The organism is Pseudoduganella sp. jia 12, assembly GCF_055502675.1.
Genome location: NZ_JBUXKP010000003.1, coordinates 576,717 through 632,284, shown reverse-complemented (window position 1 = coordinate 632,284; position 55,568 = coordinate 576,717). Strand labels below are relative to the sequence as shown.

Annotated in this window: 57 protein-coding genes and 1 pseudogene (2 of these 58 cut by a window edge); 31 read left to right on the top strand and 27 right to left on the bottom strand. The window is 66.3% G+C overall.

The window, feature by feature from the left end; translation table 11 throughout:
* A protein-coding gene (locus ACY65G_RS08920) for a glycine zipper domain-containing protein (RefSeq protein WP_464996994.1) crosses the window boundary here: on the top strand, positions 1-41 show its final stretch. The gene continues 511 nt to the left of window position 1, outside the view; only the last 41 of its 552 coding nucleotides appear in the window; the start codon falls outside the window, past its left edge; the stop codon is at positions 39-41.
* A gap of 41 nt (positions 42-82) precedes the next feature.
* Positions 83-436 carry a hypothetical protein gene (locus ACY65G_RS08915; RefSeq protein WP_464996993.1) on the top strand — a complete coding sequence of 118 codons (354 nt, stop codon included), beginning with the start codon at positions 83-85 and terminating at the stop codon, positions 434-436.
* 94 nt (positions 437-530) lie between these two features.
* Here the strand turns inward: ACY65G_RS08915 and ACY65G_RS08910 are convergent, their stop codons facing one another.
* The 7 genes from ACY65G_RS08910 to ACY65G_RS08880 form a co-directional block, all read right to left on the bottom strand.
* Positions 531-1,439, bottom strand: coding sequence for a universal stress protein (locus ACY65G_RS08910; RefSeq protein ID WP_464996992.1), 909 nt, complete (start codon positions 1,437-1,439; stop codon positions 531-533).
* Positions 1,440-1,485: 46 nt separating this feature from the next.
* Positions 1,486-1,866: a TraR/DksA family transcriptional regulator gene (locus ACY65G_RS08905; RefSeq protein ID WP_464996991.1), complete on the bottom strand. Its 381-nt coding sequence runs from the start codon at positions 1,864-1,866 to the stop codon at positions 1,486-1,488.
* Positions 1,863-2,405, bottom strand: a complete 543-nt coding sequence (locus tag ACY65G_RS08900) for a hypothetical protein (RefSeq protein WP_464996990.1) — start codon at positions 2,403-2,405, stop codon at positions 1,863-1,865. Before ACY65G_RS08900 ends, ACY65G_RS08905 begins: the two co-directional genes overlap by 4 nt.
* Complete coding sequence (locus tag ACY65G_RS08895; RefSeq protein WP_464996989.1) at positions 2,402-3,193, bottom strand: hypothetical protein; 792 nt, start codon at positions 3,191-3,193, stop codon at positions 2,402-2,404. Before ACY65G_RS08895 ends, ACY65G_RS08900 begins: the two co-directional genes overlap by 4 nt.
* A 220-nt stretch (positions 3,194-3,413) precedes the next feature.
* Entirely contained in the window at positions 3,414-4,232 is an 819-nt protein-coding gene (gene hyi / locus ACY65G_RS08890; protein ID WP_464996988.1) for a hydroxypyruvate isomerase, read from the bottom strand.
* A 146-nt stretch (positions 4,233-4,378) separates the two neighbouring features.
* Positions 4,379-5,884 (bottom strand): DEAD/DEAH box helicase, encoded by a 1,506-nt coding sequence (locus ACY65G_RS08885; protein WP_464996987.1) that lies wholly within the window; start codon positions 5,882-5,884, stop codon positions 4,379-4,381.
* Between the two features lie 184 nt (positions 5,885-6,068).
* Complete coding sequence (locus ACY65G_RS08880) at positions 6,069-6,851, bottom strand: inositol monophosphatase family protein (protein WP_464997069.1); 783 nt, start codon at positions 6,849-6,851, stop codon at positions 6,069-6,071.
* Positions 6,852-7,037: 186 nt separating this feature from the next.
* On the opposite strand from ACY65G_RS08880, the gene ACY65G_RS08875 reads away from it, so the two are divergent.
* The 8 genes from ACY65G_RS08875 to ACY65G_RS08840 all read left to right on the top strand — a co-directional run bounded on the left by ACY65G_RS08875 (position 7,038) and on the right by ACY65G_RS08840 (position 16,827).
* Entirely contained in the window at positions 7,038-7,829 is a 792-nt protein-coding gene (locus ACY65G_RS08875; RefSeq protein WP_464997068.1) for an RNA methyltransferase, read from the top strand.
* A gap of 178 nt (positions 7,830-8,007) precedes the next feature.
* On the top strand, positions 8,008-8,940 hold the full coding sequence (locus tag ACY65G_RS08870) for an esterase/lipase family protein (RefSeq protein WP_464996986.1): 933 nt from the start codon (positions 8,008-8,010) through the stop codon (positions 8,938-8,940).
* Positions 8,941-9,179: 239 nt separating this feature from the next.
* Positions 9,180-12,797 (top strand): EAL domain-containing protein, encoded by a 3,618-nt coding sequence (locus tag ACY65G_RS08865; RefSeq protein WP_464996985.1) that lies wholly within the window; start codon positions 9,180-9,182, stop codon positions 12,795-12,797.
* A gap of 13 nt (positions 12,798-12,810) precedes the next feature.
* Entirely contained in the window at positions 12,811-13,077 is a 267-nt protein-coding gene (locus tag ACY65G_RS08860) for a hypothetical protein (protein ID WP_464996984.1), read from the top strand.
* 75 nt (positions 13,078-13,152) lie between these two features.
* Positions 13,153-13,821, top strand: coding sequence for a TetR/AcrR family transcriptional regulator (locus ACY65G_RS08855; RefSeq protein ID WP_464996983.1), 669 nt, complete (start codon positions 13,153-13,155; stop codon positions 13,819-13,821).
* On the top strand, positions 13,818-14,366 hold the full coding sequence (locus tag ACY65G_RS08850; protein ID WP_464996982.1) for an LOG family protein: 549 nt from the start codon (positions 13,818-13,820) through the stop codon (positions 14,364-14,366). The genes ACY65G_RS08855 and ACY65G_RS08850 overlap by 4 nt, the downstream gene beginning before the upstream one ends.
* A gap of 152 nt (positions 14,367-14,518) precedes the next feature.
* A complete protein-coding gene (locus ACY65G_RS08845) occupies positions 14,519-15,166 on the top strand; it encodes a hypothetical protein (protein WP_464996981.1) in 648 nt (215 codons plus the stop codon).
* Positions 15,167-15,453: 287 nt separating this feature from the next.
* Complete coding sequence (locus ACY65G_RS08840; RefSeq protein ID WP_464996980.1) at positions 15,454-16,827, top strand: glycoside hydrolase family 27 protein; 1,374 nt, start codon at positions 15,454-15,456, stop codon at positions 16,825-16,827.
* 16 nt (positions 16,828-16,843) lie between these two features.
* Here ACY65G_RS08840 and ACY65G_RS08835 read toward each other — a convergent pair whose 3' ends face one another.
* Together ACY65G_RS08835 and ACY65G_RS08830 are read right to left on the bottom strand one after the other, a co-directional pair.
* A complete protein-coding gene (locus ACY65G_RS08835; protein ID WP_464996979.1) occupies positions 16,844-17,818 on the bottom strand; it encodes a tripartite tricarboxylate transporter substrate binding protein in 975 nt (324 codons plus the stop codon).
* A gap of 33 nt (positions 17,819-17,851) precedes the next feature.
* Positions 17,852-18,928, bottom strand: coding sequence for a porin (locus tag ACY65G_RS08830; RefSeq protein WP_464996978.1), 1,077 nt, complete (start codon positions 18,926-18,928; stop codon positions 17,852-17,854).
* A 150-nt stretch (positions 18,929-19,078) separates the two neighbouring features.
* On the opposite strand from ACY65G_RS08830, the gene ACY65G_RS08825 reads away from it, so the two are divergent.
* The 6 genes from ACY65G_RS08825 to ACY65G_RS08800 all read left to right on the top strand — a co-directional run bounded on the left by ACY65G_RS08825 (position 19,079) and on the right by ACY65G_RS08800 (position 27,538).
* Entirely contained in the window at positions 19,079-19,768 is a 690-nt protein-coding gene (locus ACY65G_RS08825; RefSeq protein WP_464996977.1) for a response regulator, read from the top strand.
* 13 nt (positions 19,769-19,781) lie between these two features.
* A complete protein-coding gene (locus tag ACY65G_RS08820) occupies positions 19,782-21,278 on the top strand; it encodes a sensor histidine kinase (protein WP_464996976.1) in 1,497 nt (498 codons plus the stop codon).
* Positions 21,279-21,438: 160 nt separating this feature from the next.
* Entirely contained in the window at positions 21,439-22,893 is a 1,455-nt protein-coding gene (locus ACY65G_RS08815; RefSeq protein ID WP_464997067.1) for a CitMHS family transporter, read from the top strand.
* 87 nt (positions 22,894-22,980) lie between these two features.
* The gene (locus ACY65G_RS08810) at positions 22,981-23,991 is read left to right on the top strand and encodes a zinc-binding alcohol dehydrogenase family protein (protein ID WP_464996975.1); all 1,011 of its coding nucleotides are present in this window, start codon (positions 22,981-22,983) and stop codon (positions 23,989-23,991) included.
* 63 nt (positions 23,992-24,054) lie between these two features.
* Complete coding sequence (locus ACY65G_RS08805; RefSeq protein ID WP_464996974.1) at positions 24,055-24,966, top strand: GntR family transcriptional regulator; 912 nt, start codon at positions 24,055-24,057, stop codon at positions 24,964-24,966.
* 118 nt (positions 24,967-25,084) lie between these two features.
* Entirely contained in the window at positions 25,085-27,538 is a 2,454-nt protein-coding gene (locus ACY65G_RS08800; protein ID WP_464996973.1) for a glycoside hydrolase family 95 protein, read from the top strand.
* A 31-nt stretch (positions 27,539-27,569) separates the two neighbouring features.
* On the opposite strand, the gene ACY65G_RS08795 is transcribed toward ACY65G_RS08800, so the two are convergent.
* A complete protein-coding gene (locus tag ACY65G_RS08795) occupies positions 27,570-28,079 on the bottom strand; it encodes a YgjP-like metallopeptidase domain-containing protein (RefSeq protein ID WP_464996972.1) in 510 nt (169 codons plus the stop codon).
* A gap of 158 nt (positions 28,080-28,237) precedes the next feature.
* Between ACY65G_RS08795 and ACY65G_RS08790 the strand changes: the two genes are divergently transcribed.
* The 6 genes from ACY65G_RS08790 to ACY65G_RS08765 all read left to right on the top strand — a co-directional run bounded on the left by ACY65G_RS08790 (position 28,238) and on the right by ACY65G_RS08765 (position 33,353).
* Positions 28,238-29,425: an acyltransferase family protein gene (locus tag ACY65G_RS08790; RefSeq protein ID WP_464996971.1), complete on the top strand. Its 1,188-nt coding sequence runs from the start codon at positions 28,238-28,240 to the stop codon at positions 29,423-29,425.
* 81 nt (positions 29,426-29,506) lie between these two features.
* Entirely contained in the window at positions 29,507-30,358 is an 852-nt protein-coding gene (locus ACY65G_RS08785) for an endonuclease (protein WP_464996970.1), read from the top strand.
* Positions 30,359-30,476: 118 nt separating this feature from the next.
* Positions 30,477-31,208, top strand: a complete 732-nt coding sequence (gene modA, locus ACY65G_RS08780) for a molybdate ABC transporter substrate-binding protein (RefSeq protein WP_464996969.1) — start codon at positions 30,477-30,479, stop codon at positions 31,206-31,208.
* Positions 31,208-31,879, top strand: a complete 672-nt coding sequence (modB, locus tag ACY65G_RS08775) for a molybdate ABC transporter permease subunit (protein WP_464996968.1) — start codon at positions 31,208-31,210, stop codon at positions 31,877-31,879. Before modA ends, modB begins: the two co-directional genes overlap by 1 nt.
* On the top strand, positions 31,876-32,547 hold the full coding sequence (locus ACY65G_RS08770; RefSeq protein ID WP_464996967.1) for an ATP-binding cassette domain-containing protein: 672 nt from the start codon (positions 31,876-31,878) through the stop codon (positions 32,545-32,547). The genes modB and ACY65G_RS08770 overlap by 4 nt, the downstream gene beginning before the upstream one ends.
* Complete coding sequence (locus ACY65G_RS08765; protein WP_464996966.1) at positions 32,544-33,353, top strand: TOBE domain-containing protein; 810 nt, start codon at positions 32,544-32,546, stop codon at positions 33,351-33,353. The genes ACY65G_RS08770 and ACY65G_RS08765 overlap by 4 nt, the downstream gene beginning before the upstream one ends.
* Before the next feature lie 27 nt (positions 33,354-33,380).
* Here the strand turns inward: ACY65G_RS08765 and ACY65G_RS08760 are convergent, their stop codons facing one another.
* The 4 genes and pseudogenes from ACY65G_RS08760 to ACY65G_RS08745 all read right to left on the bottom strand — a co-directional run bounded on the left by ACY65G_RS08760 (position 33,381) and on the right by ACY65G_RS08745 (position 35,585).
* The gene (locus tag ACY65G_RS08760; RefSeq protein ID WP_464996965.1) at positions 33,381-33,884 is read right to left on the bottom strand and encodes a Dps family protein; all 504 of its coding nucleotides are present in this window, start codon (positions 33,882-33,884) and stop codon (positions 33,381-33,383) included.
* 408 nt (positions 33,885-34,292) lie between these two features.
* Positions 34,293-34,553 (bottom strand): annotated as a pseudogene (locus ACY65G_RS08755) (KGG domain-containing protein); the annotation flags it as partial.
* Positions 34,554-34,718: 165 nt separating this feature from the next.
* Positions 34,719-34,841 carry a hypothetical protein gene (locus ACY65G_RS08750; RefSeq protein ID WP_464996964.1) on the bottom strand — a complete coding sequence of 41 codons (123 nt, stop codon included), beginning with the start codon at positions 34,839-34,841 and terminating at the stop codon, positions 34,719-34,721.
* 93 nt (positions 34,842-34,934) lie between these two features.
* Positions 34,935-35,585: a hemerythrin domain-containing protein gene (locus tag ACY65G_RS08745; protein ID WP_464996963.1), complete on the bottom strand. Its 651-nt coding sequence runs from the start codon at positions 35,583-35,585 to the stop codon at positions 34,935-34,937.
* A gap of 248 nt (positions 35,586-35,833) precedes the next feature.
* Between ACY65G_RS08745 and purU the strand changes: the two genes are divergently transcribed.
* Together purU and ACY65G_RS08735 are read left to right on the top strand one after the other, a co-directional pair.
* Positions 35,834-36,703: a formyltetrahydrofolate deformylase gene (gene purU / locus ACY65G_RS08740; protein WP_464997066.1), complete on the top strand. Its 870-nt coding sequence runs from the start codon at positions 35,834-35,836 to the stop codon at positions 36,701-36,703.
* 10 nt (positions 36,704-36,713) lie between these two features.
* Positions 36,714-37,256 carry a YaeQ family protein gene (locus tag ACY65G_RS08735; RefSeq protein WP_464996962.1) on the top strand — a complete coding sequence of 181 codons (543 nt, stop codon included), beginning with the start codon at positions 36,714-36,716 and terminating at the stop codon, positions 37,254-37,256.
* Here ACY65G_RS08735 and ACY65G_RS08730 read toward each other — a convergent pair.
* Entirely contained in the window at positions 37,253-38,371 is a 1,119-nt protein-coding gene (locus tag ACY65G_RS08730) for a serine hydrolase domain-containing protein (protein WP_464996961.1), read from the bottom strand. The two genes, ACY65G_RS08735 and ACY65G_RS08730, sit on opposite strands and share 4 nt — an antisense overlap.
* Positions 38,372-38,491: 120 nt before the next feature.
* Between ACY65G_RS08730 and ACY65G_RS08725 the strand changes: the two genes are divergently transcribed.
* On the top strand, positions 38,492-38,932 hold the full coding sequence (locus ACY65G_RS08725; RefSeq protein ID WP_464996960.1) for a copper chaperone PCu(A)C: 441 nt from the start codon (positions 38,492-38,494) through the stop codon (positions 38,930-38,932).
* 128 nt (positions 38,933-39,060) lie between these two features.
* On the opposite strand, the gene ACY65G_RS08720 is transcribed toward ACY65G_RS08725, so the two are convergent.
* The 5 genes from ACY65G_RS08720 to ACY65G_RS08700 all read right to left on the bottom strand — a co-directional run bounded on the left by ACY65G_RS08720 (position 39,061) and on the right by ACY65G_RS08700 (position 43,241).
* Positions 39,061-39,843 carry a head GIN domain-containing protein gene (locus tag ACY65G_RS08720; protein ID WP_464996959.1) on the bottom strand — a complete coding sequence of 261 codons (783 nt, stop codon included), beginning with the start codon at positions 39,841-39,843 and terminating at the stop codon, positions 39,061-39,063.
* Between the two features lie 198 nt (positions 39,844-40,041).
* The gene (locus ACY65G_RS08715; RefSeq protein WP_464997065.1) at positions 40,042-41,313 is read right to left on the bottom strand and encodes a c-type cytochrome; all 1,272 of its coding nucleotides are present in this window, start codon (positions 41,311-41,313) and stop codon (positions 40,042-40,044) included.
* Between the two features lie 32 nt (positions 41,314-41,345).
* Positions 41,346-42,083: a c-type cytochrome gene (locus ACY65G_RS08710; protein WP_464996958.1), complete on the bottom strand. Its 738-nt coding sequence runs from the start codon at positions 42,081-42,083 to the stop codon at positions 41,346-41,348.
* A 70-nt stretch (positions 42,084-42,153) separates the two neighbouring features.
* Positions 42,154-42,837, bottom strand: a complete 684-nt coding sequence (locus ACY65G_RS08705; RefSeq protein WP_464996957.1) for a 3'-5' exonuclease — start codon at positions 42,835-42,837, stop codon at positions 42,154-42,156.
* Positions 42,837-43,241 carry a ProQ/FINO family protein gene (locus tag ACY65G_RS08700; RefSeq protein WP_464997064.1) on the bottom strand — a complete coding sequence of 135 codons (405 nt, stop codon included), beginning with the start codon at positions 43,239-43,241 and terminating at the stop codon, positions 42,837-42,839. Before ACY65G_RS08700 ends, ACY65G_RS08705 begins: the two co-directional genes overlap by 1 nt.
* A 720-nt stretch (positions 43,242-43,961) precedes the next feature.
* Here ACY65G_RS08700 and rpoD point away from each other — a divergent pair.
* From rpoD to ACY65G_RS08685, 3 genes are all read left to right on the top strand, one after another.
* Entirely contained in the window at positions 43,962-46,430 is a 2,469-nt protein-coding gene (gene rpoD, locus ACY65G_RS08695; protein WP_464996956.1) for an RNA polymerase sigma factor RpoD, read from the top strand.
* A gap of 215 nt (positions 46,431-46,645) precedes the next feature.
* A complete protein-coding gene (locus ACY65G_RS08690) occupies positions 46,646-46,960 on the top strand; it encodes a hypothetical protein (RefSeq protein ID WP_464996955.1) in 315 nt (104 codons plus the stop codon).
* 233 nt (positions 46,961-47,193) lie between these two features.
* Positions 47,194-47,907: a YjjG family noncanonical pyrimidine nucleotidase gene (locus ACY65G_RS08685; protein ID WP_464996954.1), complete on the top strand. Its 714-nt coding sequence runs from the start codon at positions 47,194-47,196 to the stop codon at positions 47,905-47,907.
* 13 nt (positions 47,908-47,920) lie between these two features.
* Here the strand turns inward: ACY65G_RS08685 and ACY65G_RS08680 are convergent, their stop codons facing one another.
* From ACY65G_RS08680 to ACY65G_RS08665, 4 genes are all read right to left on the bottom strand, one after another.
* Complete coding sequence (locus tag ACY65G_RS08680; protein WP_464996953.1) at positions 47,921-48,835, bottom strand: prolipoprotein diacylglyceryl transferase; 915 nt, start codon at positions 48,833-48,835, stop codon at positions 47,921-47,923.
* A gap of 8 nt (positions 48,836-48,843) precedes the next feature.
* A complete protein-coding gene (locus ACY65G_RS08675; RefSeq protein WP_464996952.1) occupies positions 48,844-49,938 on the bottom strand; it encodes an HAF repeat-containing protein in 1,095 nt (364 codons plus the stop codon).
* Between the two features lie 102 nt (positions 49,939-50,040).
* Complete coding sequence (locus tag ACY65G_RS08670) at positions 50,041-51,024, bottom strand: SMP-30/gluconolactonase/LRE family protein (protein WP_464996951.1); 984 nt, start codon at positions 51,022-51,024, stop codon at positions 50,041-50,043.
* An 80-nt stretch (positions 51,025-51,104) separates the two neighbouring features.
* Entirely contained in the window at positions 51,105-51,452 is a 348-nt protein-coding gene (locus ACY65G_RS08665) for a zinc ribbon domain-containing protein YjdM (RefSeq protein WP_464996950.1), read from the bottom strand.
* A 55-nt stretch (positions 51,453-51,507) separates the two neighbouring features.
* On the opposite strand from ACY65G_RS08665, the gene ACY65G_RS08660 reads away from it, so the two are divergent.
* Positions 51,508-52,173, top strand: a complete 666-nt coding sequence (locus ACY65G_RS08660) for a GNAT family N-acetyltransferase (RefSeq protein WP_464996949.1) — start codon at positions 51,508-51,510, stop codon at positions 52,171-52,173.
* 4 nt (positions 52,174-52,177) lie between these two features.
* On the opposite strand, the gene ACY65G_RS08655 is transcribed toward ACY65G_RS08660, so the two are convergent.
* Together ACY65G_RS08655 and ACY65G_RS08650 are read right to left on the bottom strand one after the other, a co-directional pair.
* Complete coding sequence (locus tag ACY65G_RS08655) at positions 52,178-52,831, bottom strand: GIN domain-containing protein (RefSeq protein WP_464996948.1); 654 nt, start codon at positions 52,829-52,831, stop codon at positions 52,178-52,180.
* Between the two features lie 143 nt (positions 52,832-52,974).
* Positions 52,975-53,484 carry a hypothetical protein gene (locus tag ACY65G_RS08650; RefSeq protein WP_464996947.1) on the bottom strand — a complete coding sequence of 170 codons (510 nt, stop codon included), beginning with the start codon at positions 53,482-53,484 and terminating at the stop codon, positions 52,975-52,977.
* Between the two features lie 119 nt (positions 53,485-53,603).
* Here ACY65G_RS08650 and ACY65G_RS08645 point away from each other — a divergent pair, with 119 nt between their 5' ends.
* On the top strand, positions 53,604-53,960 hold the full coding sequence (locus tag ACY65G_RS08645) for a translation initiation factor Sui1 (RefSeq protein ID WP_464996946.1): 357 nt from the start codon (positions 53,604-53,606) through the stop codon (positions 53,958-53,960).
* 89 nt (positions 53,961-54,049) lie between these two features.
* Positions 54,050-55,057, top strand: a complete 1,008-nt coding sequence (locus ACY65G_RS08640; RefSeq protein ID WP_464996945.1) for an alpha/beta hydrolase — start codon at positions 54,050-54,052, stop codon at positions 55,055-55,057.
* A 26-nt stretch (positions 55,058-55,083) separates the two neighbouring features.
* Here the strand turns inward: ACY65G_RS08640 and ACY65G_RS08635 are convergent, their stop codons facing one another.
* Positions 55,084-55,568, bottom strand: the 3' portion of a protein-coding gene (locus tag ACY65G_RS08635) for an AraC family transcriptional regulator (protein WP_464996944.1). The gene runs 547 nt beyond the window's last position; 485 of the gene's 1,032 nt are visible here — the last part of the coding sequence; the start codon falls outside the window, past its right edge; its stop codon occupies positions 55,084-55,086.

Below are 55,568 nucleotides of genomic sequence, written 5' to 3'. Positions count from 1 at the left end.
AGGACTTCGATCCGCTGTCGCTGCCGCAACGAATCGGCTGACGGCGCCGGCGGCCCGCCGCGCCACACTTCTGGAGGCGTGCATGACACACGCATGGGTAGAGCTCACCGGGCCGGACGGCCGCAATGTGCAGGCGCCGACCGAGGCGCAGCTGGCGGCCGCGCTGTCGGAAATCTACGAGGACGACGCCGCCGCGCTGGACGGGATCGCGCCATCCGCCGTACTGCGCTTCGGCTACGACGACGGCCTGATGTACCAGCTGGAAGTGGCGCGGGGCGGGGCGATCCGGTTCGAGGAATGGTCCGACCGCGATTGCGAAATCGCGCTGGCCAGCCCCCGCCGGATGTCGGCCGGCAAGGAAGACGCGCTGCAACTGTGGAAATGGATGGCGCTGCGCCAGGTGGCGAAAATCCGCGACCAGGATTGGCAGGAGTGAAGCAGGAACGGTACAAGCCTGCAGGCTGCACCCTTGCGGCCAGTCGGCTGCTGCTGGTTTTTCAAAGCGAAGTACAGCGCCAGTGATGGCGCGATCAATGCGCCATCAGTACCGGCACCGTCATCGTTTCAAGCACGGTGCGCGTGACGCCGCCCAGCAGCGTTTCGCGGAAGCGCGAATGGCCGTAGGCGCCCAGCACCACGAGATCGCTGCCGGTTTCGCCAGCCAGCACGATGAGTGCCTCGCCCACGTCGCCCGGGCGTTTCAGCAAGCCCTGGCGGGCGGTTTGCCGCTCCCGCACATCGGCCGTGATGCCGTGGCGTGCCAGCCACGCCAGCACTTCGGCACCCGGCGTATCGCCGAACGCTGCCGGCCGGAGGTCGGCATCGACGATCGCCACCGTCACCCGTTCGGCCCGCGCCAGCAGCGGCAGCGCCTCGCGCACCGCGCGCGCCGCCTCCTTGCTGGCATTCCACGCCACCAGCACATTCCGGCCCGGCGCAGGGGCTCCCGGGCTCGCCACGCCGGACGGGGTAACCGAAATCGATCCGCGCGGGCGCGCCGTGAAGGGCACGACCAGCACAGGGCAGCCGGATTCGGTGAGCACCTCGGCCGGGAAGGCCGCCGGGCCGCTACCGCGCCCTTCGGGCAGCGCCTGCCCGACGATCGCCAGGTCGGCATGTCGCGCCACGAGCGCCAGCCCCGTGCCCGGCTCATCGTCCAGCACGCGTTCCTCGAAGCTGTGCACGCCCAGTGCGCGTAACTGTGGCGCAAAGTCGGCCAGCGCGCGGCTGGCCCGTTCGCGCAGCACATCGAGGTGCTGCGCGAGGTTCGGATCCTCGTCGTCGACCATTTCGTTCTGGTACAGGAAGCGGGAGACGCCCGTCAGCGCCACGCCGATCACGTGCGCGCCGTGCTGCAGCGCCAGCTCGGCCGCCATCAGCACGCGTGCCGCCGAGTGCGGTGCGTCATCCACGTGTACCAGGATTGTCTTGTAGCCCATGCGGGAATTATAGGCCTGTGCGCCGGCAGGGCCGCGCACAGGATGATCAGCGCCGCTGTTGCTCGATCCGGGTCTGGCAGGCGATGCAGAAGCGCGCCTCGGGGCGCGCCTCCAGGCGGGAGTAGCCGATCGGCTCGCCACAGTTCTCGCAATCGCCGTAGTCGCCGCTGTCGGTGCTGTCGAACTTGGACAGGGCGTGGCGGATCGACGACAGTTGCGCGAGGCGGAGCTCGTCCGCCTCCGCCTCGAGCTGGTTCAGCGTGCGGTTGCTGGCGCTGTCGGCGGGGGAGGTTTCGACTTCCTCGACGGCCGGCGTGCGGTTGAACTCGCTGTTGGGCCGGCCGGCGAATTGCCGCAGCAGCGCGAGCCTGCGCTGCTCGAGCGACGCTTGCAGCGCTGTGCGCTGGTCGGGTGTCAGGATGTTCATGAAGTCATTGTATGCCCGCTTCCCGAAGAGGGGGTGGCCATCTTGTCGGTGTCGGGCAAGGCCTGCAGATGGTCTTTCAGGTCTTCCAGCGCCGGCACCAGCGCCTCGGGCTTCAGCGCGGCGATCGCGGCGGCCGCGTTCAGCAATGCCGAGGCGATGCCGGCCAGTTCCCTGGCACGGTCGATACGCCGGATCCGCTCGCGGGCGCGTGCCGCCAGGTCGAGCAGTTCGTGCGCGGGCACTGTAGTGCCCCGGGCGGCATAGCCCGTCGCATCCGCATACAGGCTGTTGGCCTGCTGGCGCAGCGCGACTTCCCGGTCGAACAGTTCCTGCGCCTCGGCATGGGAAATCGTGGCGCCGGACGTGGACGCGTTCTTGCGGATCGCCGCCATGATGCCCTTGTGCAGCGCATCGGCGCTGTCGGACAGGCTGTCGGCCAGCGCTTCGATATCGGCCGGCGACAGCGTCATCGCGGCAGTGGACGCGGGCGTCGTTGCCGGGGTACCAGCGGTCTCGTTGCTGTTGGCGGTGGTGTTCATGGCGTTCCTCCCTGGTTGGCGGCGACGCGCGCCGTGGCTTGCGGACTGGCGGGCGCGAGGCCGCGGTAGAGCGCCTCGTGGCGTTCGCGGATGGCCTGCACGTGCTGCGCGGCCAGCGTGTGGCGCCGGCCCAGCAGCCGGTATTCATTGAGTTTTTCCTGCCGGTGCGCTTTCGCCAGCGCGGCCAGCAGCCGTTCCTGCGGCTTGTCGGCGAACGGGATTTCCGTTTCCAGCATGCCGATCACGATGGCCTGTTCATTGTCGTGGTGCTTGTCGTAATAGCGCAGCACGGTGCTCATCGCGTCGAGGGCGTCGCGCAGCGGCTCGTAGCCGTCGCGCAGCATGTCCTGCACGGCCTGGTCCTGCGCCCGGCCCGTTACCACCCGCGCGATCGCCCGCGCCAAGCCGGACACGGCATTCACGTGGCGGTCGGTCAGCCCGGTGTCCGGCCAGGCCTTGATGCCCTTCGCCACATCCTTGATCTCGTCGCCCGGATCGAACCGGTCGCCGCCAGCCAGCTTGCCCAGCGTGCGCAGGTAGGCGGTCACGGCCTCGTGGATCGCCACCAGGTCGGGGTAGGCGGCTCGGCGCGCGGCGTCGATGGCTTGCTCGCGCTTGTCCGCGGCCGGAGACAGGTAAGGCTGCTCGCGTCGATAGGTGTCGCGGTAACGCTGGCTCAGCTCGACATAACCGTTCAGCTTCGGTGCCTCGGCGGCAAATGCGCGCACTTCCTTCAGCCGGGCGTTGCCGGCGCATCCGGCCAGCAGCGCGGCCAGGAACAGGAGCATCAGCAGGTGAAAGGCGCGGCGGCCAGGGGACGGCAGCCGCGATGGCAAGGAGGGCAGCCGCCGGAAGGGGGAGGGCAGAAAGGAGGGGAGCTGAAGCAAGGAAGAAGGGCGCATGATGTTCCCGTGTCGTGATCGGAATTAACATCTTGCGCTTGCAAAATTGCGACTGTTTGCGGCAACGCAAACAGCTGAAGCGGATGGGTGCCTCGGGCAGCCGGGGTCAGGCAGCCGGGTTCAGGGAAGCGATGCCTGGCCCGGTGGCCGTGGACGGGCTGCTGCGCCACTGCAGGCCGGCCACGGTATCGCCGCGCGGCCGGTATTCGCAGCCGATCCAGCCGTCGTAACCCAGTTCGTCCAGCAGCGTGAACACGCCGGGATAGTCGATGACGCCGGTGCCGGGTTCGTGGCGGCCCGGGGCGTCGGCCAGTTGCACATGGCCGATGCGGGGCAGCGCGCGCCGCAGCATTGCCGGCACGTCTTCGTCCATGCAGTGCATGTGGTAGATGTCGGCTTGCAGGAACACGTTGTCGTTGTCGCAGGCGGCGATGATGTCCAGCGCCTGCTCGGTGCGGGACAGGAAATAGCCCGGCATGTCGATCGTGTTGATCGGCTCGATCAGCAGGCGGATATCGCGCGGGCCGCACAGCCCGGCCGCATGGTCCACATTGAACAGGTAGGTCTCGCGGGCGCGGCGCAGGTCCATGCCCGGCGGCATGATACCCGCCAGGCAATGCAACTGGGGCACGCCGAGCAGCGTGGCATATTCCAGCGCCAGGTGCACGCTGTCGCGGAATTCGCGGTGGCGACGCGGGTCGCACGCCAGGCCGCGGTCGCCCGCCTGCCAGTCGCCTGCGGGCAGGTTGAGCAGCACCATGCGCAAGCCGTTGTCGTCGAGCCTGCGGCGGATGTTGGCTGCCTTGTACTCGTAGGGGAACTGGCATTCGACCGCATCGAAGCCGGCTGCGCGGGCAGCGGCAAACCGGTCCAGGAAAGGCAACTCCGTGAACAGCAGGGTCAGGTTAGCGGCGAACTTGGGCATGTGCGGCTACTCGTTTGAAAGCCACTATGGTAGCAATTGCGGGCAAGGTTAGCAATTATGCACGGTTTCTCGCCCGGCCGCCAATGCGGCGGCCAGGAGTGCACATCGACGGTTGTGAATCGACGCCGGTGAAGCGACGGCGGCGATCAGCGGCCGCGGCCACCGCCGCCGTTGCCGTTGCCGTTACCACCGGAGCGTGCCGGGCCCGTGCCGCCCGGACGCTGGCCGCCGCGCGACGCGCCGTTGCGCGCCGGTTGTGCGCCGGCCGGGCGGCTGCCGCCGGCGTTGCCGGTGCCGGCGGAACGCCCGCCGCCCGCGTTGCCGCCAGCGCTGCCACGTCCGCCACTGTTACCGCCAGTAGCTGCGCCGGCACCACCACCGGCGGCACGCGGGCCGCCAGGCTTGCCGCGGCCGCCACCACCACCACCGCCGGCCGGGCGGGGATTGCGGTGCTGGCCATTGCCGCTGCGCAGCTGGATCGGCTGCGCGCGGGCCGTCGGGTCCGGTTCGAAACCGGCGATGACTTCGCGCGGCAGCGTCTGCTTGATCAGCTTTTCGATGTCTTTCAACATCTCGTGCTCGTCCACGCAAACCAGCGATACGGCTTCGCCCGTCGCGCCGGCACGGCCGGTGCGGCCGATCCGGTGCACGTAATCTTCAGGCACGTTCGGCAGGTCGTAATTGACCACGTGCGGCAGCTGGTCGATGTCGATGCCGCGCGCCGCGATGTCGGTCGCCACCAGTACCTGCAGCGTGTTGTCCTTGAACTCGGCCAGCGCACGGGTGCGTGCCGACTGGCTCTTGTTGCCGTGGATCGCCATGGCCTTGATGCCATCCGTGCCCAGCTGCTCGACAAGCTTGTTGGCGCCATGCTTGGTGCGGGTAAAGACGAGAACCTGGGTCCACTTGTGCGTGCGGATCAGGTGCGACAGCATCGGGTGCTTCCTGTCGCGGTCGACCGGGTGGATTTTCTGCGCGATGATTTCCACGGTCGAATTGCGGCGGGCCACTTCGATCGTGGCGGGCTTGTCCAGCAGGCCATCGGCCAGCGCCTTGATCTCGTCGGAGAAGGTGGCCGAGAACAGCAGGTTCTGGCGTTTCGCGGGCAGGGCGGCCAGCACCTTGCGGATATCGCGGATGAAGCCCATGTCGAGCATGCGGTCCGCTTCGTCGAGCACCAGGATCTCGATCTTGTCGAGATTGACGGTACCTTGCTGCATGTGGTCGAGCAGGCGGCCCGGCGTGGCGACGAGGATATCGACGCCATGCTTGAGCTGCTTGATTTGCGGGTTGATCGACACGCCGCCAAAGATCACGGCCGAGTTCAGCTTCGTGTACTTGCCGTAGACACGCACGCTTTCCTCGACCTGGGCAGCCAGTTCGCGGGTCGGTGTGAGGATCAGCGCCCGGATGGGGCGCGTCGAGGTGTTGTTGGCCAGCTTGCTGCCGGCGGCATCGGTGGACAGGCGGTGCAGCAGCGGCAGCGTGAAGCCCGCCGTCTTGCCGGTGCCGGTCTGGGCGCCGGCCAGCAGGTCGCCGCCGTTCAGCACGGCAGGAATCGCCTGGGTCTGGATGGGCGTTGGCGCGGTATAACCCGCTTCGGTCACGGCGCGGACGATAGCGTCGGACAAGCCTAGTTGATTGAAGGACATAGTTGCTCTGAAAGAAAACGGCCCCACGCCAGTCACAGGCAGGGTCAAAATTTAGCGAGGCCGGACTGGTCGGCAATTTCTCTCAGGAAGTATATCAGTATCCACGTAAACTAAATTTCGTCAAGGCAATAAAAAAGGCCCAAATGGGCCTTTTTTTGTATCAAAGCTACACTAATTGTTGATATCAGGCAAATTCCGCAAGTAAACCGACCATTTGGCCGAAAACACGCGGGCTGCCAGCGATCACGTGGCCGGTCCGCATGTAGCCGGATTCGCCATTGAATTCGCCGGCAATACCGCCCGCTTCGGTCACCAGCAGCGTGCCGGCGGCGATATCCCAGGGTTGCAGGCTCTTCTCGTAATAGCCATCCAGGCGGCCGCAGGCCACATAGGCCAGGTCCAGCGCGGCGGAACCGGCGCGGCGCACGCCGTGGCAACGCTCGCCCATGATGCCGTACATCTTGAGGTACTCTTCCAGCGCCTTCGGGCTGCCGTTCTTGTAGCCGGTGCCCAGCAGCGCGCCGCTGATGCGGTCCAGCTTGCGCACACGGATACGCTTGTCGTTCAGGAAAGCGCCGGCGCCTTTTTCAGCCGTGAACAGTTCGTTGCGCACCGGGTCGTACACGACGCCCAGCGTGATTACGCCGCGCTGCTGCAGCGCGATCGACACCGCGTATTGCGGGAAACCGTGGATGAAGTTGGTGGTGCCGTCCAGTGGATCGATGATCCACACGAATTCGCTCTCGTCGTTCACATTGCCCGTGGTGCCGGATTCCTCGCCGAGGAAAGCATGGGTGGGGTAGGCCTTCTGCAGCACCTCGATGACGGCTTCCTCGGCAGCGCGGTCCACATCGGTCACGAAATCGTTCGGGTTTTTCTCGGCGAAACTGACCCGGTCGAGGTCGAACGAAGCGCGGTTGATGACGGCGGCGGCGCGGCGGGCGGCCTTCACGGCCGTGTTGAGCATTGGATGCATGGCGATTCCGTAAAAATAAAGGGACAGGCTGCCGGACGCATGGTGCCGGGGCCGTGTAAACAGGAGCGAATTAGTAACGTAAAAGAGCGGCGCGAGGGTGATAAACCACGGCAAATCCAGGGGCCAACGCAGGGCGTTGTAGAATCTGCCGTTTCGCGAAAACCGCTATTTTAAATGATGCCGACAGAAAAAACACTGAACATACCGGCTCTTTTCGGTCGACCGCCGATTTTCCCCTTGCGGGTCATCCTGGTGGAGACCAGTCGCCCCGGCAACATCGGCTCGGTCGCCCGTGCCATGAAGACAATGGGATTTTCCGAGCTGGTACTCGTCAATCCCCGCTTCGAGGGCGCGCTGCAGCACGAGGAAGCGGTGGCCTTCGCCAGCGGCGCGCAGGACATCCTTGCCGGCGCGCGCATCGTCGCCACGATGGCCGAGGCGCTCGATGGCATCAACCATGCCGCCGCCGTGTCGGCCCGGCTGCGCGAATTCTCGCCGCCGGTGCAAACGCCGCGCGAGCTGGCCGAACATGTGGTGGCGTTTCCCGACCTGTATCCCGCGCTGATCCTGGGCAACGAGCGCTTCGGCCTGCCCAACGAGATCGTCGAGCGCTGCAACGTGCTGATCAATATTCCCGCCAACCCCGACTATTCGTCGCTGAACCTGGCCCAGGCCGCGCAAGTGCTGCTGTACGAATGCCGCATGGCGGCGCTCGGCAATACCGCCCCCGCCGCCACGCCGGTCGGCTTCCATGGCGATGCCGCCAGCCAGGCGCAGATCGAGGGCATGTATTCGCACCTGGAGGAAGCACTGGTGCAGATCGGCTTCCTGGATGCGGGCAACCCGCGCAAGCTGATGCCGCGCCTGAAGCGGCTGTTCGCCCGCACCGGCCTGGAGACGGAAGAGGTGAATATCCTGCGCGGCATCGCCCGGCAGATGATGGCGCGGGGCGGCAAACCGGAAAAGTAGATTTCCCGCGCCAGGAAAGCGCTGATCGATTGCTGGTGGATGCGATCGCCGCCATGCATAAATCGGCGGTTTCCTGGTGTGGCGAATCATAAATTCGTCGTGCCGGCGCCGATTTGAAGGAGAATGTGCAGATACCGGTGCCTTCCGATATGCCGGGTCTTCATGAGAAGGACGAAACATGGTGGTGCGCATCCTGCTGGCAATCATGGCGGTACAAATCGCGGCGGCGCTGGCGATCTGGTATGCGGCCGCCCGTTACGTGCCGCTCGACCTGGCACTGCTGCTGGCGCTGCTGGCAGTGGTGCTGGTGCGCGGCGCGATCAACGCCAACAATTTCAGGATGGCCCGCAAGTTCGGTTGCGACGTGCCGGCCGAGCACCGGCTCGACCTGGCCGGCCGCATCTGCCTGTTCTGCGGCGAGTTCCGCGCATCGATGCTCACCTCTTCGTGGTTCATGCTGCGCCATCGGTCCGAACCGTATTTCGCATCCGACGCGCATGCGCTGCCCGTGCTGCTGGTGCACGGCTACGGCTGCAACGGCGGCTACTGGACCCCGCTGCGCGCGCTGCTGCGCCGCGAGCGCATCAGCCACGCCACCGTCGACCTGGAACCCGTCGCCGCGCCGCTGGACGATTACGTTGCGCAGGTCGAGTGCGCGGCGCAGCGCCTGCTCGCGGCGACCGGCGCGCCGCGCATCGTCATCGTCGGCCACAGCATGGGCGGCCTGGTGGCGCGGGCCTGGCTGCGCCGCCACGGCGCGGCCCGGGTGGCCCGCATCGTCACCGTCGGCACCCCGCACCAGGGCACCGGGCTGGCCTCCCTGGGCTTCGGCGAGAACGCACGGCAGATGCGCCAGGATGCGGAATGGCTCGCGCAGCTGGCACGGGACGACGCGGCGCACCGCGCGCTGATCACGTCGGTCTGGTCGTGGCATGACAATATCGTCGCGCCACAAACGTCGTCGCGACTGGCCGGCGCCCGCAATGTTGCCTTTTCAGGCATCGGTCACGTGGCGCTCGGCAGCGATCCGCGCGTGCTGTGCCGCATCCTCGATGAAATCCTGGCTGCCGGCCCTTTGACGCAACCGCATCCAGCCGCTACAATTAGTTGACGTGCGGCAATATGGATTAAGTCCAGTTATTCTCGATGCATTTTCTATTCCCCGTGCCGGCAGCATTTCCGGTGCGGCCGACGTGCACGCCTGCCGTGCTTCGCCTCCGTACGGAATAAGGGATACTGACGCCACGGGGAGGGCTGTTGCCCGGCAACGATAATTAGAGCCGTTGATACAAGCCCCATGGCCGGCCCGGCCTGGGAAACCGGCTCCTGACAATAGAATGGAGGGACGACGTGTCTGCACGCATCCTCATCATCGAAGACAATCCCACCAACATGGAGCTGATGGTGTATCTGCTGCGCGCCTTCGGCTATACCCCGCTCACCGCGAGCGACGGCGAGGAAGGCGTGGCCGTGGCGCTGCGCGAACAGCCGGACCTGATCATCTGCGACGTGCACCTGCCCAAGCTCGATGGCTATGGCGTCGTGACCGCCCTGAAGGCCGACCCTTCCACGCAGCGCATTCCCGCGCTGGCCGTCACCGCGCTGGCGATGGTGGGCGACCGCGAGCGCCTGCTCGGCGCCGGGTTCGACGGCTATATCGGCAAACCGATCGAGCCGGACAGCTTTGTCACGCAAATAGAGTCTTTTTTGCCAGGGGAGATGTCGCCCCGTCAGAATGACGACATCGCAACGATCCTGATCGTCGACGATCATGTGCTGAACCGGCAGTTCCTGATGACTCTGCTGGGCTTTTCCGGCCACCGGCTGATGGAAGCGGCCAGCGGCGCCGAGGCGCTGAAGCTGATGGAGCGCGACCGGCCGGACCTGATCATCTCCGACATCCTCATGCCGAACATGGATGGCTACGAATTCGTGGCCCGCGTGCGCGACAATCCGGACACGGCCGACGTGCCGATCATCTTCTATACGGCCACCTACCGCGAGCGCGAAGCGGTGGCCGTGGCGCAGTCGTGCGGCGTGCGCTGGGTGCTGCCGAAGCCTTCCGATCCGGACGTGATCATGGCCACCGTGCAGGAAGCGCTGGGCGTGCCCGCGGAACGCCCCGTGCCGGACTTCGCCACGGGGCTGGCCGAGTCGCAGCAGGGCGATTCGAACCTGGGCGGCATCGGCCACAAGATGGCCGAGTATCTCGACGAAGTGGAAACCAGCAGCCAGGTCATTTCCGAACTGGCGCAGCATGAAACGCCCGATGGCGAAGCCGAGCGGCTGCGCTCGATGACGCAGCGGTTGTCGAAGAGCCTGTCCAGCCTGCAGGCAGTGAGCCTGCGGCTGACGGCCCTGATCGAACTGGGCATCGACCTGTCCGCCGAACGGGAACCGCAGGCGCTGGTCGATATCGGCTGCAATGTCGCGCAGAACATCTGCGTGGCGAAGTATGCGTGCATCGGTGTGCTGAACGAGGACGGTGACGGGCTCGGCTGGTTCAGCCATTGCGGCAGCGTCGAACCAGGAAGCGTGTTGTGCGGCGCGCCCGACGCGGGCATCCTGAAACGCATTCTCGAGGAGCGCCAGCCGGTGCGCGAGCACGCGCTGCCGGGCGATCCCACCCACCTGGGCCTGCCGGAAGACCACCCGCCCGTGCATTCGTTCCTCGGCGTGCCGATCGCCTCTGCCACGCGGGTGCATGGCTGGCTGTACCTGGCCGACAAGCTCGGGGACAACGGTTTCTCCGAGATCGACGAACGGATCGCCGTCACCGTGGCGTCGCAGATCGCCGTCTCCTACGAAAACCTCAGGCTGTACGAGGAAGTGCGTCGCAACCACGAGCAGCTGCAGCAGGACATGGCCGCGCGCAGCCGGCTCACGGAAGACCTGCGCCGCTTCCGGCTGGCGATGGACGCGACGGCCGATGCCATCTTCCTGGTCGACCGGGCCAATATGTGCTTCGTCGACGTCAACGTGACGGCATGCCGCATGCTCGGTTTCGAGCGCGAGGATTTCCTGCTGGTGGTCGATCGCGGCAACGCGCCGGTGCAGCTGGTGGACCTGTATGACAAGCTGCTGGCCGGCGACCAGGGGGGCGCGATGGCCGAACTGCTGCTGCACCGGCGCGACGGTTCGCTGATCTCGGTCGAGGTGCAGCGCCGCACGCTGCGTTCGGAGCAGAACTGGATCCTCGTGGCGGTGGCGCGCGACATCACGGAGCGCAAGGAAGCCGAGCGCCGCCTGCTGAAGCTGGCGCACTTCGACACGCTGACGGGCCTGCCCAACCGCAGCCAGCTGTATGAATCGCTGACCCATTCGCTGAAGCAGGCCGCCGAACACCGCTGGGCGCTGGCCGTGCTGTTCCTCGACATGGACCGCTTCAAGAACATCAACGACACGCTGGGCCACACGATCGGCGACGAACTCCTGAAGCAGTTTTCCAGCCGCCTGGTCGATTGCCTGCGCGTGCGCGACACCATCGGCCGTTTCGGCGGCGACGAATTCGCGGCGATCCTGATGCTGCCCGAAGGCATGCAGCAGGCCTTGCCGGTCGTCGAGAAGATCCGCGAGGCGATGCGCCAGCCATTCGACCTGAAGGGACACGAGGTCACCGTCACCGCGTCGATCGGCATTTCGGTCTTCCCGGACGACGGGCAGGATGCCGATACGCTGATCAAGTACGCCGACACGGCGATGTACAGCGCCAAGGAAGCGGGGCGCGACGCGTTCCGCTTCTTCACGGCCGAGATGAACGCCCAGTCGCTGGCGCGGCTGGACATGGAAAACGCGCTGCGGCGCGCCATCGACAACGAGGAATTCGTGCTGTACTTCCAGCCGAAGATCGACATCGGCACCGGCCGCATCAGTGGTGCCGAGGCGCTGATCCGCTGGAACCGGCCCGGCCACGGCATGGTGTCGCCGGCGCTCTTCGTGCCGCTGCTGGAAGAAACCGGCCTGATCGTGCGGGTCGGCGCCTGGGTGATCCACGCGGCTTGCCGCCAGATCGCGCACTGGAAAAATTCCGGCGCCGGCGCCGTGCAGGTGTCCGTCAACGTGTCGGGCATCCAGTTCTTCGTGGGCGGGCTGGAAGAAGAAGTGCTGCGCGCGCTGCGCGAACACGACATTCCCCCGGAACTGCTGGAGCTCGAACTGACGGAAAGCTCGCTGATGAGCAACGCCGAGGAAACCATCACGATGCTGCAGAACCTGAAGGAACTGGGCATCAAGATCTCGATCGACGACTTCGGCACCGGCTATTCGTCGCTGGCGTACCTGAAGCGCTTCCCGATCGACAAGCTGAAGATCGACATCGCGTTCGTGCGCGAAGTCACGTCGAACCCGGACGACGCGGCCATCGTGCTGGCCATTATCAACATGGCGCACAGCATGAAACTGAAGGTCATCGCCGAAGGCGTGGAAAAGGATGCCCAGCTGGCTTATCTGCGGCGCCACGACTGCGACGAGATGCAGGGCTATTTTTTTTCGCGGCCCGTGCCGGCCGGCGACTTCGAGGCGATGCTGCGCGAGAAGCGCTACCTGCCCGCGCCGGACGAGGCGCGCGAAGACGGCAAGCCCACGCTGCTGATCGTCGACGACGATGCGTTCATGCTCGACGTGCTGTCCGATTTCCTGGCCCAGGATGGCTACCGGATCCTGACGGCGCAGACGGCGCACGAAGGCTTCGACATCCTGGCACGCCACAACGTGCAGGTGATCCTGTGCGACCAGTGCATGCCGTCGATGAGCGGCACGGAGTTCATGGAACGGGTGAAGAACCTGGCGCCGGACACGTTCCGCATCATGCTGTCGGCCTATGCGGACCTCACGCCGATCATGGCCGCGATCAACCAGGGCGCGATCGACCGCTTCTACACGAAACCGTGGAAGGGGGCGGTACTGCGCGAAAACATCCGCGAGGGCTTCCGGCTGTATACGCAGTCACGGCGGGCCCAGGCCGCGTAGGAAGGACAACACGATGGTGAAAAAACGCATCCAGGCGATCTGGCAGGCCGGTCTCGAAGACTTCACGGTGCGCCGCGAGCGCGCCGAGGCATTGCGCGCCGCGGTCCGGCACGAATCGGCCGCCTCGCCGAAGCGGCAACTGCGTGACCGGGCGATCGAGGAGCAGGTGCAGCGCGCCGTGATCGCCGCCACCGCGCCGCTGCGGCAGGAGGTGGACTCGCTGAAGCACGAGGTGGACGAACTGAAGGGCCAGGTGGTCCGGCTGAAAAAGGGCAGGTAGCCGCGCGCGACCAGGATTCCGCACGGCCGTTCCATCGGTGTTATGCTTGCGACCAAAACAACAGCACCTCCGGCCATGTTACAGAAAGCTCCCAGAAGAACGCGCGAACGCATCCAGGAATTGTCGCTGCGCCTGTTCAACGAGTTCGGTGAACCGAACATCACGACGACCGTGATCGCCGAAGAGCTGAACATCTCGCCGGGAAACCTGTACTACCACTTCCGCAACAAGGACGACATCGTCAACTCGATCTTCATCGAGTTCGAGCAGGAGATCGAGCGCATCCTGCACGTGCCGGCCGGGCGCCGTTCCAATATCGAGGACGTCTGGCAGTACCTGCACCTGATGTTCGAGCTCATCTGGCGCTACCGCTTTTTCTACCGCGACCTGAACGACCTGCTGTCGCGCAACCGCAAGCTGGAACTGCACTTCAAGCAGATCCTGGCACACAAGATCAAGGTGGCCAAGCAGCTGTGCGAAGACTTGCGCACCGAAGGTTCGCTGGAAGCGAACGACCTGAAGATCGATGCGATGGCAACGAACATGGTGGTGGTGGCCACGTACTGGCTGTCCTACGAATATGTGCGCAACCCGCGCAAGTACACCGAGCAGCAGTCGATGGCCGATGCGCTCGCGCGCGGCTGCTACCAGGTGCTGATCCAGGTGGAACCCTACCTGCAGGGCGAAACGCTGGCGCGCTTCCAGAAACTGTCCGACGACTATCTCAAGAAACTGAACAAGTGAAATCCATCTGTGTGTACTGTGGCGCCAATGCCGGCGCCAGGCCGCTGTATGCGGAACGCGCGCGCGCCCTCGCGGCGGCGCTGGTCGATGCCAACCTGTCGCTCGTCTACGGCGGCGGCAACGTGGGCCTGATGGGCGTGATCGCCGACGAAGTGCTGCGCCTCGGCGGCGAGGTCACGGGCGTGATCCCTACCGCGCTGGTCGAACGGGAAGTGGGCCACACCGGCCTCACGCGCCAGTTCATCGTCAAGGACATGCACGAACGCAAGGCCATGATGGCGCAATTGTCCGACGGCTTCGTCGCGATGCCCGGCGGCCTCGGCACGCTCGAAGAACTGTTCGAGATGCTGACGTGGTCGCAATTGGGCATCCACGACAAGCCCATCGCGCTGTACAACGTGGACGGTTTCTACGACCGGCTGATCGACTTTGTCGCACACGCCCGCGAGGAGGGCTTCATCCACCCGCGCAATGCGGAGCGCATGCTCGTCGAGGAAGCGCCGGCGGCGCTGGTGGCGCTGCTGAAGGCGCAGCGCGGCGGCTGACTGCTTCCAGGCATGTACCGCATCGAGCCCGGCACCGCGGGAATCGCCTCGCTGCGCGGCAGCGTCGGACGCCAGGCGTGGCTGTTCCTGCCGTATACCGGATGACTCCGGCAATCTCGCTGGTATTGCCAGGTTGAGGGAGAGGGGAAACGATGGCGGCGTTACTTGAATACCCTGAATTGCTGGTGATCCGGGCCGTACCCGAGTGCACTCCGGGCAATATGCTCGAGATGCGAACCATGCCTGAGATGCGAACCCTGCTTGAGGAACCGCCTGCCAGCGCGGATCGTCTCATGGTCCGGATTGCCGTTGCCGCTCGCGATCCAGCCGAGACCATGCCCGCCAGCCACCTGGAACAACTCCGGCGTGCATTCGACGCGATACTTGTTCACGAAACCATGGCGCCATCGGAACTGGTCGAACGGGTCAGGACCACCCTGGCGATTCCCACGGCGATGAACGGTTTATTCGGATGCGACTGGAACGATATCAACGAGGTCATCAAGAGCGGCAGGACAGGGCGCCTGTTTTTCGGAACGGGAAAAGGCATCGGCAAACTGCGTGGCCTGGACGCGGTGCGGGCGGCCCACAGGAATCTTGAAGACCAAGGCTGTGTCATGGCTTCGACAACCGGGACGGTCTTTGTCATCCGGCGCCCTGCGCAAGAGAATTCCAGTCAGGAGTTGAAGTCGATACTGGCCGCTCTGCGGCATCCGTTCCCGGTCGGGAGTATCGCCCAGGGCTACGCGTACGATGCGGCGGACGACACGGTGGAGGTCGATATCGTCGCGGTGAATTAGGTCCGCTTCGGCTTGGTGTCTCCCGGGTACATTCGAACGCATGGTCCTGGTCCAGGCAATACTTGCCAGGCCGGGAGAATCGGCCCGTTCAGGTGACAAGCGCCGTCGATCGTGAAACTTCGTGGCCGCGCCGGTGGCCGGAATGGCCGGATGCAGCCATTCCATCGATGCCAATTCCGATATCGAACGCGCATTTATCGTGATCGCAGAAGCCGTCATGACCGCGCATTGTCGAGGTAACATCTGTTCGTTCGACCCGGCCTTCCGATCATCCAATTGCCCCGAGAATGAATCCACACCGCAGAAACCTCCTTACCGCTTCCATCCTCACCGGCCTGGCCAGCGTGGCCCCCGCCGTGGCGAGCGCCGCATCGGCTACCACGGCGACCGCGGCGCGCAAAACAAGGGAGCTGGCCCCGACCCCGCCGATGGGCTGGAACAGCTGGAACTCGTTCGCCACCACGATCACCGAGGCGCAGGCGCTGGAGAACGCCCGCATCATGGCCGACAAGCTGCTGCCGTCGGGGTATGACGTGTTCACCGTCGACATCCAGTGGTATGAACCGAACGCCAACAGCTACGAATACCGCAAGGGCGCGCAGCTGACGATGGACGAACATGGCCGCCTGCTGCCGGCGCCGAACCGTTTTCCCACCGCGGCAAAGGGTGGCGGCTTCAAGGCGCTGGCCGACCAGGTGCACAAGCTGGGCATGAAGTTCGGCATCCACGTGATGCGCGGCATTCCGCGCCAGGCCGTGGCCGCGAACACGCCGGTGCTGGGCACGCCCTATCGCGCGCGGGACATCGCCGACACGAATTCGATCTGCACGTGGAACCCCGACATGTATGGCGTGGACATGACCAAGCCCGGCGCGCAGGCGTACTACGATTCGATCTTCGCGCTGTACGCGTCGTGGGGCGTGGACTTCGTGAAGATGGACGACATGTCGCGGCCGTATGAACTGAACTGGCCCGAGATCGAGGCGGCGCAGAAGGCGATCCGCAAGACGGGGCGGCCGATCATGCTCAGCCTCTCGCCCGGCGAGACCGACCTGAAATGGGCGCTGCACGTGCCGCACCATGCGCAGATGTGGCGCATCTCGGACGACTTCTGGGACGAATGGAAGCTGCTGCACGAGCAGTTCACCCGGCTGGAAAACTGGAATCCCGTCATGGGGCCGAACGCCTGGCCGGATGCGGACATGCTGCCGCTGGGCCGCCTGGCGCTCGGCGAGCGCGATACGAAGTTCACGCCGGACGAACAGCAGACCCTGATGACGCTGTGGTCGATCGCCCGCTCGCCGCTGATCATGGGCGGCGACCTGCGCCATCTCGAAGAGCGCACGCTGGCGCTGCTGACCAATCCCGAAGTGCTGGCCGTGAACCAGCGCAGCACGGCCAACCGGCCGCACCGCGCCGATGCCGGCACCCGCATCTGGAGCGCGCAGCCTGCCGGCAAGGACAACGTGGTTTACCTTGCCCTGTTCAATACGGGCGACAGCGCGACGGAACTCGCGTTCGACCTGTCGCGCCTGAACCTGGGCGGGCGGCAGGTGAAGTGCCGCGACCTGTGGGCACGGCGCGACCTGGCGCCCGTCACGGGCAGCATCAGGCAGGCGTTGCCGCCGCATGGTTCGGTATTGCTGCAACTGACCGCGTGAGGTCCATCCACGGCGATCAGCGTTCGCGCACGAGCCCGAAGTGCCTGGCTTGCCGGTTGTAGGTATCGGCGGTGCGCCGGATGTAGGCGGTCAGCGCGTCGCCGGTGAGTGAAAACGGATACAGCCCGGCCTGCGTGCGCAGTTGCGCGAAGCCGGGCGCCGATTCGATGCCGGCAAAGGCCGCCACCCAGCGCCGGTAGTCGGCATCGGACACGTCCGGCCCCATCCACACGCCGCGGATCACGGGCCACACCACGTCATACCCCTGTTCGCGCGCGGTCGGCACGCCGGCCAGCAGGCCGGGCAGGCGGCGTTCGGACAGCACCGCCAGCACCCGCACCTTGCCGGGCCCGGCATACAGCAGCGCTTCGGACGTGTCGCCCGACACCGCCTGCACGTGGTTGGCCTGCATCGCCACGAACTGCTCGCCGCCGCCTTCCAGCGCCACGAAGCGCATCTGGCGCGGATCGACGCCGGCCAGGCGCGCCAGCAGCGCCATCTTGATCCAGTCCTGGCTACCCACCGTGCCCGACATGCCGATCAGCACCCGGCGCGGATCGCGGCGCAACGCACCGAGCAGATCGCCCAGCGTGCGCCACGGCGAGTCGGCCGGCACGGCGACCATGCCGTAATCGGCACCGAACGCGGCCACCCAGCGCACGTCGCCCACGTCGGCCTTGCCGAATTTGCCCAGCGCCAGGTTCAGCACCGAACCGCTGGAAAACGTCACGAGGGTATCCGGTTCCGCGCGCCGCTGCGATACGAGCGTGTGCCATGCCACCGCGCCCACGCCGCCGGGCAGGTAGCTGAGCTTCAGCCGTGGCGCGGCGGGATCGGTCTGCAAGGCTTTCTGGGCCAGCTTGCAGGTGAGATCCATCGCGCCGCCCGGTTTCGACGGGATCAGGCACTCGGCCTCGGGCGGCAGCGCGTGTGCGGTCCCAAGGCAGAGCAGGGCCGCACACGACAGCAGGAGGGTACGGGGATGTTTCATGCGCCCATGATAGCGCGCCGGCACGGGCCAGGGTCAGAACCGGTGCTGGATGCCGGCGGTGACGCCGGTCTGCGTGGTGCCGGTGCCGGCATCGTCGCGCGACAGGCCGACCAGCTGGCCTTCGTTGGCCTTGGCATGGGCCACCGACAGGTACAGGTCGGTGCGCTTCGACAGTGCCAGCATGGCGCGCGCCACGAACATCGTGGGATCGGCATCCTGGCCGGCCGGCAGGTTCTTCGTGTCGATATGGTAGACCGCGCCGGTCAGCGTCACGGCGTCGATCACGCGCGTGATGCCGCCCCAGTAGGTGTTGCCGCGCAGGTCGGCGACCGCCGGGGTGCCGGAGCGCAGCTTGTAGTTGCGCATGCCCGCCGTGTAGCGCCAGTCGCCCGTCCTGTAGTCGGCCCCCGCGTGGCAGGCGGTGGTCTTGTCGCGGCCCGTCGCCGGAACGGTCGTGGTGCCGACGGTCGTTACACCATTGATCTGCTCGCACGTCGCCATCAGGCCGAGGCCGTCGCCGAACCACGAACCGCCCAGCGAGATCTTGCGGCCATCGGTCGAGTTGCCGGCCCGTTCGCCCAGGGCGACCGTGGCGCCGTAGGTGAAGCCGCCGGTCTTGCCGGTGTATTTCACCATGTTGTCGAACGCCGTCGTCATGCCGTATTTCGACGGCCCCGTGGCGCCGCCGGACGTGGCCCACGAGTAGTTCGGGGCGAAGCCGAGCGGGTCGAACTTGATCACCAGTTCATAGGTGGTGGTGAACGAGCGGCCGATGACCAGACGGCCGTAGGCGCCTTCCAGGCCCACGTAGGCCTGGCGCTTGAACAGCGCGCCGTCGGCGCCGCCCGTATCCATCAGGATGCCGCCTTCGAGGTTGTACACGGCCTTCAGGCCGCCACCCAGGTCTTCGCTGCCGCGGATGCCCCAGCGCGAAGTATTCTTGCCGCCGGAGATTACGCGCGCCAGGTTGCCGCCGTCTTCAGCGGCGTGGTTCACGTATTCCACGCCGGCGTCGAGCAGGCCGTAGAGCTGCACGCTGCTCTGGGCGAATGCGGAATGGTTCAGTGAGAACGCTGCCAGGACGGCGAGCGCTAGGACGGACTGCTTCATGGTGTCTCCTGATAAGTCTTCGTTATGTGTTGCCTGTTTTGTTCGGACTATAGGCGCGCCGACCTTTCAATTCCCTTTCAGTGCGCCGCGAATCGCCCGGGCGGCCCGCCGGCCTTTCCCCGGCGCGGGGTTTGCGCTTACACTGGCGCGATGCGAATCCTGTTAGTCGAAGACCATGTCGAGCTGTCCCACTGGGTATCGAAAGCCCTGCGCGACGCCCATCTCACCGTCGAATGCGCGGCCACGGGCGCGGATGCCGACACGCTGCTGCATACGCAGGATTACGCGCTCGTGATCCTGGACCTCACGCTGCCCAGGATGGATGGCCTGGACGTGCTGCGACGCCTGCGCGCCCGCGGGGGCACGCGCGGCGGCACCCCGGTGCTGATCCTGACGGCGCGCGGCGGCCTGGAAGACCGCGTGCAGGGCCTCAACGAAGGCGCCGACGATTACCTGGCCAAGCCGTTCGAGCTGGCCGAGCTGGAAGCGCGCGTGAAGGCGCTGCTGCGCCGGCGCAGCGGCAACGAGTCGCTCGTGCACCGCTGCGGCCAGCTCAGCTTCGATACCGTGTCGCGCATGTTTTCCTACTGCGGCGAGCCGCTGGCGCTCACGCCGCGCGAGCACGCGGTGCTGGAAGCGCTGATCGCCCGGCCGGGCCGCGCGCTGTCGAAGGAAAAGCTGTTCCAGGAAGTGTTCGCGCTGGAAGACGATGTCAACCTCGACGCCATCGAACTGTACGTGCACCGTATCCGCAAGAAGCTCGAACGCCGCCCGGATGGCGGCGCCTCGATCGTCACCTTGCGCGGGATCGGCTACCTGATGCAGGAACGCCCGGCCTGAGGCCGGTGGAGCCATGCCTTCCTTCGACTCCCTGTTTCGCGGAAGGGGCAGCAAAATCGGCAGCGCCGAGGGCAGCGCCGCGGTCCGCCCGCTGGGCAGCCTGCGCAGCCAGCTGCTGCGCTGGCTGATCCTGCCGCTCGTGGCGCTGGTCGCGCTGAACGCGGTCTCGGTCTACCGCGACGCGCTGGAGACCGCCGATGTCGCCTACGACCGTTCGCTGCTGTCGTCCACGCGCGCGCTGGCGGAGCGGGTGACGGTGCGGGCCGGCAAGGTGGTGGCCAACGTGCCTTACGTGGCGCTGGACAGTTTCGAGACCGACACGCTGGGCCGCATCTACTACAAGGTCACGGGCCTGGACGGCGAAACCGTGTCCGGCTACGACGACCTGCCGCCGGTGCCGGCCAGCGTGCCCCGCTCGGACCTGTATCCTGCGCTGGTGCGCTTCTACCACGCCAGCTACAACGGCGAGCCGGTGCGCATTGCGGCGCTGCTGCAGCCCGTCTATGACGATTCGATGCGCGGCATCGCCCTGATCCAGGTCGGCGAAACGCTCGATGCGCGCCATGCGCTGTCGCGCCGCATCCTGCTCAATACGCTGCTGCGCCAGGCCCTGCTGGTGCTGGCCGTGGCCACGCTGGTGTGGTTTGCCGTGCGCCTCGTGCTGCGGCCGCTGATGCGCCTGAAAAACGAAGTCGAGACGCGCCCGCTGTCGGACCTGTCCAATATCGACGAAGCCCTGGTGCACCGGGAAGTGCGGCCGCTGGTGGGCGCGATGAACGGCACCATGGCGCGCATGCAGGACCTGATCGCCAGCCAGCGCCGCTTCATCGCCGATGCCTCGCACCAGTTGCGCACGCCGCTGGCCGTGCTCAAGACGCAGGCCGAGATCGCCTTGCGCGAAGACGATCCGGCTGCGATGCGCGCCATCGTGCGCTCGATCGCCGGCACCACCGATTCGGCCATCCACCTGGCCAACCGGCTGCTGACCCTCGCGCGCATCGAGCACGGCGGCGGCAGCGCCCACGCCGCGCCGGTCGCGCTGGCCGCCGTGGCGGCGCAGGTCGGCCTGGAGCTGGCCCTGCCGGCGGTGCAGAAAGGGATCGACCTGGCCCTGGAAGCGGAGGAGGGCGCCGACAGCACGGTCACGGGACAGGAACTCTTGCTGCATGAGCTGGTGGCCAACCTGGTCGACAACGCGATCCGCTACACGCCGGCGGGCGGCAGCGTGCTGGTGCGGGTGAGCAGGCCACCGCCGGGCGTGCTGCTGGAAGTGCTGGACAATGGCCCGGGCATTGCCCCCGAGGAAGTCGATAAAGTACTGACGCCTTTCTATCGTGCCCAGGGCACGCTGGAAGCCAATCCCGGCGGCACCGGCCTCGGGCTGGCCATCGTGCGCGAGATCGCCGGCCAGCATGGTGCCACCGTCGCGCTGGAGCGCGGCATCGATGGCCGTGGCCTGAAGGTGGCCATCCTGTTTCCCGTGATCGGCGACGCGCTGAAAGCCAGTTGAAAGGATGGCGGGCTTATAGTCGGCGCAAACAGGCAAAGACCGCTGCATTTTCCAGTACCTGCAATGCGCCTGCTGAGCACCCGATTTTCCCCAAACAGACAATGACAGGCTTGACAAGCCTGCGCCATCAGCAGGTACCGCACCTGCAAGGAGACTGATGATGTTGACCACCCTGGCCTATTCGATGGTCGTAGTGTTCATGTTCCTGATCATGACCAAGCGCCTGCCTGCGCTGGTCGCGCTGATCATCGTGCCGATCGCCTTCGGCATCATCGGCGGCTTCGGCCCCGAGCTGGGACCGATGATGCTGGACGGCATCAAGAAACTGGCGCCGACCGGCGTCATGCTGATGTTCGCGATCCTGTACTTCGGCGTCATGATCGATGCCGGCCTGTTCGATCCCGTCGTGCGCCGCATCCTGAAGGTGGTGCAGGGCGACCCGTTGAAGATCGTGGTGGGCACGGCGGTGCTGGCGATGTTCATCTCGCTGGACGGCGACGGCGCCACCACCTACATGATCACCGTGTCGGCCATGCTGCCGCTGTACCAGCGCCTGGGCATGAGCCGCCTGGTGCTGGCCTGCGTGATCATGCTGGCGGGCGGCGTGTTCAATATCCTGCCGTGGGGCGGGCCGACCGCGCGGGCCGCCAGTGCACTGGGCGTGGACGTCAGCGAGATCTTCGTGCCGATGATCCTGCCGATGGTCGTCACGGCCGCCTGGGTGGTGTTCGTTGCCTACATGCTCGGCATGAAGGAACGCAAGCGCCTCGGCTTCGTGGGGCTGCCGAACGAGAAACCACAAGCCGTCTTCGTGCAGCCTGCCGTCGCGGGCATGCCGCCGACCGCCGAGCTCAATGCGATCGCCGACCAGTGGGTTGCCCATGGCGGCAACGCGGACAACGTCAACGAAGCGCGCCATGCCGCCGCGGGCGGCGCCGCTTCCGGTTCCTCCGCGCCGGACATGGCCGTCGCCGTGTCGCCCAATGCGCGCCCCAGGCTGATCTGGGTGAACTTCGCGCTGACGGCGGCCCTGATGGCGCTGCTGATCATGGGCGCGCTGCCACTGCCGGCACTGTTCATGATCTTCTTTGCGATCGCCATCATGATCAACTACCCGGGCATGCAGGAACAGAAGGAACGTATCGCCGAGCATGCCGCCAACGTGGTGCCCGTGGTATCGCTGATCTTCGCGGCCGGCATCTTCGTGGGCATCCTGCAGGGCACGAAGATGGTCGATGCCATCGCCGCCAGCGTCATCGCCGGCGTGCCCGAGTGGATGGGCCCGTACCTGGCCGTCGTCACCGGCATCCTCAGCATCCCGTTCACGTTCTTCATCTCGAACGACGCGTTCTATTTCGGCATCGTGCCGGTACTGGCCAAGGCGGCCGAAGTCTATGGCATCAGCGCCGCCGAGATCGGCCGCGCATCGATCATCGGCCAGCCGGTCCACCTGCTCAGCCCCCTGGTGGCATCGACCTACCTGCTCGTCGGCATGGCCAAGGTGGAGTTCGGCGATCACCAGCGCTACACGCTGATCTGGTCGATCACCGCATCGCTGGTGATGCTGGTCGCCGGCATCCTCTTCGGCGTGATCCCGCTGATGGGCAATGCCTGATCGATCATCGAGTCGAGCAATGATGCCGTAGCGTTGTATCGTATATATGGAGTACACTGGTGCCGTTCCGTTCAAAGGAAGGGCACCATGAAAGCTGTCGTTTGCGAATCCCCCGGCGACCTGCGCCTCGTCGAGCGGCCCGTGCCGCAGGCCGGCCCCGGCGACGTGCTGCTGCGCGTGCGCCGCATCGGCCTGTGCGGCACGGACATGCACATCTTCCGCGGCACGCAGCCGTACCTGAGCTACCCGCGCGTGATGGGGCATGAACTGTCCGGCGAGGTGGTCACGGCGCCCGAGGACAGCGGCCTGCAGCCGGGCGATCCGGTCTACGTGATGCCTTACCTGTCGTGCGGCGGCTGCGTGGCCTGCCGGCAGGGCAAGACCAACTGCTGCACGCGGATCCAGGTGCTGGGCGTGCACCGCGACGGCGGCATGGCCGAATACCTGGCGTTGCCTGCGCAATTCGTCTTCAAGACCGACGGCATTTCGCTCGACGACGCGGCGATGCTGGAATTCCTGGCCATCGGCGCGCACGCCGTGCGGCGCGGTACCGTGCGCACGGGCCAGAACGTACTGGTCGCCGGCGCCGGCCCGATCGGCATCGCGGTGGCGCTGTTCGCCGGGCTGCAGGGCGGCACGGTGACCGTGCTCGATGCGCGCGAGGATCGCCTGGCGTTCTGCCGGCAGGCACTGGGCATCGACCGCACGGTCACGGTGGGCGATGGCGACAGTGTGGCGCTGGCCGCGCTGACGAATGGCGAGTTCTACGATGCCGTGTTCGACGCCACCGGCAACGTGCGCGCCATGGAGCGGGGGCTGGAGTTCGTCGCCCATGGCGGTACCTATGTGCTGGTCTCGATCGTGCGCGACCGTATCTCGTTCGACGACCCGGAATTCCACAAGCGCGAAACGACGCTGCTGGGCAGCCGCAACGCCACGGCCGACGATTTCCGCACGGTGCTGGCGGCGATGAAGGCGGGGCAGGTGCCCACGGGGCTGATGAACACGCACCGTGCCACGCTGGACGGGTTCGTCGACGCGCTGCCGCGGTGGATGGACCCGGCCGCCGGCGTCATCAAGGCCATCGTCGAAGTGTGACGGCCCGCGTCCCGCAGGGCTTGGCAGGTAGAATGAAACATTATTCATCCTGCCGCCCGCACCATGTCCAAGCTGCCCACCACCACGCGCCGTTGTACCAACCTGCTGCTGGCGTACATCGCGGGCAACGTGGCGGTCGGCGAAGCGCTGCCGACCGAAGTGAAGATGACGGAAGTGGGGCAGGGCAGCCGCACCGCGATCCGCAGCACGCTGGCCTACTTCATCGAGCGCGGGCTGATCGCCGGCATGAAGGAGCGCCAGCTGCTGCGCAAGCCGCGCGACGACGACTGGTTCGATGTCTCGGAACTGCACAGCGGCACGGAGCGGCTCCAGCAGGTGCTGATGGAACGCATCTACCAGCGCGACCTGCCGCCGGGCGCCGAATTCTCGGAAGCGGAACTGTCGCGCGCGTCCGGCGTCAGCACGATCGCCGTGCGCGAATTCCTGATCGGTTTCTCCCGCCATGGCCTGATCGAGAAAAAGCCGCGCGGCGGCTGGCGCCTGTGCGCCTTCGATCCATCATTCGCCCAGGAGCTGGGCGAGGTGCGGGAAATGTTCGAACTGAAGGCGATCGAGCGGGTGGCGGCGCTGCCGCCGGACCACGCGGCCTTCGACCGCCTGGCCGAACTGCTGGCGCGGCACGAAGCGCTCGGCGCCGCGCCGGCGGCCAGCCATGCGGACTTTCCGCCACTGGACCGCGAGTTCCACACCTTCCTCATCGGCCTGCTGGACAACCGCTTCGCGAACAGCCTGAACGATGCGGTATCGCTGGTCTTCCACTACCACTACCAATGGGACAAGCGCGACGAACTGCCCCGCAACCAGTACGCGGTGCAGGAGCACATGGCGATCCTGCGCGCACTGGTGGCGCGCGACGTGCCGGCAGCGCTGGCGGCCATGCGCACGCACCTGCAATCCTCGCGCAGCACCATGCTCAATGCGCTGCACAACCGGGAAAGCCGGCACGCCGACTGAGCGGCCGGCTGTCGCACCTTTCATCGCCCCGGCGCGGCCCGCTGTCGCGCCGCCATCGCCGCGGCGCGCCCGCCTGTCGCGCCTCCCGTACTTCCACACCGATCCACCGGGACAGCCAATGACCGCCTTCCGCCTCGCCATGACCTTGCTCGCCTTGCTGTCGACAGGGCAGGGAGCGACAGCAGCCCAGCCAGCCAACCCGCTGACGCTGCACTACGACAAACCCGCCACTGCCTGGACCGAGGCGCTCCCCATCGGCAATGGGCGGCTCGGCGCGATGGTGTTCGGCCGTCCCGGCGAGGAATTGCTGCAGTTGAACGAAGCCACGCTGTGGAGCGGCGGCCCGGTCGGCAGGAACCTGAACCCGAACGCTTACGATGCGCTGGGCAAGGCGCGCGCCGCGCTGGCGAACGGCGACTACGCCGCCGGCAGCGACTGGGCCCGCAAGATGCAGGGGCCGTATTCCGAAAGCTACCAGCCGCTGGGCGACCTGCTGATCCGCCAGCAACTGGAAGGCGAGGTCACGGGCTACCGGCGTGCGCTCGATATCCGCGACGGCATCGCCACCACGTCGTTCACCGTCGATGGCGTGCGCTACGAGCGCGAGGTATTCGCTTCCGCGCCGGACGGCGTGATCGTCGTGCGGCTCACCTCGAGCCGGCCACGCCGGCTGGACCTGGACGTGACGGCAACGAGCCAGCTGCGCGCACGCACGGTGGCCGACGGCACGTCGCTCGTCATGGCGGGCAAGGCGCCGGCGCACGTGGACCCGAACTACGTGAACTACAACGCCGAGCCGATCGTCTGGATGGACCCCGCCGGATGCCGGGGCATGCGCTTCGAACTGGTCGTCAAGCCCATCGTGACAGACGGCAAGGTGGAGGCCAGCGGCGAACGCATCGCCATCCGCGGCGCCTCGGAAGTGGTGTTGCTGCTGTCCGCCGCCACGAGCTTTGCGGGCTTCGACAAGTGCCCCGACAGCGCGGGCAGGGACCAGCATGCGCTGGCGATGGCTTACCTGGAAGGCACGGCGCAGCGCGGCCATGCGGCGCTGCGCTCGGCCCACGTGGCGGAATTCCGCCGGCTGTTCGACCGCGTGGCGCTCACGCTCAATCCCGGCGAACCGGACCGCGGCGCGCTGCCCACCGACCGCCGCCTGGCCGACTTCACGGCCGGCCAGCCCGACGCGGCGCTGGAAGCGCTGTACATGCAGTTCGGGCGCTACCTGCTGATCTCGTCGTCGCGCACGCGCGGCGCGCCGGCCAACCTGCAGGGCATCTGGAACAATGCGATGCGACCGCCCTGGAGCAGCAACTACACCACGAACATCAACGTGCAGATGAATTACTGGCCGGTGGAGAGCGCGAACCTGTCCGAGCTGTTCACGCCGATGGATGACCTGGTGCGCAACCTGGCGGTGACCGGCACCGATACGGCCGCGTCGTACTACCGCGCTCCCGGCTGGGCGGTGCACCACAATTCCGACATCTGGGCGGCCAGCAATCCGGTCGGCGATTTCGGCAAGGGCGATCCGAAGTGGGCCAACTGGTCGATGGGCAGCGCATGGCTGAGCCGCCACCTGTGGGAGCATTACCAGTACACGGGCGACAAGGCTTACCTGCGCGAGGTGTATCCGCTGATGAAGGAAGCGGCGCGCTTCACGCTCGCCTGGCTGCACCCGGATGCCGAAGGCCGCCTGGTCACGTCGCCTTCCACGTCGCCCGAGAACGATTTCCACTACGATGGCGGCAGGACGGGCACCGTCAGCGTGGGCGCGACGATGGATATCGCCATTGCCCGCGACCTGTTCGACAACGTGGGCGCCGCAGCGTCCGTGCTGGGCATCGACAGCGCGTTTCGCGACGAGCTGAAGTCCGCCACCGGCAAGCTGCTGCCGTTCCGCATCGGCGCCCGGGGACAATTGCAGGAGTGGTACAAGGATTTCGACGAAGTGGACCCGCACCACCGCCACGTGTCGCACCTGTATGCGCTGCATCCGGCGCGCGTGATCTCGCCGCTGGCGACACCGGAGCTGGCCGCCGCCGCGCGCCGCACGCTGGAACTGCGCGGCGACGACGGCACCGGCTGGGCGCTGGCATGGAAGGTCAATTTCTGGGCACGGCTGCTGGACGGCGACCGCGCCCACAAGCTGTTCCGCAACCTGCTGCGGCTGACGAAGCCGGGCGACAAGCATGGCGGCGCGTACGCCAACCTGTTCGACGCCCATCCGCCTTTCCAGATCGACGGCAACTTCGCCGGCACGGCCGGCGTGATCGAGATGCTGCTGCAAAGCCAGAACGGCGAACTGCACCTGCTGCCCGCGCTGCCGGACGCGTGGCGCGACGGTTCGGTGAAGGGCATCGTCGGGCGGGGCAATTACGTCGTCGATATCGACTGGAAGGCCGGGCGCCTGCACGCGGCCCGCATCGAGGCGCGGCAGGATGGGCAGTGCGTGCTGCGTACCGCCGTGCCGGTACAGGTGAACGGCGTGAAGAGCCGGCGCAGCGCCATCGGCTTCACGCTGGCGTTCGCGGCGGTGAAAGGGCGGCGCTACGAAGTGCGGCCGCTGTAATTTCCGGGAAGGCAGGTCGCCAAGGTGTACTTCACCACAGCCGCTGTCCGCTGTGCTCCAGCTCCGTCAGGTACAGCCGCACATCGAACTCGTACTGGTGATAGTGCGGTTCCATGTACGTGCAGAGTTTATAGAACGCCTTGTCGTGCTGCTTTTCCTTCACGTGCGCCAGTTCGTGCACGGCGATCATGCGCAGGAATTCGATCGGGCATTCGCGGAACATCGTGGCCACGCGGATTTCGTGCTTGGCCTTCAGCTTGCCGCCCTGGATGCGTGAAATGGACGTGTGCAGGCCGAGCGCGTGGTTGATCACGTGGATCTTGCTGTCGAAGAGCACCTTGTCGATCGGCGCGGCGTTGCGCAGGAATTCGTCGCGCAGGTCCTGCACATAATCGTACAGCGCCCGGTCGTTGCGCACGTCGTGGGCTTTCGGATAGCGCTTTTTCAGCACTTCGCCGAGGCGGTTCTGGTTCAGCAGGGCTTGCACCTGGTGGCGCGTATCGTCGGAATAGGCGCCGAGGTATTTCAATGGGACTGTCATGGCGGCGAGACTGTACCACACGGTGCGCGGCACGGCCGAGGGTGGGCTGTGGGCCCGTTACCACAGCGGTATGCATGCCGGATGTACTTTTTGTTAACACCCGCCGGTGCCCATGATAGTGTTGCAAGGAATTAATTTCCTTTCTATACATTCGTCGCATGGACGCCATTCCCCCGATCGGATCGCTTGCGGCCCTGCTCGCGGCACTGGCCACGGCGCGGTTGACCGCCCGCTGGACACCGCCGCCGGCAGCCGGACGTTGTGAAACGATCGACGGCCTGCGGGGATTCCTGGCCTTTGCGGTGTTCCTGCATCACGCGGCCATCAACTACCGGTTCCTGCAGTACCGCACATGGACGGCGCCCCAATCGAACCTGTTCGTCAATTTCGGCCAGGCCAGCGTGGCACTGTTCTTCATGCTCACGGGCTTTTTGTTCTATGGCGCCCTGGTCCGGCACCGCGGCGGCTCGCTGGACTGGCTGCGGCTGTTCTGCTCCCGGATCCTGCGCCTGACGCCGCTCTACCTGGTCGCCATGGTGCTGATGTTCGCCATCGTTGCCATGCAGACCGGCTGGGAATGGCGCCGGCCGCCCGCCGACGTGCTGGCCGATGCCGGCAATTGGCTGGGTTTCACGGCCTTTGGCACGCCCGACCTGAACGGGCTGGCGCGTACCTATATCGTCACGGGCGGCGTTACATGGTCGCTGCCCTACGAATGGGCGTTCTACCTGTGCCTGCCGCTGCTCGCGCTCGTCCAGCGCGTTCGCGTGCCGCTGGGCTGGCTGGCCGGCAGCGCCGCCGTTGCCGCGGCGATCGGTCCCGATGCGTTGCGCTGGCCGCACACGCACTATCTTGCCGCCTTTGCCGGCGGGATCGTCGCGGTGCACGTTGCCGCGCTGCCCGCCATGCGTGCCTTCGCCGCCCGGCCGGCCGCCTCGGTCGTGCTGCTCGTGGCGGTTGCGTGGGCGTATGCGGGATTCCCGACCGCGTGGCAGCCGGCGAGCCTGGCGTTGCTGGGTGTCGTGTTTACGCTGGTGGCGGCGGGATGCGACCTGTTCGGCGTGCTGCGCGCCAGGACGGCACGCGTCTTTGGCGAATACGCCTATGGCATCTACCTGCTGCACGGCATTGCGCTGTATGCCGCCTTCACGCTCGTGCCGGGGGCGGGGCGTGCGGCGCAGCTGTCGCCGGCGGCCTACTGGTGCGCAGTGGCCATGCTGGCGCCGCTGCTGGTCGTCGCCTGTTCATTGACATTCCGTTATGTCGAGGCACCGATGATGGGCTGCACCGCGGCGCTGGTGGCGGCGGTACGGCGCCAGCCGAAGGTCGCGCCGGTCGCGCCGTGACCCGCCTCCGTACCGGGATTTTTTAAAGCTGATCTATTGCCGGGCCGACACACCGGGGCGCCGCTCTTGTATGATGGCGCCATGCGCACCCATGTCAATTCCGTGGGACTGCTGGTCCGCGCCGATCCCGCACTCCTGTTCGTCTATCCCGACCACATTCCGCGCAGCTGCATCGATGTCCTGCCGCAGCAGCCGGGCATCTATGTGTTCCGCGACGAAGCCGCCACGCCGATCTACATCGGCAAGAGCGTCAATATCCGGCAGCGCGTGCTGTCGCACCTGCGCACGCCCGAGGAAGCGCAGATGCTGGCGCGCACGCGCCACATCGATTTCGAGCGCACCGGCGGCGAGCTCGGCGCGCTGCTGCGCGAGGCGATGCTGATCCGCGAGCACCAGCCTGTCTTCAATGTGAAGCTGCGCAAGCAGCGCGAGATGTGTTCCATCGCCCTGCGCGAGCACCGGCCCGAGATCGTGTTCGCGAAGGAGGTGGATTTCGGCCGCACCGATGGCCTGTTCGGCCTGTTCGGCACGAAGAAGGCGGCGCAGGAAACGCTGAAGAAGCTCCTGGGGGCGGCGAACCTGTGCAGCGTGGCAGCGGGGCTGGAAAAGGGTACTCCGGGCCGGCCGTGCTTCGCCCGCCAGATCGCCCGCTGCCGGGGCGCCTGCATCGGCGAGGAAAGCGCGGCCGACCATGGCGCGCGCCTGCACGCGGCGCTCGGCCACATGCTGGTGCGGCGCTGGCCGTACGACGGACCCATCGCGATCGTCGAGGAGTCCGACGGGCTGCGGCAAAAGCAGCTGGTCGACAACTGGTGCTACCTCGGCACCGGCAAGCTGAAGAAGAAGCGCGCGGCCGCCCGCTTCGATCCCGCGGTCTATCACATCCTCCAGCGGCCGCTGCTGGCGGGCGGGCTGGCGATCGAACTTCTGTAGCCGTCCGGATTCAGCTTGTCCATATCCGCGCCCCGACAGGCATGCATGCGTGCGGCCATATAATAAGCGCTATATAGTCATGTATATTGCGGTTCTCACTATTCGACGAGGTTTTTCCATGCGCAAGGCACTGTTCGCCGTTGTCGCCACCACGCTGCCACTGCTGGCGGGTGCGGCAGACGTCACCGTTTCCGCCGCCGCCAGCCTGACCAATGCATTCAAGGAGCTGGCGCAGGCATTCGAAACGGCCCATCCCGGCAACAAGGTATTGCTGAACTTTGCCGCCTCCGATCCACTCGTGCAGCAGGTCGCGAAGGGCGCACCGGTGGACCTGCTGGCGTCGGCCGACCAGGACGCGATGGACAAGGCGCAGAAGCTGAACCTGCTCGCCGCTGGCACGCGGCGCGATTTCGCCAGCAATACCGTGGTACTGGTGGTGCCGACCACCAGCAAGATCGCGTCGCTGGCCGACCTGAAATCGGCAGCGCGGCTCACCACCGGCAACCCGGCCAGCGTGCCGATCGGCCGCTACGCGCAGGAAGCGCTGGAGAAGGCGGGCCTCTGGCAGGCGCTGCAGCCGAAGTTCGTGTTCGGCACGTCGGTGCGCCAGAGCCTGGACTACGTGGCCCGCGGCGAAGCCGATGCCGGCTTCGTCTACGCCACCGACGTGATGGCGCAGAAGGATAAAGTCAGGGCGGTGCTGGCCGTGCCGACCGAAACGCCGGTGCGCTACCCGATCGCCGTCATCGCCAGCGCGCAGCAGCCGCAGCTGGCACGCCGGTTCACCGATTACGCGGTGTCGCCGGCCGGCCAGGCGATCCTGGCGAAATACGGTTTCGGCAAGCCCTGATGGGAGAGGCGTGGATCGCGCTCGGCCTGTCGCTGAAGGTGGCGCTGTGGGCCACCGCCCTCGACCTGGTAGTCGGCGTGGCCATCGGCTGGGTGCTGGCGCGCAAGCGCTTTCCCGGCCGGGAACTCCTCGACGCGCTGATGACGCTGCCGATGGTGATGCCGCCCACGGTGCTCGGCTATTACCTGCTGGTCGTCATCGGCCGCAACGGCCCGGTGGGCGGCTGGCTGCATGACGTGTTCGGCATCAACCTCATCTTCACGTGGCAGGCCGCCGTCATCGCGGCCGCCGTGGTGGCATTTCCCCTTGTCGCGAAAGGTGCCCGCTCGGCGTTCGAGTCGGTCGATCCGCAGCTGGAGCAGGCCGCGCGCGTGCTCGGCATTTCCGGCATGGGCGTGTTCCTGCGCGTGACGCTGCCGCTCGCCTGGCGTGGCGTGCTGGCCGGCACGCTGCTGGCGTTTGCCCGTTCGATGGGCGAGTTCGGCGCCACGCTGATGGTGGCGGGCAGCATTCCCGGCAAGACGCAGACGTTGTCGATCGCCGTCTATGAAGCCGTGCAGGCAGGGCAGGACGATACCGCCAACCTGCTGGTGATCGTCACTTCGGTCACCTGCGTGGCCGTGCTGGTGACGGCCAGCCGGCTCGCCCCGGCGCGCAAGGCAGTGGCATGATCCGCCTCGACATCGACACCACGCTGCGCGCGGCCGCGCGCGAATTCCGCCTGCGCGCAAAGTTCACGTCCGTCAGCCAGCGGGTCGTCATCTATGGCGCCTCGGGCGCCGGCAAGAGCCAGATGCTCAAGGCGGTGGCCGGCCTGGCACGGCCGGACGCGGGCCATATCGAGCTGGCGGGCAGGGTGCTGTTCGACAGCGCCAACGGCATCGACGTGCCGCCGCAGCGGCGCAACGTGGGCTACCTGTTCCAGGACTATGCGCTGTTTCCGCACCTGAACGTGCGCCAGAATATCGCGTTCGGCCTGCAACGCGGTCTGTTCAATCCGCCGCGCAAGGTCGATGGCGAGCGGATCGCCTACTGGCTCGATGCGTTCGGTCTGGAAGCGGTGGCCATGCAGGTGCCGGACCAGCTTTCCGGCGGCCAGCGGCAACGGGTGGCGCTGGCGCGCGCGCTCATCGCGGAACCGGCCGCGCTGCTGCTGGACGAACCGTTCGCGGCGCTCGATCCGGCGCTGCGCGTGCGCATGCGTGCCGAGCTCGACGCACTGCAGCGCCGCCTCGATATCCCGATGATGATGATCACGCACGACCCGGAAGACGCCGTGGCGTTCGGCGGGCATGTACTGACGATGGCCGATGGCGCCATCGTCGAGGAGAAAGCATGAACGAAGCAGCGGAACCGGCGCCTCTCGAACTGCATGGCAGCCTGTGGCTGGCGGCGGGCGGCAGGCAGCTGGGCGGACCGGACCGCATCGCGCTGCTCGCCGCCATCGGCCAGTGCGGTTCGATCACGGCGGCGGCCAAGGCCGTGGGCATGAGCTACAAGGGCGCATGGGACGCGGTGGATGCGATGAACAACCTGGCCGGCACGCCGCTGGTCGAGCGGCTGGCTGGCGGCAAGGGGGGCGGCGGCACGCGGCTCACCGAACGCGGCGCGCAGCTGGTGGGCCAGTTCCGGCGGCTGGAGGAAGTGCATCGCCGCTTCGTCGAACAGTTGGGCAAGCAAACGGATATCGAGGTCGATCTGCTGCAGGTACTGAACATGAAAACCAGCGCGCGCAACCAGTTCCTGGGCACCGTGGACGCCGTGACACGTGGCGCCGTCAACGACGAGGTGGTGCTGCGCATCGTCGGCGGTCAGCGCATCGTGGCGGTCGTGACGCATGAAAGCACGCAAAGCCTCGGCCTGGTGCCGGGCGTACAGGCGTTCGCGCTCGTGAAGGCGTCGTCGGTGATCGTTGCGGTGGATGCGCAAGGAATGAAACTGTCGGCCCGCAACCAGCTCGCGGGTACCGTTGCGCGGGTCGTGCCGGGCGCGGTGAATACCGAGGTGACGATCGCGTTGCCCGGTGGCGGCACGATCGCGGCCACGGTAACGCGGGACAGCTCGGAAGGGCTGGGACTGGTTGTAGGCATGCCGGCGACCGCGCTGTTCAAGGCTTCCAGCGTGATCGTCGGCATGCCGGCATGACGCGCCGTGGCGCGCCTTGCCGCTGAATCAGACGGTTCGGGTGGACTCGAACAGGAACCAGATGCGCTGTTCCGCTTCGTCGATCCAGTTTTCAAGCACGCTGGCCGTGGCGATGTCCTGGTCTTCGTCGCACACATCGTGCACTTCACGCATCGACTTCACCAGTGCCTGGTTGTCGGCGCGCAGCTCGTCCAGCATGGCGATCGCGTCGACGAACGGCTCGTCATTGTCCTTGATGCGCTGCAGCTCGGAAATGTGCTTGATGGAGCGGATCGTGGTGCCGCCCAGCTTGCGCACGCGCTCGGCGATCGGGTCGAGCATCGCATAGATCGCCGTGGCTTGCTCGTCGAGCAGCAGGTGGTAGGAACGGAAGTGCGGGCCGCTCACGTGCCAGTGAAAATTCTTGCATTTGATGTACAGCGCAAAGGTGTCCGCCAGCAGTGCATTGAGTCCTTCGGCCACTTCCTTGCGGGCTTTGTTGCCGAGATCGGTCGGCGTCTTGAGTGCTTCCACTTGTGCTTGGTCGTTCATGTCTGCCTCGTCTTGATTTGGAAATCCATTGTATCGCAGACAACGAAATCGCGTGATGAACCGTGCGGGCGGGTGCCACCACTCCCGGAAGGGGGAGGAATGCCGCCGGACGCCCGTAAAAGCGCGGGAATCAGCTGAAAAGCGGGACAGGACAGCGCACAGGCGACCGGCGCGTTGCAACGATGGCTGCCCGATAAATAAGCGGGGCAATCGCGGGGCAGTCTGGCGGGTGCATCCGCTGTGAGAGCGTGAACGGGTTGTGCGGCGGAGAACGGCGCTGCGAGCGACAGCTCAAGAAGAAAGCGCAGAGCGCGGGAAGGCAATATGGCGGAGCCGGGAGAGGAGCCCCGGCCCGCCGTGGTATGGAGGAGATGCGCCGGCTACGTGCGGCTCGACCGGCGATAGCCGTCAGCGGTTTTCTTCCTTCGCCCCCTGGCGTGCGAGCCGGCTTGCGGACTGGCGGCTTTCACCGCCTTTTCTACCGATTTCCGCCATGTGTTCGCGATCCCGGCTGACAGCCTCGCCGCCTTTCTGGCCGGCGCGGCGCGCTTCCTCGGAATCGAATTCGTGCGCGGTCCCTTTCTGGTGGGCTGCCTGGCCCCCCTTGCTGGCAATCATCCGCTGGGTTGCCTCGTCCATTGCGGCAAAACCGCGTTTGCTGGTGCTTTTTCCGCTCCCTTGTGTTTCCGCCCGCTGGCTGTTCCCCTTGTTCGGTTCGGATCGCTGCTCGGTTTTCCCATCGGTTCCGAGGTCGCTACGGGCCTTGCTGCCTGATTCGCTGCGTGATTCGCCGTGATGATCAATACGTGATTCGCCGTGATTTGTGGACATGTTTCACCTCTCTCGCTCTGGATCGTAGGAATCGATCGAATCGGTCGAATCGATCGAGCCGGTCGACTCGGTCGAATCGGTCGAATCGGTCGAATGGATCGAATCGATCGAATGGATCGAATGCATCGAAGCCGGGCCGCGGCCCGGGCCACGAAGCGGCAAGGTCGGCCGCTTCGTGTAGTTAGAGGAGGAGGTCGTCGCGTAAGTTCCGGCGATCGTTCAGGAATCGGCCTTGCCGATCGCCGAGCGTTCGCCGACGGCTTCGCGGGTGCCGCTGCGCAATGGCCGGGCGCCCATATCGTGTTCCAGCTGCTCCTTGCGGTCGGCCAGCTGTTCGCACAGCGCCGTCAGGTCGGCATTGCCCTGGCGTGCCTGCGGGAACATTTCCTGCTCTTCTTCCGTCACATGGTGTTCGATCGCCTTGCGCAGCATCGCCATGGTGCTGTCGAGATCCGGATCGTCGCCGCTCATGCCCTGGATATGGGCAATCAGCTCCTTTGCCTCGGCATGTTCCTGGATCGCTTCCCGTACCATCTTCTCGTCGCCGGTTTCGCTGCGCACCGCCGGGTAGAAGATTTCTTCCTCGATCATCGTGTGGATTTCCAGTTCCATGCAGATCTGCAGCGCGAGGTCGGCCTTCAGGCTGATGTCGCCGATGTTCTGCAGCCGCTCGTACTCGCGGAACAGTTGCTTCACCTTGTCGTGGTCGGCAGTCAGCAGGGCCACGGCATCCTTCGATCGGCTGTTCTGCGTGCGCGGCATGTTGACGGCCGGGTGATCGCTGCTGCTCGGCATCGCTACCGCGTCGCGGGCACTGGTGGAATTACCGGCATTGCCGGCATTGCTGTTGCTGGTGATATCGGTGGTCATGGGTGGCTCTCCTGGTGTGTTGTGAGATGCCGCGCCGGTCCGCGCGGCGGCTGCCTGTTACCTGCGACCGAGTATAGGCCGGGTGCGTCAAGGCAGGCGCGCCCTTGCCATATTGGTATGCTCTGCCGTTCGTGCGACAATAGCGCTCTTCGGCAGGCGCATCTGCCCGATCCGGTCCTGCTTCCAGCCCGGATCGAGCCGACCTTTCAGCCCGACCTTTCAGCCCGACCTTTCAGCCCGACCTTCCAATCATGCATCCCGAATACATCCTCACGCTTTCCTGCCCGGACCAGCGCGGCATCGTGCACCGCGTATCCGGCTTCCTCGCCGAGCACGGCTGCAACATCATCGATTCCGCCCAGTTCGGCGACCAGGAAACGTGCCGCTTCTTCATGCGCGTGCACTTTGCCGCCGAGGATGCGGCGGTCGGCGATGCGGCGCTGCGTGCCGACTTTGCCGAGCTGGCAGATACGCTGCGGCTGGAATGGCACCTGCACGATGCGCACCGCAAGCCGCGCGTGCTGCTGATGGTGTCGAAGATCGGCCATTGCCTGAACGACCTGCTGTTCCGCTACAAGAGCGGGCTGCTGCCGGTCGAGATCCCGGCCATCGTGTCGAACCACATGGATTTCTACCAGCTGGCCGCCAGCTACAACATCCCGTTCCACCACCTGCCGCTGGCCGCCGGCGCGCCGGAAAGCGCCAAGCTGGCGCAGGAAGCCCGCATCATCGACCTGGTCGACTCGCACGACATCGACCTGGTGGTGCTGGCACGCTACATGCAAATCCTGTCGCCATCGCTGTGCACGCACCTGAAGGGCCGGGCGATCAACATCCACCATTCCTTCCTGCCCAGCTTCAAGGGCGCGCGGCCGTATGCGCAGGCGCACCAGCGCGGCGTGAAACTGATCGGCGCCACGGCGCACTTCGTCACGGGCGACCTGGACGAAGGCCCGATCATCGAGCAGGACGTGGAACGCGTGGACCATTCGATGGATGCGGAAACGCTGTCCGCGATCGGCCGCGACGTGGAATGCGTGGTGCTGGCGCGCGCCGTCAAATGGTTCGTCGAGCACCGCGTGCTGCAGAACGAACACCGTACCGTGATCTTCAAATAAGACTGTACCAATGGCACTCAAGGCAACAATCTACAAGGCGGAACTGTCGATCGCCGACATGGACCGCAATTACTACGGCACCCACACGCTGACGCTGGCGCGCCACCCCTCTGAAACCGACGAGCGGATGATGGTGCGCCTGCTGGCGTTCGCGATCCATGCCAACGAAGCGCTGAGCTTCACAAAGGGCATGTTCGACGTCGAGGAACCGGACCTGTGGCAGAAGGACCTGACCGATGCGATCGAACTGTGGATCGAGGTGGGCCAGCCGGAAGAGCGCCGTATCCTGAAGGGCGCGGGCCGCGCCGAACACGTGATCGTGTACAGCTACAGCACGGCCAGCCCGATCTGGTGGAAAAACATCGCCAACAAGATCGAGCGCGCGAAAAACGTTTCCGTCGTCAACCTGCCTTCCGACACCACGGCGGCCCTGGAGAAGATGGCACAGCGGAACATGCAGCTGCAATGCACGATCCAGGATGGCCAGATCTGGCTGACCGACGGCACGGAGACCGTGCTGGTCGAACGCGAAGTCTGGAAGGCCGAGCGTTAAGTAAAATCCCTGTACGCGGCGTTGCGCACGTCGCGCGGGAAGGCGCCCGCCATCCCTTCGAACGTGGTGTTGGTCAGCTGCACCACGGCGAGATCCGCGACCGGATCGAAGAACCAGGAATGGCCGTACGCGCCGCCCCACTGCAGCGTGCCGGCCGATTGCGGCGAGTGCGCTTCCTTCGGGTTGCCCAGCACCGCGCCCAGGTAGCCGAAGCCCCAGCCGGGGCCCTGCGTCATCGCGCCCGTGCCGGTGCGGTCCACTTCGGCCGCGCGCAGGATGCCGCGGTTCGCCGTCCTCAGGCTCAGGAGAAAACGCAGGAAATCGTCCGCCGTGCCGGCCATGCCCGAACCGCCGGACGGATACGACGCGGCATCGAAGATCCGCGCCGGCGCGAAGTGCGCGAAGCCATCCATGAACGGCACCGTTTCCTCGTTGCCCATGCGCGCCGGCGGGGCGGGCTTTGCATCGCGGTAGGGCACGGCCAGCCGGCCGGGATCGACGACCTCGAACGCGGTCTCGCGCATCCGCAATGGCCCCGTCACCTCGCGCTGCACGATCGCCGGCAGCGGCATGCCGGTCGCTTCTTGGAGCACGGCGCCAAGCACGTCCGTGGCCACCGAATAGCGCCAGCCGGTGCCGGGCGCATAGGCCAGCGGGGCGGCGCCGATGCGGACCAGGTTGTCTTCCAGCGACAGGCCGGGCTGGTCGAGGCCGTCGGACACGCGCGCGCGGCGATAGGGCCCATCGGGCGCTTCCAGGAAGCCGTAGGACAGGCCGGCCGTGTGCGTCAGCAGGTGGTGCAGCGCGATCGCGGGCGTGGAGCCGTCGGCAAGGCGCGGGCGGAATGCCGGCAGCCACGCCGTTATCGGCGCGGACAGGTCGATGGTTTCCTCGTCGGCCAGTTTCAGGGCGGCCGTGGCGACCAGCGGCTTCGTGAACGAGGCCAGCCGGAAGATGGCATCATCGCGCATCGGCACGCCATGCTCGCGGTCCGCGCTGCCGGCGGCGCGCCGGTAGACGATCTCGCCATCGCGCGCGACAAGGACCACGGTGCCGACGATGCGCTGGCGCGCGATCGCGCTGTCGATCGCCGTGTCGAGATGGGAACCGGTCATGATGGGCCTTATGTTGGACGGTTCGCCATGATAGCGGCAACACGCTTGCCGGCGTTCGGGAGGGCTATAATCCCGGCCTGCTGCGCGCTGCAGCCTCGTTCAATTGACCCGGGAGTCGCCATGAAACACCTCTTCACCGCCGCCGTGCTGGCGGTTGCATCGATGTCCGCCCACGCGCAGGTGACCGTCACCGATGCGTGGGCGCGTGCCACCGTGCCGGCCGCCAAGGCTTCCGGCGCCTTCATGCAGGTCGCGTCGAAGACGGATGCCCGGCTGGTCGGTGTCAGCAGCCCCGTGGCCACGGCCGAACTGCACCAGATGTCGATGCAGGACAACCGCATGACGATGGCCCACGTGGACGCCATCGACCTGCCCGCCGGCAAGACCGTGCCGCTGGCGCCCGGCGGCTACCACGTCATGCTGATGCAGCTGAAACGCCAGCTGAAGGAAGGCGAGACCGTGCCGGTCACGCTGGTCGTCGAGCACAAGGGCGGCAAGCGGGAAAGCGTGGAAGTGCAGGTGGCCGTGCGGCCGCTCACCTACGCGCCGCCGCGCCACTGAGCGGCCACTGAGCGGCCAATGAGGGACACCGCTGAGCGCCGCGCGAATCGCCGGCCGATGCCTGGCCAATAGATGACAGCCCCGGCGGGCTGGGCCTGCCGGGGCTGGCAAAGAGGGGAGCGCGCCGCTCAGCGTGCCGCGGTGCCCAGGCGCCGCACGGTGCCGGAGCCGGCCACCGCTTTCGTCAATTGCACGTCGCCGTAGTAGCCCACGCTGCCGGAACCGGTGACGTTGGCGGTGATGGTGCCGCTTGCCGCCAGCACCGACTGGCCGGAACCGCTCACGCTGACTGTGGCATGCCGCACGCCCAGGCGGGCGGTATCGGCCTTGCCGGAGCCGGCGATCGAGATGTCGGCGCGCGTGGCCTGGCCGGCCGCTTCGACCTTGCCGCTGCCGGCCACGGACACATCGACCGTTTTCGCTTCGATGCCGTCGATGTCGAGCGCTCCGGAGCCGGCCACGTCGATCGCCAGCTTGTCGGCACGCACCCGTTTCGCTTCGAGCCTGCCGGAACCGGCCACGCCCAGGTTGTCCACGTTGCGCGCCTTCACCACGATGCGCACGCGGCGGCCGTCGAACTGCATGTTCTTCCTCACCGGCCGGATCGTCAGCACGCCGTTGCGCACCACGGTCTCGATCAGGGGCACGATGTTGTCGTCGCCTTCGATCGTCAGCGTATCGTCGCCGCCGATCACCACTTCCACGTGCGCACTTGTCGCCAGTTCCACGCCGTGGAAGGGGCCGGGCTGGCGCGCCTGGGACACGATCTTGCCGCTGCCCTGCACCTGCTGCCCGCCGAGCCGCGCCAGCAGCGGTGCATCCGCCGCCACGGCGAAGTTCGCCACAGCCGCGGCCATCATCGCGGTGGCCAGCAGGGCACTGCCGGCGAGGGCGATCGTTCTGGTTTTCATGGTGAATCTCCGGGAGTACTTTGTCGATGGCTTGATCTTACGCAAACCCGGCACGGCGGTCCCCCGCCGTGCGATGAACTGCTCAAGCAGCGGGACAGAATGCACAATTGCAAAACTGGGGACGTACCCCTGTTTAGAAGAAATTTCCTGAAAACAGGGCGGTCCGGCGATCCGGTACGTCCCCAGTTTTTCTGGCGGCTAATCCAGCGGCACGGCGCGGTAGGTGTTGACGTCCACGCTGGAGACCGGCGGTGCATTGTTGCCCCAGGCGCTGCGCAGGTAGGAGACCACCTGCGCGACCTCGGCATCGTCCAGCACGTGGCTGAACGGCGGCATGCCATAGGGCCGGGGATTGCCGCGCGTGCCGGGCGGGAAGCCGCCGTTGAGCACGATGCGGATCGCGTTCGTGGAATCCGGCATCGTCAGCGCGCGGTTGCCGGCGAGCGGAGGATAGTGGGGCGGGGCGCCGGCACCGGTGGCGCCATGGCATTCGGCGCAGTGCTTGTCGTACAGCTTCGCGCCGGCCTGCAGGAACGCCGCCGCCTCGGGAGCCTTCGAACGTTCGTAGGGCTGGCCGGGGCTACCCGATGCCGGCAGGGATTTCAGGTACACCGCCATGGCTTGCACGTCCGCCTCGGACAGGTGCTGCAGGCTCTCGCGTACCACTTCGGCCATCGGCCCGAACACGGTGGCGCGCGGCGAGACGCCGATGTGCAGCAGTTGCGCGATTTCCCGCACGGGCCAGTTGCCCAGGCCCGCTTCCGCATCGGCGGTCAGCGACGGCGCATACCAGCCCAATACCGGCACGAGACCGCCGGACAGGTCGCCGCCGCTGCCGCCCAGTACATTGCGCGCGCTGTGGCATGCGCTGCAGTGGCCGGGACCTTCGACCAGGTAGGCGCCCCGGTTCCAATCGGCCGGGCGGTCCGGCCGTTCCTGGAAGACGGCGGGCCGGAAGTACAGGGCGCGCCAGAAGGCCAGCGCCACCTGGGTGTCGTACGGGAAGCGCAGCTGGTGCGGTTCGCTGGCGCGGCGCACGGCGGGAATGGTGCGGAAGTAGGCATACAGCGCATCGGCATCGTCGCGCGTGATCGCCGTGTAGTTCGTGTACGGGAATGCCGGGTACAGCAACCTGCCATCGCGCCCGCGGCCATTGTGCAGCGCGTTCCAGAAATCGCCCGCCGTCCAGCCGCCGATGCCGGTGGCGACATCCTGCGTGATGTTCGGCGCGACGATGGCGCCGAACGGCGTTTGCAGCATGCGGCCACCGGCATACGGCTCCCCGCCGCGCACCGTGTGGCACGCCATGCAGTCGGCCGCGCGGGCCAGGTAGGCGCCGCGCGCGACCTTTTCGCCGACAGGCAGTGCGGCGAAGGCGGCGCTGGCGGGCGGGCCGTCATCGTGGCGCGGCCACAGCAGGCCCACGCCCACGGCCAGCAGCATGGCCGTCGTGGCCGCGATCCGGCGCACCCGGCGGCTCGTGGCGCGGCTCATGGTGAAATTCAAGGCGCGCCTCCGTGGTCCGGCACGCCGCCGCAGCGCATCGGCAATGGCGCCGCCGGTGCCGCGGCCGGCCTTGCGGCATCGTCCACGGGCTGGCTCGCCAGCCAGCTCGACACGGCCGCCACGTCCGCCTCGGTCAGCCGGGCCGCCACGTCGGCCATGCAGTCGGGCGCCTGGGCACGCCGTGCCCGGTTCTTCCATGCCCCGAATTGCGCGTTGATGTAATCGCGCGGCAGTCCCAGGAGGCCGGGAATCGCGGGCGCCACCCCGGCCAGCCGCTCCCCGTGGCAGGCCGCGCAGGCTGGGATGCTGCGCGCCGCGTCGCCTTGCCGCACGAGCGTGCGGCCGCGTTCCAGCATCTGCGCGGTGGCAACCGGTGCGGGCGCCGGCAAATGCGGCGGGTGCTGGTTCGCGAAGAACTGCGCGATCTCGCGCAGGTAGGGCTCGGGAAGGTTGCCCACCATGTACGTCATCATCGGGAACTGGCGCCGCCCGTCGCGAAAGTTCAGCAACTGGTTGTACAGGTAGCCTTCGGGCTTGCCGGCGATGCGGGGAAAGAACGCGTCGTTGCGGCCTTGCGGCTGGTGGCAGGCCAGGCACGGGGCCAGGCGCTGCGCCAGCGTGTCGGGAGGTGCCGCAGCCGGCGCGGCCAGCGCGATGGCGGGCAGCAAAAGGGGGAGCAGCAGAGAGAAGGGCACGGCAAGCGCGGCGTGCAGCAAGTGTCTCGAAATGGCCATACCGTTCTTGGGCGGATGTCGATCACCCAAGCATACCCTCGCGCCCGCCGGAAGAACAGCGGCGCGCGTTTCAGTCGCCGGCTGGCGTGGCTGGCGTGGCTGGCGTGGCTGGCAAGGAGCGCGGCGGTCGCGCTGCTTTCGGCGCGGGCAGCCTGTTGCCGAGCGCGAGCCAGTGGCGGTAGACGCGCAGCGCCACCTGTGCATCGTCGGCCGCGTACAGCAGCTGCTTGTCCGACAGCTTCGGCGCTGCCCAGTTGGTGGTGGAGATTTTTTTCGACTTCTGCAGCTTGTGGCCAAAATACTGCGCCACCGCGCTCTTCGCGCCCAGGTCGTGCTTCTGGCCCGGCACGCGCAGCGCCTTCGACAGATCGGCCACGGATGCCGGTTCGATCGCCAGCTTGGCGCGCAACCGCTTCACGTCGTCCGCCAGGCCGAAACCCACTTTCAGCGTGTGCGCCGATTCGAGGATCGCTTTCAGCGCCGGCAGCACGGGCGCCACGTCGGGCCCGACCGGGAAAAGCCAGGCCGTGCGCTCGTCGGCGAACTGCACGAGGTGCGGTCCGTCCGAGCTCTGGCCCTTGACGAAGGTGGGTTTGGATTCGGTGTCGAAGCCGATCGCATCGTGCGCCAGCAGCGCGGCCTGGGCGGCCTGCGCTTCCTCGGCCGTGCGCACGAGGCGGATGTCGGCCAGCGCGATGCCCTGGTAGGGCGGCAGTTCGGGCTCGCGCGGCGGTGCTTCGGTATGGAAGACCATCAGCCCTTGCGGGAGAATTTCGCGGTCAGCTGTTCGAGCTTTTCCTGGCGGCGGCGTGACGCTTCGTCGGCCGCCTGCGCTTCGCGCTCGGCCTTCTTGCGCTCCGCTTCCTTGCGGAAGCGTTCGGCCAGCGTATCCTTCGCGTGCTTGCGGTGCACGTCCGTGACTTCGGCGCCGGTCGAACCATCGAGGTTATACCGCACGGTGGCTTTTTCCATCGCGCGCAGGTAGCGCTGCGAACCCGTGTGGATGCCCAGCGCGGCACGCATCATCTTGCGGTCGATGCCCGGCAGTTGCGCGAGGATCTGCTTGTCGATGCCGATCGCCAGCGGCAGGAAATCGCGGAAGGGCGCGAACTGCTGGCCGAGCTGTTTCAGCAGGGCACGAGCGCTCGGTGCCGCAATGGCAGGTGCCGCGGGTGCTCCTGCGGGAGCGGCTTCGGTGGAAGCACCCTCGGCGGAATCGGTTTCGGTAGCGGCAGCATTGGTGTCGACAACATTGGTGTCGGCAACGTTGGGCTCAACGTTGGTGGACTCAACGTTGGTGGACTCAACATCGGCGGAAGCGGTTTCGGCAGCGGACGTCTCGGGGGTAAGGCTGGTATTCATCGACTTCATGGATTGATCAGGAGGCGCCAGCATACCATGCGCGACACGCGCGCGCGTTGCATTTTTCTTCATCATGCCGGGTCGGCCACAGGCGATCCGGGGCCTGCCGAAGATCCTTCGGTGGCCCATCGCGTGCCAGGCGATGTCAAAGCGTGTATAATGGCCGACGCACCAAAAGCAGCGCGGTGCGGATTCAGTCTGTAAGGAGTTGTCCGCGGTCCCCTGAACAGGGTTTTCCGCATGCCGGCGCCCGCGGTGCAGTTGCCGCAGCGGCGCGGAGGCCGAGCCCTCTCTTCTGTTCGCACTGAGCTTTGACACTGATTTGCACTGCTGAGTAATCCACGGAATTGCCATGATTGGAGTCCGCGAATCGAACCCGAAAGGTTCGTGTGGCGCGGGCTTTTTTCATTCCGGATGATCCCCATATACGTACCGGCACGGCCTTTGCGAAGGCCGGGCTGGATTGTTCAATTTTCCACCTGCGTCGTGCCCCGCCAGGCACTGAAGAGATATTTGATGACGACGAAAACGCCGAAGACCCTAACGCTGTCCACCAAGAAGCCGCGCGCCGAAGCCGCGCCGCTGACGGTGCCGAAGACCACCTTATCCTATGTGATCGACAATGCGCAAGAGGCCGCCGGTAAAGTGACCGTCGTGAAGAAAAAGACGTCCCGCCTCGCGGCGCTGGCGGCGGACGAACCGGTGCAGGCCGAAGCGTCCGTGGTCGAGGCCGTTGCTGCCGACGAGCCGGCTGGTGCCGAGCCGAAGAAAACGCTGCGCAAGGCCGTGCCGGGCGCCGACGAAGCGCCGAAGGCGCCGGTGGTGCGCGTGCGCAAGGCCAAGCTGGAAGCGCCTGCGCAGTCGCCGTCCGCCCCGGCCGCCGTCAGCCAGGTCACCGATGCCGCCACGCTGGCATCGATCGACACCTCCGGCTACCTGCTGCCTTCGGTGAAGGTGCCGGGCCGCCGCGGCCGCAAGCCGAGCGAATTCACGCCCGAGAACGATGAGGTGGCGGCACTGAACGCCGTCGAACGCGCCGAGCTGAAGGCCGCGTCGAAGGCGCGCGAGCGCAAGGCCAAGGGCCTGGACCCGTTCGGCGGCGAAGCCGGCATGTCCGGCGAAGACATCGAAAAGCGCCGCCAGCAGTTCAAGAACCTGATCAACATGGGCAAGGACCGCGGTTTCCTGACCTATGCCGAGATCAACGACCAGCTGCCCGAGAATATCGTCGATCCGGAAGCGATCGAAGGCATCATCGCCACGTTCAACGACATGGGCATCGCCGTCTACGAGCGCGCGCCGGATGCCGAGGCGCTGCTGTTGTCCGATAACGTGCCGACCGCCACGTCCGACGATGAAGTGGAAGCGGCCGCCGCGACGGCGCTGTCCACGGTGGACTCCGACTTCGGCCGCACCACCGACCCGGTGCGCATGTACATGCGCGAAATGGGCGCCGTGGCGCTGCTGACGCGCGAAGGCGAGATCGAGATCGCCAAGCGCATCGAGGAAGGCCTGCGCGACATGATCCAGGCCATCTCCGCCTGCCCGACGACGATCAACGAAATCGTCGAGCTGGCCGCGAAGATCGAGAACGACGAGCTGAAGGTCGATGACGTGGTCGACGGCTTCGTCGATCCGGACGAGAATTCCGCGCCGGCACCGGTGCGTGCCCCGGCCCCCGCGGCATCCAGCGACGAGGATGACGAAGAGGAAGAAGAGCTCGAAGAAGAGAGCGACGGCGACGCCAACGGCGGCGCGGCCGGCTTCTCCACCGAACAGCTGGTGCAGCTGAGGGTCGACGCATTGGAGCGCTTCGCCGTCATCTCGTCGCAGTTCGACAAGATGCGCAAGGCCACCTATGGCTCGGCTGTCTACCAGAAAGCCCAGGCCACCATTTCGGCCGAGCTGCTGGGCATCCGCTTCACGGCGAAGGTCGTGGAAAAGCTGTGCGACACGCTGCGCGGCCAGATGGAACAGGTGCGCAGCATCGAGCGCGCCGTGCTGGAACTGTGCGTGAACCGCTGCGGCATGCCGCGCGCCCACTTCATCAAGGTCTTCCCGGGCAACGAGACGAACCTGGACTGGGTGGACGGCGAAGTGGATGCACGCCATCCGTACAGTGCGGTGCTGGGCCGTAACGTGCCGGCGATCAAGGAGCTGCAGAACAAGATGATCGACCTGCAGGAACGCGTGGCGCTGCCGCTGGCCGACCTGCGCAAGATTAACAAGCAGATGGCCGCCGGCGAAAAGCGTGCCCGCCACGCCAAGCGCGAAATGACGGTGGCCAACCTGCGCCTCGTGATCTCGATCGCCAAGAAATACATCAACCGCGGCCTGCAATTCCTCGACCTGATCCAGGAAGGCAATATCGGCCTGCTGAAAGCGGTCGACAAGTTCGAGTACCGCCGCGGCTACAAGTTCTCCACGTATGCCACGTGGTGGATCCGCCAGGCGATCACGCGTTCGATCGCGGACATGGCCCGCACCATCCGCGTGCCGGTGCACATGATCGAAACGATCAACAAGATGAACCGCATCAGCCGCCAGATCATGCAGGAAACCGGCAACGAGCCGGACATGGCAACGCTGGCCGCGAAGATGGAGATGCCGGAGTCGAAGGTGCGCGAGATCATGAAGATCGCCAAGGAGCCGATTTCGATGGAAACGCCGATGGGCGAGGACGGCGATTCGCAGTTGGGCGACTTCATCGAGGACAACACCACGCTGGCCCCGCTGGACGCCGCGCTGCACGCTTCGATGCGCAACGTCATCAAGGAAGTGCTCGATTCGCTGACGCCGCGCGAAGCCAAGGTGCTGCGCATGCGCTACGGCGTGGAAATGTCGAACGACCACACGCTGGAAGAAGTGGGCAAGCAGTTCGACGTGACCCGCGAGCGTATCCGCCAGATCGAAGCCAAGGCGATGAGCAAGCTGCGCCAGCCTTCGCGCTCGGACAAGCTGAAAACGTTCCTGACGCAGAACTGATCCGGCCTGCCGGACCGTACGAAAAAGGAAGCTTCGGCTTCCTTTTTTTTGTACCGCTGGCGGCACGATACCCGAAAGAATTAGGTAAAAAGAGGCGGGCGTTGTATGCTCGGCCATGCACCATGCCAGGCGACCGTCGTTCTTTCCGGTCGTACCGTCGCCTGGTCGCAGGTGCGCCTGGGCCCCTCTGCCCGAACCATTGACTGGAGACGCCCATGAACGAAGCAAAGATGTCCGACAACGAAGTCGTGATGACAGTACTGCAGGCGCTGCAGGAAGAAATGCACGCCGACCTTGCAGACCTGGAAAACCGTATCGGCGCAAGCGGCGCCGATGGCCAGCCCGAAGCCCCGGATGACGGCGCCGACCTGGCCGAACTGCGCACGGCCCGCACGGCGATACACAGCGGCCTGGCCAGCATTCGCGAAGTGCTGGGCTGGATCGAGTGGATCTCCGAAGAAGACGAGGAAGAGAAGTCCTCGATCGCCGTGCAGCCCTTGCCGGCCGACCTGGCGGTGCGGATCCACTAGGCACATGCGGCAGGCCGGCGGGTGGCTGCAAAGCTGCACGAACAGCTAGTGGTGCCACCGAACCAGCGAAGCCTCCCGGGGAGACCCGGGAGGCTTCGTTCATTCCGGCGGTGTGCCGGATATCGGGGTGCCCGGCGCGGCTCTGCAAATCTGTCTGTGAAGGCAGCGGGCGGCCCCTGACTGCCTCGGCTCTTCCATGCTAGGATGTTCGATTGTCCCGCTTTCCGAGAACCATGAAGCACACGCTGTTCCTGTTCGACCTCGACGATACGCTGCTCGACTTCAAGGCATCCGAACACCTCTCCTTCGCGCGCACCCTCGGCGCACTCGGTTTCACCGGCCCGCTCGACGGGTTGTTCGCGCAGTACCAGGTCTTCAATACGGCGCTGTGGGGCCGGTTCGAGGCCGGTACCGTGTCGAAGGACTTCCTCAAGGTGGAGCGCTTCCGCCAGACGTTCGGGGCCGGTGGCCTCGATCTGGACCCCGAGGCGGCCAGCCGCCTGTTCGTGGAATCGCTGGCCGATACCGTGGTGCTGGTCGACGGCGCCACGCAGCTATGCGAGGCGCTGGCCGGCGTGGGCGAAGTGGGCATCGTCACCAATGGCGCCGAACAGATCCAGCAGCTGCGCATCGCCAGCTCCGGGCTGGCACACCACATCTCGTTCGTCTGCACATCCGAAGCGTGCGGCTTCGCCAAGCCGGACGTGCGCTTCTTCGAACATGCCGGCAAGCTGGCGCGCGCCTTTGCGCGGCACGAGGCGATCATCGTCGGCGACCGGCTGGATGCCGACATCCTCGGTGCGAACCGCTATGGCATCGAAAGCTGCTGGTTCAACCCGGGCAGGCTCGCCAACGCCACGCAGGCGGTGCCCACGTTCGAAGTGGCCAGCCTGCGCGAGGTGGTGCCGGCCTTGAAAGACCTGGCGGCGAACGCCGCCAGGGCATAACGCCAGGCTCGGATTACCCGGCGGTTCCTGCCAGCGCAGGCGCGCGCCGCGACAGCATCGCCGTGGCGACCGCGCCGGCAAGGATCAGCACCACGGCAATGACTTCGGCCTGCGTGCAACGGAACACGCCGAAATCGAGCACCGGGTTGTGGCGGATCTGTTCGACCAGCAGCCGCTCGATCCCCGCCAGCACCAGGTACACGGCAAACAGCCAGCCCCTCGCGAAGGCATGCCGGCGCAAGGCCCACAGCAGGCCGAAGCCCGCGATGCACATTGCCGCCTCGTACAGCGGCGTGGGATACACGCCGGGCAGGGCGATCACTTTGCCGACGATATTGTTCTCATAGGTTTGCGCCCACAGCCACGTGGGCAGCCAGTCCGGCTTCAGTGCCATGTCGGCCGCGATGCCCCAGTCGCCGTCGCCCGACAGCTGGCAGCCGATCCGGCCCAGCGCATAGCCGAGCATTAGCGCGGGCGCCGCGGCGTCCAGCACCGTCAGCGCCGGCAGCTTCCAGCGCCGCACGCACACCAGGCCCGCCACCGTGCCGAAGATCAGGCCGCCGAAAATGCTGAGGCCCGAGCGCGTGAAGATCATGGCGGCGGGATCGGCCAGGAACTGGTCGGTATGCTCGAGGATATGGAATACCCTGGCGCCCACGATCCCGGCCACCAGCGTGACGAAGGTGAGGTCGGGAACGACCTGCGCCGGATCGACCGCCTGGTACACCGGCTCCCCGCGCGCGTTCCTGCCGCGCACCTGCGCGTGGCCCAGCGCGCCGCAAGCGTGCAGCCTGGCCAGTTCGCGCCGCAGGAACGTGCCCGCGATGAGCATGGCCGCCACGACCGAAAGGCCGAACACGGGAATCGGCAAGGGGAGGTCGATGCCGGTCAGCGCCTTGACGATGTCGCCGAGATAGGGGTATGCCATTTTCTCCCTCAATAAATCGACGGCTTGCCCAGCACGCCATGACGCCAGTGCGCGTAACCCTTGCGCAGGCACCAGCCCAGCATCAGCACCAGCAGCGCCACCAGCACGTAGTCCGACGACTGCTTCTTGTACGTGAGGTCGATCGTGGACGGCACCGTGAACGCCTGGTAGCGGTGGCCCGTGTAGTGGGCACCGACCACCTTGCCGTCGTCGGTGATCTTGCTGGTCTCGTACAGGCCGTTGCGGTTCGGATGGATGCGCATCCGGCCATCCTTGTAGACGAAGGTCAGCGGCGCATTGTCGCGGAAGCGGATCGTGCCGACCACGTCGCCGGCCGCGTTGATGCCGGTGGCATAGCTCTGGCCCTGGCCGATCATCGCGCCGAGGTCGACCATCTTCGTGCCGTCGTGCAGGAAGGCGTGCCACTTGCGGTCGGCCGTTTCGGACGCCCCCACCACCATGCCGCTGTCGTTGACCGCCGTGGCGGCGCTGATTCTGCCGCCCAGCGTGCCGAGGTCGCGCATGCCGCCCGCGGCGGTCCACATGAAGGCGTGCCGGTAGCCGTTGTCCAGCTGCGCCGCGCCCACCACCATGCCGCCGTTGTTGATGCCGGCTGCATGGCTGTTCAGGCCGCCGAGGGTGCCGAGGTCCGTCATCTTTTCGCCGTCGTGCACGAAGGCGTGGAAGCTGCCATCCTCGATATCGGCATAGCCGGCGATCGTGCCCGCCGCGTTGATCGCGATCCCCAGGCTGCCGCCGCCGCCCAGTGTGCCCAGGTCGCGCATGCCTGCCCCGGCCTGCCAGCGGAACGCGCGCCAGCGCTTGCTGCCGTCCAGCGCACCGCCCGTGACCGTGCCGGCCGCATTGATGGCGGTCGTATAGCTGTCTGTGCCGCCCAGCGTGCCGAGATGCGTGACCTGGCCGTTGCGGTAGACCACCGCACGGCGCTGGCCATCCTCGTTGCGGATCTCGCCGGCCATGAGGCCCGCGGCGTTGACGTCGGTAGCCAGGCTGTGTTCGACGCGGCTTTCGCCAAAGCCCGCCTGGGCCATGGCTGCGCCGTGCATTACCAGCAGTGCGAGCAGGAAGCTTGTTTTACGCATGCAGATCTCCTCGAGGGGTTGGATTCACTACATACCACTGCCCGCCGCGGCCGCGGCGGGCCTTCAGAAAGCCTGTTCAGCAAGCCCGTTCAGCAAGCCTGTTCAGTAAGGCTGGCCGGTAACGTCGAGCGCGATGCGCCACAGCGCGCGGTCGCCCGTGATGAAGAGGGTGTGGCCATCGGTGCCGCCGAAGGCCGCGTTGGTGACGTTGGCATCCACGCGGATCGTCGCCAGTTCCTTGCCCTGCGGCGAAAACACGCGCACGCGGCGCGCGCCATGTTCTGTCACGTACAGGTTGCCGTGGCAGTCGAGCGTCATGCCGTCACCGCCATCGATACCCTTGATGAACGCGCGGCCGGCGCCAGGCATGCCACCGGCGATCGGATAGGCGCGCACTTCGCCATCGCCGGCGTTTACGTACAGCAGGTCGCCGGTCGGCGACAGCGCAATGCCGTTCGGGTTGCGCCGCGTGCCGTCCACCAGCGTCACCTTGCCGTCCGCGCCCACGCGGTAGATGCCGGTCACCGGCTGGCCGCCGGGTGCCGCGGCCTTCTGGTAGTCCGGGTCGGTGAAGTAGAGCGTGCCATCGGCGGCGATGGCGATGTCGTTCGGGGAGTTGAACACATTGCCGTCGTACCGTTCGGCGATGGCGCTGCGGGCCTTGTCGGCCATCGCGTAGCGCGACAGCGCCTTGTACTTGTGCGTGGCGGCGACCAGGTCGCCTTGCGCGTCGACCGCCAGCCCGTTGCTGCCGCTATCCTCGAGGAAGGTGCTGACGGTGCCGTCGGCAGCCAGCTTGCGGATGCGCGAAGGGAAGCCGCCCGCGTGGCCGAAATCCGAGAAGTACAGCGCATCCTTGATCCATACGGGCCCTTCGTACAGCTGCGGGCCGGTGCGCGTCGGTGCCGCGGCGGCGATCCGCTGCGCGGTCAGTTCGCCCGTCGGGGCCTTGCCGCAGGCGGCGGCGAAGGCCGGGCCGCAATGCCATGCCAGCAGCAGGGCGCCAAGCGGTGCAAGACGTGCAACCTGTGCAACCTGTGTAACACGTGCAAGAGGTCCGGAACGGAGCGATACGTTGAATGCCATACAGTGCCTTGAGTGAGGAGCCTCGGCGATTGTAGGATTGGATTGTTTTTAAAGCAATTGAAATCGTTTGCCGGGACGGGTCATGCCTTGCGCACGAATTCCGACTTCAGGCTCATCGCGCCAAAGCCGTCGATCTTGCAGTCGATATCGTGATCGCTGTCGACAAGGCGGATATTCCTGACCTTCGTGCCCTGCTTGATCACGCCGCCGGAGCCCTTGGGTTTCAGGTCCTTGATGACGGTGACCGTATCGCCATCCTGCAGCACGTTGCCGGAAGCGTCGCGATACACGCGCGCAGCATTGGCGGTAGCGTCCGCTGCCGCGGAAGCGGGCGGCCATTCATGGGCGCATTCGGGGCAAACGAGACTGGCGCCGTCCTGGTAGGTGAATTCGGAACCGCATTGCGGGCAGGGTGGCAGGGCGCTCATCGTGGAATCTTCGCGAAAAAGCGGGCAGTATACCCCCTCGACGAGGAGGAAGACGATGGAAAGGCTGGCCAACCCGGTCTGGGCCGCGCTGACGAGCGGCCAGCGCCACCTGGCGCGCGAGCTGGGCGAGATGCTGCATTACGAAGCCGACGTGGCGCCGTTCTGCGCGGTGCCGGAGCACGGCATGCAGGTTCCCGTGGCCGACCTGGAACGGCTGCCGGGCGATGTGTATTTCGTTGGCGCGATTCCTGCGGTGCCCGATGGCTGGCACATGAAGGAGCTGTCGGCCGTGCTGCAGATGGTGTACCGCGGCGGTCCGATCGCGCGCCCGCCGGGCGATGAAGCAAGCGAACTCGATGCGCTGGACCCGGCCATGCAGGCGCTGACCGCCGTGGCGTTCCCCGGCTATTTCCGCGCCCGCACCGGCACGATGGGCCGCTACGTGGGCGTGCGTGACGAGGGGCGATTGGTCGCCCTGGCCGGCGAGCGCATGGATTTCGGCGCACTGCGCGAGGTGAGCGCCGTCTGCACGCACCCCGATTGCACCGGGCGGGGGCATGCGCGGCGGCTGGTGCGCCATATCATGCATGGCATGCAGGCACAGGGCGTGACACCGATGCTGCACGTGGGGGCGCAGAACGCGCGTGCGATCGCGCTGTATGAAGCGCTGGGCTTCGAGCGCAATGGCGTGCTGCGGCACGCCAGCCTGTCGGCCGCTTGACCCCTCAGTCGCCTGCCGTGACGTTGCCGATGCCGGAGACCGACTTGTTCAGCGACTTCGGCTTGCCGAAGTAGGTGAGGCTGCCCATGCCGCGCACGACGGCGTTCAGCGTCTGGCTCGCGTGCACCTTCACGTCGCCGATGCCTTCGAAGTTGACGTCGGCGCGCTCGGTCTTCAGGTTCTGCGTGACCACCTCGCCCACGCCGCGCGCCTTCAGCCGCAGCCACTTCGTGCTGCCTTTCGCCTCCAGCCGCCCGGCACCTTCGAACTGCAGGTCGAGCCGCTCTTCCTTCACGTTGTCGATGACGACCTGGCCGGCACCCTCGACGATGCACTTGACCAGCGAGGGCACGGTGATGACGATCCTGTCGCCGTCCTTGAGCGACACGTTGTTCTTCTCCGCGTAGTCGATCCGCAGCTCGTCGGCCTTCACGCTGGTGGTCACCTTGCCGATGAACTCGGGCCGGCCCAGCACCTTCACCGATTGCGCCTTGCCGGCGTGGACTTCGATGTTGATCGGGCCGTGGATGGCGATGGCGCGGAAGGCGCCGAGCTGGCGCGCATCCTCGGCGCCATGGGCCGAGGTGGCGAGGAAGGCAGGGCACAGCAGCAGGTAAGGCAAAGAGCGGGACACAAAGCGGGACAGGACAGGGCGCATGGCAAGACCTTTTATCGTGATTGTATGGTGATGCGATTCTAGGACAGCGGCCGGTGGAGCAACCGGCGGATTGCGACGGAATGCCCGCACAGGGTAATGAACTGCGCAAGTGCCGGCATGCGCCAATGCCGGCAGGGCGGACGTTACAGCTCTTCAGGATCGTTCACCACTGCCCGCACATCGATCTGCAGCCCCGGCATGTCGTCCTCGTCGACACTGAACACCCCCCAATGAGCCTTGCGGCCGTTGGGCAAGGGCAGGCATAGGAGTTCCGGGCCTTCGTCCAGGGTCGACGCAATTTGCGCCACCACTTGCGTTTGTACTGCCCGGACCAGCGGCGTCAGCCGGCGCAGGTCGATGCCGCTTTGCTCCAGGTAACGCATGGTCTCGGCGACCTGGGCCTGCAACGTTGCGTTTTCGAAGTTCATGTCGCCCTCGCGCGCGGCATCGATCCAGACGTGATCGTCGGGCGGATGGATCTCGCTGCGCAGCGCATGGCCGAACAGGCAGGCCGCATAAGGATCCTTGCCCTCGAATTCGGATTTGGCCCACAGCAGGGGATTCGCCACGCCAAGCGCGGCGTAATCCGCAGCGATCGCCGCGATAGCCGGGTTTTGCTCGATGAGATATTCCTCGTACGTTTTTTTCGCCATCGGATGTCTTTCAACGGACAAGCAGCCTGCATCCCGGGCAAGCCGCATACAATGCTCGTTTCATTCCCCATGAGGCCCGGACCTCGGCGGGAGCAGCCAAATTTCGATATCATTAAATCATGAAAAATCGCGCGAGTGGTGGTCTCGTCTATTCCACCGATGGCGGGCGCATGTGCCCTGAATGCCGCCATCCCGTTTCGGCGTGTGCATGCAATGCCAAAACCGCCATCCTGGGCGACGGCGTTGTGCGCGTATCGCGCCAGACCAAGGGCCGGGGCGGCAAGAGCGTCACCGTCATCAAGGGGCTGGCGCTCGATGCCGTCGCCCTGGCTTCCCTGGGCAAGGCGCTGCGCACGGCCTGCGGCTCGGGCGGAACAGTGAAGGACGGCGTCATCGAAGTGCAGGGCGATCATTGTGAACTCGCCATGGAGTTTCTCAGAAAGCAGGGTCACGATCCGAAACGTGCCGGTGGCTAGGACATTCGATTCAATCAAAATCCTGCAGGCATCGGCTTCTTCGTGGCATTTTTCCTGAAGCTGGCCGAGCGGGAACTGCTGGAGTTGGCATGAAAGCGCCGAAAATGACGAAACCGAACCGCCTGCTGTCGGCAGTGCCTCTGTGGTGCATGGCCGCGGCCCTGGCGCACGGCCAGCCCATACGAACGCCGGTCGAAGCGCCAGGTCCCACGGGTCCCCTGAAAGGGGAAATGCTGTCCCCCGGCGCTGTATCCGGTGCGGTCCCGAGCCCGGTGGCCCTGATCATCCCCGGTTCCGGCCCGACGGACCGCGATGGCAACAGCCCGCTGGGTATTCGGGCATCCACCTATAAACTGCTTGCCGAAGACCTGGCCGCGCGCGGCGTGACGACGGTGCGCATCGACAAGCGCGGCATGTTCGCGAGCGCCGCGGCAACGCCGGACGCCAACGCGGTGACGATCGCCGACTACGCGAGCGACACGGGGGCCTGGATCGCGGCGCTGCGCCAGCGCACGGGCGCCGCCTGCGTGTGGCTCATCGGGCACAGCGAAGGAGGCCTGGTCGCGATGGCGGCTTCCCAAAGCCAGTCGGGCATCTGCGGCCTCGTGCTGGTGGCCGCCCCCGGGCGACGGCTCGCTGAAGTGCTGCGCGAGCAGCTCAAGGCGAATCCGGCGAACGCGCCGCTGCTCGGGCAGGCGTTGCCGGCAATCGATGCGCTCGAACAGGGGCGCCGGGTCGATACCGCCGCCATGCATCCGGCACTGCAGGCGCTGTTCGCGCCGCGCGTCCAGGGTTTCCTGGTCAGTGCCTTTTCATACGACCCGCCCCGCCTGCTCGCGGACTACCGCAAGCCGGTCCTGGTCCTGCAGGGCAAGCGCGATCTCCAGGTCAGCGAAGCCGATGCGCGCCTGCTGGCGCGGGCCGTCCCGCACGCCACGCTGGTGCTGCTCCCCGATGTCAACCATGTCCTCAAGGCGGTGGCATCCGGCGATGTGGGCGCGAACCATGCCGCCTACGGCGATCCAGCCTTGCCGCTTGCCCCGGAGGTTGGCAGTGCAGTGGCGAGCTTCATGCAGCGCCATCCGACGGCCGACTGAACCGCCAAGGGTGGCTGTCGCCATCGTCATTCACCCAGGCGGGAGCCCTTTCGATACTCGGCAGGGCTGCTGCCCGTCCATTGCTTGAACGCGCGGCAGAAACCCGTGGCGTCCGAAAAGCCCAGTTCGAAGGCCAGCGCGGCCACGCCCGTGTTCGAACTTGCCAGCCGGTGGACGGCGATATCGCGTCGCAGGCCGTCCTTCACCGCCTGGAAATGCGTGCCTTCCTCGGCGAAACGGCGGTTGAGGGTGCGAACGGACGTGTACAGCGCCTGGGCGAGATCCTGTATCGTCACCGGCCGAGGAAGATGCTGTTCGAGATATCCACGCGCCCTGGCCGCCGTGGAACCGCGATGCAGTGCGCTGAATGTCCAGTCTTCCGGCGCACGTTTCAGGAACGCCCACAGTTCATGCTTTTCGCGCTTGAACGGCGCCGCGCAATCCTGGTAGGCAAAGTAAATGCCCGTCGTGCCCGCATCAAAATGCACTTCGCCCGGATACAGGAATGCAT

Coding starts and splice junctions, on each gene's coding strand:
- ACY65G_RS08655 (WP_464996948.1), bottom strand. CDS start 52,831: ATGCGCCCTGTCCTGTCCCGCTTTGTGTCCCGCTCTTTGCCTTACCTG.
- ACY65G_RS08870 (WP_464996986.1), top strand. CDS start 8,008: ATGGTGGTGCGCATCCTGCTGGCAATCATGGCGGTACAAATCGCGGCG.
- ACY65G_RS08915 (WP_464996993.1), top strand. CDS start 83: ATGACACACGCATGGGTAGAGCTCACCGGGCCGGACGGCCGCAATGTG.
- ACY65G_RS08680 (WP_464996953.1), bottom strand. CDS start 48,835: ATGGCATACCCCTATCTCGGCGACATCGTCAAGGCGCTGACCGGCATC.
- ACY65G_RS08855 (WP_464996983.1), top strand. CDS start 13,153: ATGTTACAGAAAGCTCCCAGAAGAACGCGCGAACGCATCCAGGAATTG.
- ACY65G_RS08860 (WP_464996984.1), top strand. CDS start 12,811: ATGGTGAAAAAACGCATCCAGGCGATCTGGCAGGCCGGTCTCGAAGAC.
- ACY65G_RS08735 (WP_464996962.1), top strand. CDS start 36,714: ATGGCACTCAAGGCAACAATCTACAAGGCGGAACTGTCGATCGCCGAC.
- ACY65G_RS08660 (WP_464996949.1), top strand. CDS start 51,508: ATGGAAAGGCTGGCCAACCCGGTCTGGGCCGCGCTGACGAGCGGCCAG.
- ACY65G_RS08710 (WP_464996958.1), bottom strand. CDS start 42,083: ATGGCCATTTCGAGACACTTGCTGCACGCCGCGCTTGCCGTGCCCTTC.
- ACY65G_RS08800 (WP_464996973.1), top strand. CDS start 25,085: ATGACCGCCTTCCGCCTCGCCATGACCTTGCTCGCCTTGCTGTCGACA.
- ACY65G_RS08845 (WP_464996981.1), top strand. CDS start 14,519: ATGGCGGCGTTACTTGAATACCCTGAATTGCTGGTGATCCGGGCCGTA.
- ACY65G_RS08785 (WP_464996970.1), top strand. CDS start 29,507: ATGCGCACCCATGTCAATTCCGTGGGACTGCTGGTCCGCGCCGATCCC.
- ACY65G_RS08830 (WP_464996978.1), bottom strand. CDS start 18,928: ATGAAGCAGTCCGTCCTAGCGCTCGCCGTCCTGGCAGCGTTCTCACTG.
- ACY65G_RS08805 (WP_464996974.1), top strand. CDS start 24,055: ATGTCCAAGCTGCCCACCACCACGCGCCGTTGTACCAACCTGCTGCTG.
- ACY65G_RS08670 (WP_464996951.1), bottom strand. CDS start 51,024: ATGGCATTCAACGTATCGCTCCGTTCCGGACCTCTTGCACGTGTTACA.
- ACY65G_RS08675 (WP_464996952.1), bottom strand. CDS start 49,938: ATGCGTAAAACAAGCTTCCTGCTCGCACTGCTGGTAATGCACGGCGCA.
- ACY65G_RS08825 (WP_464996977.1), top strand. CDS start 19,079: ATGCGAATCCTGTTAGTCGAAGACCATGTCGAGCTGTCCCACTGGGTA.
- ACY65G_RS08745 (WP_464996963.1), bottom strand. CDS start 35,585: ATGACCACCGATATCACCAGCAACAGCAATGCCGGCAATGCCGGTAAT.
- ACY65G_RS08665 (WP_464996950.1), bottom strand. CDS start 51,452: ATGAGCGCCCTGCCACCCTGCCCGCAATGCGGTTCCGAATTCACCTAC.
- modB (WP_464996968.1), top strand. CDS start 31,208: ATGGGAGAGGCGTGGATCGCGCTCGGCCTGTCGCTGAAGGTGGCGCTG.
- ACY65G_RS08875 (WP_464997068.1), top strand. CDS start 7,038: ATGCCGACAGAAAAAACACTGAACATACCGGCTCTTTTCGGTCGACCG.
- ACY65G_RS08705 (WP_464996957.1), bottom strand. CDS start 42,837: ATGGTCTTCCATACCGAAGCACCGCCGCGCGAGCCCGAACTGCCGCCC.
- ACY65G_RS08750 (WP_464996964.1), bottom strand. CDS start 34,841: ATGCATTCGATCCATTCGATCGATTCGATCCATTCGACCGATTCGACC.
- ACY65G_RS08650 (WP_464996947.1), bottom strand. CDS start 53,484: ATGGCGAAAAAAACGTACGAGGAATATCTCATCGAGCAAAACCCGGCT.
- ACY65G_RS08725 (WP_464996960.1), top strand. CDS start 38,492: ATGAAACACCTCTTCACCGCCGCCGTGCTGGCGGTTGCATCGATGTCC.
- modA (WP_464996969.1), top strand. CDS start 30,477: ATGCGCAAGGCACTGTTCGCCGTTGTCGCCACCACGCTGCCACTGCTG.
- ACY65G_RS08835 (WP_464996979.1), bottom strand. CDS start 17,818: ATGAAACATCCCCGTACCCTCCTGCTGTCGTGTGCGGCCCTGCTCTGC.
- ACY65G_RS08820 (WP_464996976.1), top strand. CDS start 19,782: ATGCCTTCCTTCGACTCCCTGTTTCGCGGAAGGGGCAGCAAAATCGGC.
- ACY65G_RS08640 (WP_464996945.1), top strand. CDS start 54,050: ATGAAAGCGCCGAAAATGACGAAACCGAACCGCCTGCTGTCGGCAGTG.
- ACY65G_RS08900 (WP_464996990.1), bottom strand. CDS start 2,405: ATGAACACCACCGCCAACAGCAACGAGACCGCTGGTACCCCGGCAACG.
- ACY65G_RS08645 (WP_464996946.1), top strand. CDS start 53,604: ATGAAAAATCGCGCGAGTGGTGGTCTCGTCTATTCCACCGATGGCGGG.
- ACY65G_RS08840 (WP_464996980.1), top strand. CDS start 15,454: ATGAATCCACACCGCAGAAACCTCCTTACCGCTTCCATCCTCACCGGC.
- rpoD (WP_464996956.1), top strand. CDS start 43,962: ATGACGACGAAAACGCCGAAGACCCTAACGCTGTCCACCAAGAAGCCG.
- ACY65G_RS08720 (WP_464996959.1), bottom strand. CDS start 39,843: ATGAAAACCAGAACGATCGCCCTCGCCGGCAGTGCCCTGCTGGCCACC.
- ACY65G_RS08795 (WP_464996972.1), bottom strand. CDS start 28,079: ATGACAGTCCCATTGAAATACCTCGGCGCCTATTCCGACGATACGCGC.
- ACY65G_RS08790 (WP_464996971.1), top strand. CDS start 28,238: ATGGACGCCATTCCCCCGATCGGATCGCTTGCGGCCCTGCTCGCGGCA.
- ACY65G_RS08770 (WP_464996967.1), top strand. CDS start 31,876: ATGATCCGCCTCGACATCGACACCACGCTGCGCGCGGCCGCGCGCGAA.
- hyi (WP_464996988.1), bottom strand. CDS start 4,232: ATGCCCAAGTTCGCCGCTAACCTGACCCTGCTGTTCACGGAGTTGCCT.
- ACY65G_RS08730 (WP_464996961.1), bottom strand. CDS start 38,371: ATGACCGGTTCCCATCTCGACACGGCGATCGACAGCGCGATCGCGCGC.
- ACY65G_RS08760 (WP_464996965.1), bottom strand. CDS start 33,884: ATGAACGACCAAGCACAAGTGGAAGCACTCAAGACGCCGACCGATCTC.
- ACY65G_RS08765 (WP_464996966.1), top strand. CDS start 32,544: ATGAACGAAGCAGCGGAACCGGCGCCTCTCGAACTGCATGGCAGCCTG.
- ACY65G_RS08880 (WP_464997069.1), bottom strand. CDS start 6,851: ATGCTCAACACGGCCGTGAAGGCCGCCCGCCGCGCCGCCGCCGTCATC.
- ACY65G_RS08885 (WP_464996987.1), bottom strand. CDS start 5,884: ATGTCCTTCAATCAACTAGGCTTGTCCGACGCTATCGTCCGCGCCGTG.
- ACY65G_RS08895 (WP_464996989.1), bottom strand. CDS start 3,193: ATGCTCCTGTTCCTGGCCGCGCTGCTGGCCGGATGCGCCGGCAACGCC.
- ACY65G_RS08905 (WP_464996991.1), bottom strand. CDS start 1,866: ATGAACATCCTGACACCCGACCAGCGCACAGCGCTGCAAGCGTCGCTC.
- ACY65G_RS08810 (WP_464996975.1), top strand. CDS start 22,981: ATGAAAGCTGTCGTTTGCGAATCCCCCGGCGACCTGCGCCTCGTCGAG.
- ACY65G_RS08685 (WP_464996954.1), top strand. CDS start 47,194: ATGAAGCACACGCTGTTCCTGTTCGACCTCGACGATACGCTGCTCGAC.
- ACY65G_RS08815 (WP_464997067.1), top strand. CDS start 21,439: ATGTTGACCACCCTGGCCTATTCGATGGTCGTAGTGTTCATGTTCCTG.
- ACY65G_RS08690 (WP_464996955.1), top strand. CDS start 46,646: ATGAACGAAGCAAAGATGTCCGACAACGAAGTCGTGATGACAGTACTG.
- ACY65G_RS08910 (WP_464996992.1), bottom strand. CDS start 1,439: ATGGGCTACAAGACAATCCTGGTACACGTGGATGACGCACCGCACTCG.